Below are 57,671 nucleotides of genomic sequence, written 5' to 3'. Positions count from 1 at the left end.
GCATATACGGCAATGAGAATGACGGCTGTTTCCTCACCGATATTTTTCACAAGGTGGGGGGTGCAGGCGTTCCAGCTAAAGGAATCTCCCTCTTCGAATTCAGCGTGATCTTCACCCTGCTCCGCATAGATTTTCCCTTTCATAACAAAATGGATCTCTTCCCCTTCATGGGCATGGGGGGCTTGCCCTGTGGAGCCGCCGGGAGGCAGCTCGACCAGCACCATCCTTACATTTTTCGTAGAGCTAAGATGCTCCACCTTGAGGCGCTCGGTTCCGCTCTTCGTTATCCTTCGTTCGTCCTTCCGGACAATCGCCATCCGTTCCTCCTGCTGCAGCAGCAAGTAAGCCAAAGGAACCTTTAAGGCTTTGGCGATGCTTTCCAACGTAGCGATGGAAGGAGAGGTTTTATTGGTTTCAACCTGGCTCATGAAGCCTTGGGAGAGCCCGGTTTCTTCACAAATTTGGGCAATGGTAATGTTTTTGCGCTTGCGGATGGTCCTAATAGTAGAGCCGATGTTCATCCGTATTCACCCCGGAAAAATATTTGTAATACGAAATATAATTTAATAATAGCAATATTTTTGTTGACATGCTACAGCCCTGTCCTGTATATTAGTCATATGCAATAAACATTTGTATTGCTTATAATTTATAAGGGGAGATAAAAGATGACGAAAGTTACGGTAGTATCGACTATAACGCGTGTGGTGCTGGGAATCCTATTTCTAGCCCATGGCATCAGTAAATTACAGATGGGATTAGGGAATGTAGAGGCTTGGTTCAGCTCCATAGGAGTCCCCGGCGTATTGGCTTACGCTGTAGCGGCTCTTGAGCTGGTCGGAGGAATCCTGCTGATTGCCGGGCTCTTTACCCGGTATGTATCGGCCTTGCTGGCGCTCATGCTCATCGGTGCCATCTTCACGGCAAAGCTCTCCGTCGGATTGCTGGGTAACGGGCAAGCTGCGGGCTATGAGCTGGATATAGCGTTTATTTTGCTTGCACTGTACCTGATGACAACCGAGCCTTCACCACTGTCTCTCGACCACGCCTTTTTCAAAAAACAAAGAGCGTAATCGCCGAAGGGAGAGCATGTCTCTATGAATCCCGTTTATTCTTATGACATTCATCTGCCGGCCCGGATGGACCCGAACAAAACTTATCCGACGATCTTCACGCTTCATGGAAAAGGGTCGAATGAGAAGAATATGTATGGTCTGGCAGCACCGCTATCAGATGAGTTTATTATTGTCGGCATTCGCGGGAATCTTACACTGGGCGCAGGATTTCAATATTATGAGCTGAAAAGCTTAGGCAATCCCATCCGGGAGTTGTTTGACCAAGCAGTCCGCCAGCTGGAACACTTCATTCATTACGCTACGGAGAAATATCCGATCGATCCGGCTAAGCGATATTTGCTCGGCTTCAGTCAAGGGGCGATCTTGTCGATGTCGCTGGCGTTAACGATGGGGGATCAGCTGAAGGGCATTGTAGCATTAAACGGGTATGTACCCGATTTTGTAAAAACGGAGTATACTTTGAAGAGTACGCAAGAGGTATCGGTATTTATTTCCCACGGGGAGTACGATTCCGTGTTTCCGGTTCCGATCGGGCACGAAACCGCGGCCTACTGGGAGAAGCGGACACCGCGATTCACTTTCAAGCTCTACCCGACCGATCACGGGGTGTCTGAGGAAAATCAAAGAGACGTCACGGAATGGCTTATAAAGGATGCCGGAGTGCATCTTCATACAAAGGAGTGAGCGATCAATGATGCCATCCTACTTTTTCGCCCATGGAGCGCCTTCGATTGTTTTGGAGCGAAATGCTTACACGGATTTTATCAAAAAGTTCGCCGCGGGCAAACCGAGGCCGAAAGCGATCGTGCTGTTCTCGGCCCATTGGGAGCAAACGTCGCAGACGGTGAGCGCGGTGGATACGTACAGTACGATATACGATTTCTCGGGCTTTCAGGAGGAATTGTACCGGATCACTTATCCGGCCAAAGGAGAGCGTTCGCTGAGCGAACAAATTCAATCGTTGTTCGCACAGCACGGCATCCCGAGTGTGCTGGATGAAGAGAGAGGCCTTGACCATGGCGCTTGGGCTGTCCTTCAATTGCTGTATCCCGATGCGGATATTCCCGTTGTGGCGCTGTCCGTCAACCGTTACTTAAGCAATGAGCAGCAGTATCAAATAGGCAAAGCTCTGTCTGAGCTGCGTGAGCAGGACATTCTCATTATCGGCAGCGGCGGGACGGTTCATAATTTGCGGAGACTGCGCTGGCAGGGCGATGGGGCGGACGAATGGGCCGAAGCCTTCGACAACTGGCTGCAGAGCAAGCTTGAGGCTTGGGATACCGCTGCGCTATTCAACTACAGGGAAGAAGCGCCTTATGCGGAAGCGGCCGTGCCGACGAATGAGCACTTCATTCCTTTGCTGCTTGCCATGGGAGCAGGGGACAAGAACCGGCAGGCGAAGCTGCTGCATAGAAGCTATCAATTGGGCAGCCTAAGCTTGAGCTGCTGGGAATTCCAATAAGAATGTCTTTATTAAAGGGATCCTCTATTAAATCCACCCTGGAACGGACCGCCATTTTCTTATTGGCGGTCGTGTTCATTATCCGGCAGCTTACGCACTGGGAGCCGCTTTCCCTGGTGCTGGGCGGTCTGGTGTTTGTAACAATCCCCCTGCTGCTTCCCCGGTTGAAGGGGATGACCTTATGGCTTACGGTCTCGTTCCTGGTCCTAGGGATGGTGCTCCTATTCCTTCGGAAGACAGAGCCGAGCTTCTGGTTCCAAGCGGCGGGGATGAATGTCACGATTGTCACCCTGTTTATTTTTGCGCCGCTCTTCGGCATCCCGGTACGGCTCCCGGAATATATTGAAGCCTTGAACCGGTTCTATGAGAAGAGCGTGAAGAACAAGTCCGTGTTGTTCTCCGGAACACAGGTGTTGACCCAAATTATGGGGGCATTCCTGAACGTCGGCTCCATTCCCGTTGTGTATCATATCGTCTTTGCCAAGCCGCGGCCGGGCATGAACCTGCTGCTGGCGAATGCGTTGAACCGGGGGTTTGCCGGGGCGATCTTATGGTCGCCTTATTTTGCAGCGATGGCCGTTGTGATTTCTTCGCTTTCGCTTCGCTGGTCATCCCTGCTTCCTTATATGCTCGGCTTGGCGGTCCTAAGCCTTCTTGTCAGTCTTGCCGTAGAGTATAAGGAGCTTCTCAAGAAGGAGGATCCTCTCTCCCTGTTCGGGGAGAAGGAACCGGAGGAGGCTAACGCCGATAAGGAGTCAACGGTGTTTCCCATTGGGCTTGGCATCTACTTGGTCTCTACCATCGCCGTAGTTCTCGTGCTGGAGCAGCTGCTTGAGCTGCCTATGGTGCTGATCACCTGTCTGGCAGCCGTGCTCTTTCCGCTGGGCTGGTGTCTGGCCAAAGGGGCTTTTGCAACCTACCGTCAAGGACTGGCGAATCATCTTACGGTGACGCTGCCCGCTTTGCAGAAGGAGATGACGCTGTTTCTTGCCGCCGGATTCTTCAGCGGTTCGATCGGTGCGACCGGGTTCGGAGATTACATCCCTGCCATTTTGTCTTTTATTCCTTTGCCGGTTTCGGTATCCTTCTCGATCCTGACGGTGGTTCTCATCATGGCTACATCGATGATAGGGCTTCATCCGATCGTGCTGATTACCATTTTCGCCACTGGGATCGATCCCGCATCCGTTCAGATCAGTCCGCAGGAGCTGGCTGTCCTTTTGCTGGGGAGCTGGGGCTTATCGAATACCATCTCTCCGGCTTCAGCCGTCAATAATTTGCTGGCGGGTTTGTTTCAGAAGCAGGTGCATGAGCTGGCCGTGCCGAACTACAAATATGCTGCAGCGATGGCGGTCGTACTGCTGCTCTACCTGATGATCGTCCCGATCTAGCATGCAAAAACGTCCATCCCTACTGAGACTGAGGGACGGACGTTTTTTTTGTCTGGATTAGGCCTTTATTGGAATGGGCGACTTGGCAAGCTTATGGGCAAGTGAACCATATGCTCCATAAACGAAGCGGGGTTGAGGGGCTGCTTCCACGAGGATTGAAACCAGCTGCTGAGTCCGTCAATGCTGCCGCTATAGAACAGAGAGGCCGCACCCATGGCGATCAGAATCGATACCAGATAGGGAAGGTAAATCCGGAAAAGCCTCTTTAGCAGAAACGGGAGGTAGTCAACGCTTTGGTGTCTGTGCAGGGGCAGGGAGAGCACGAACCCGCTGAGTACAAAAAACAACAGCACGGCGGCATGGCCGCTAATCAACAGCTTCACGGGAGACTTAAAGTGGAATAGGAGCTGGAAGAAAGGCGTTAGTGCCAACGGGACCAGAAAGAGATGATGAATGACGACGGTGAGGGCGGCCAAGCCTCGAAGAGAATCCAATTGCTCATACCGGGCGGAGCTTATTCTGTTCAAAACGATCGTACCTCCTGAGAAAAGGAAAATTCCATGGATATAATGATACTTATTGTATCATATAATAGGGTGTTTTTCGATACAAAACGTAATTGATTCTGTTAACGACAAGCCATTGGGATGAAATGACCAAGGAAGTAGTTACAGGTAAGGGGTTTGAAAAAAAATCAGGGCTTTAGTCCCGATTCAATGACTAGAAATTATTTTATAATTGATGAAAAACTAACGACAGATTACGACATTTCCTCAGAACAAACGGGAGTAATGTCGAAAGCCGGCGCCAGGGATCAGGCTTCCCCGGAGTGAAGTTAAAGGAATAGAAGGTTGGGGTTGGCATGAAGACGTTAAGCACACAGGTGATCGAGCTGCTTGCGCTTGGAGAAGCTCCGGGCGGCGGCTATTACATCACGATCGGCGTAACACAGCAGGATGAGCAGGCCTCGTATACGATGGACATTGATGAATTCACGTATGTCCGTTTGGCCGGACTCCCGCCGCTGAATGGAGCGAGGGTTCGAATTTCTCCGTATCCCAAATGGAACCCGTATCGCACGACCTATTATTGCGCTCTTACCTGGATGACGAATGATACACGGGTGAAGCTGGATTTCGAATGCAGCGAACGGTTTATTGCCCAGCTCGAGCGCCTTAGGCATATGTCGCCTCCATACCTTCCCGACGAAGGAATGAGGACTGAGCAAGAGGACCGGGAGGAAGAGCATACCGAAGCGCGGCATGCAAGACGCGTTCCAGCCCGCAAAGCAAGAGCAGCCCTTCGGCTGTTGATCATCAGCGCGCTGCTGGTGATCGTATGCTTCCGCTTGGAAGCCGGCTGGCTGACGGAAGGCGCGATGGCCCTTAGCGGCCACTTCGGCCACAAGGCGGTGGAACCTGTCCGGGATCCTGCCGAGGAGGCGTCTCCGCAGACGGTTGCCATGCCAGCCTTGAGCGGGAACCCAAGCGATGCTCTTGTAAGTCAAGCGGTGCACGCCGTCGCCGCACCGGACCAGCGGCAGCAGCGGGAGGAGCCCGCACCGCCTTCACCGCCTGCTGCAGCTCCTAAGGAGTATGAGGTCATTACAATTGATGAGGGGCACGGTCTTTACGGGCTGCCTAAGGGGTATGTGGCCTTATCGTTCGATGACGGGCCCTCGCAATATACGAAGCGAATTATCGATATTTTGAAAGAGAACAACGTGGCGGCAACCTTTCTGTTCGTCGGCAAGAATGTCGTACGCAATCCCGATGCCGTTACCTACGCGAACGAGCAGGGCATGTCGATCGGCAATCATTCTTGGGATCATAGTGTTCTTACGAAGGCAGCTCCTGAAGAGCGGATAACCAATATAACGAAAACGAACAAGGCGCTGGAGGCACTTACTCATACACCGGTGACCCTGTTTCGACCGCCGTACGGCGCGGTGGATCAGCAGCTTAAGACAAACGTCAAGGAGCTGCCGATGAAGCTTCTCATGTGGAATCGGGACCCCGAGGACTGGCACGCCAAGAAGCCGGAGGATATCGTTCGATATTTCCGGGAGGTGGATTCGTCCGGGGGCGTATACGTAATGCATGAGGATAAGGTGACGGTTGAAGCGCTGCCGGAGATTATTGAGGTACTCAAAGGGAATCATTTAAAATTCGTAATTTTTCATTAAACGTATGCAAAGGCGTGCTCCATTCGGGGCACGTCCTTTTTTTTTTCATAAAAGAAGCAAAGCCCAGCCCACTTAGGGAGCTGAGCTTTCCCAAACTTTCCGAGCGGGAAATGACAGTTCGCATGCGTGCGGACAGCTTACAGTGACTCGCGAATGATTTTTTTGTAATGCAGCACGGAAAGGAAGCCGAAGATGGAGTACAGCACCGTGTACAGGGCCATCACAATGGCCATCGGCGCCCAAAGCTCCGTACCGAACAGAAACCAGCCGGATTGTACCGCAAAGTAGCTGTGTACCAAGCCGACGACGAGCGGTATGCCGAAGCTGAACAGCTGCTTGGCCCGGATTCCGCCGAGCAGGTCGCTCTGCGTGAAGCCGAGCTTGCGCAGGATCGTATAGGACGGCTTCTCGTCCTCGCTTTCTTCCATCTGCTTGAAATACAAAATGCAGCCGGAGGTGACCAGGAAGGCCAGGCCTAGGAACCCCACGATGAACATGATCAGCCCCATATTCTGCTTCTGGGTGTTGCTGATATCGAGCCGGGAATCATAATCACGGTTCTTGGCGAACCCCATGTCGTGAAACAGCACATTGGCCGCTTCAAGCTCCTCCGGATGGATCAGATCGACACCGATATAAAGCGATGACTTCTTCTGAATGGATGGATCCAGCTCCTTGCGGAGCCGCTCGAATACCGATGAATCGACGATCGCAATCGGCTGGCCGCCGTCGGAAAAATACCGCGGAAGAACATAATTTTTCTTCAGGCCAAGGTAGCTCAGCTGCATCGGAGTCTGACCGATGGACAGCTCGATCGTGCCGGTAGACTTTAAGGGCAGAAACTTCTGAAGCAGATCGTTATACCCTGTGAAGAGCACCTGGTCGGCAGGTAAATTCCCTAAGCCCGCAGCGGTATCGGTAATAACAGGGATCGTTAATTTTGCCGGATCCAGTAGAAGTCCCTCAACACGCGATTCCATAATGTCCGATATATTGACGTGAGCTCTCAATACGTCAATTTGGGTAGTGCGATGCTCAAGTCCCTTCGCTTTAAGCGATTCGGTGAATCGCTCTGCATCATCAGGCTGCGTAAAGGCGAAGTGGGCGGGGACCGATTGCTCGGCGATTTTCTCGGCGGAATAGTACGAGATGTAGCTGAGCGATAACAGCCCGATGGCCAGAGCGGACACGGTGGTAATGACGGTTAGCAGCAGCGCGTTCGACTTCATGCGGAACATGATCGAAGAGAGGGACAGCACCTCCCGTACCGTCAGGTAGCCGTTCTTGCTTCTCCGAGCCAGCTGAAACAGAAGCAGCACGGAGCCTTTATAGAACAAGTACGTGCCGATAATGACCGAAGCCAGAATGAATACCATGGCCGAGAAGAGTTCCGTCGTAGAGACGAAGGCTCCGCCGAACAGCTTCGACGATACATAGTAGCCAAGCAGGATCAACGCCAGTCCGGCCGCCCCCATCACCGCTTCAGCCACGGTCATCCGGTTCACTTGGTCCTCAGTGGAGGAGCGGAAGCGGAATAGCGACAGGATGCTCTGGCGCCGGATGAAAATGTAGTTGACCAGCATGATGAGAAGGTAGATGGCTGTAAACACGATCAACGTTTGCACCAAGGCCTGCATGGAGAAATGCAGGGTTGCGATGCCATTCACCCCGGTGATTTTGAATAAAATCATCAGGATCAGCTTGGATACGGAGAAGCCGATAAAGGTGCCGACGGCGAGCGAGCCGAAATACAGCATGCCGTTCTCCGCACTAAGGATGCGAAAGATCGTGTTCTTCGTCATCCCGATGAGCTGGAGCAGGCCGATTTCCTTACTCCGGCGTTTGACGAAGATGTTATTGGCGTACAGATTGAACACGCCTACGATCGCTACAAGCAGGATGGAGGCCGCGCGGATGGAGGCGGCGCCCTTCACGCTGCCCTTGGTCTCATCCAAGGCAGGGTCATATTGCAGCGTAACGAAGGCGAAATACAGCGCGACACTAAAGATTAGGGCGAACACGTAAAGATAATAATGCTTAAGGTTGGACTTCAGATTTTGAAAAATCAAATGCTTACTGCTCATCCTGCACCCCGCCTAACACGCCCTGGGTTTTCATGATGTCCTGGAAGAACGCCTGCCGGGTCTCCTGCCCCCGATACAGCTGCGTATAGATGTACCCGTCCTTAATGAAAATAACTCGGCTGCTGTAGCTCGCCGCCACCGGGTCATGCGTCACCATCACAATCGTGGCCTTTCGCTGTACGTTCATGCCGCTCAGCTTATTCAGCAGATCGGAGGCGGATTTGGAATCCAGCGCTCCCGTCGGCTCATCGGCGAAGATGAGGCTCGGCTCATGGACGAAGGCTCTTGCTGCCGAGGTCCGCTGCTTCTGTCCGCCGGAAATCTCGTTCGGATATTTATCCTTCACCTCATAGATACCAAGCTCCTTGGCTACCGCCTGGAACTTTTGTTCAGCCTCCTGCTTCGGCACTTTGGCGACCGAGAGCGGAAGCAGCACATTTTCCTTCACGGTTAACGTATCAAGAAGATTGTAATCCTGGAAAATAAACCCCAGATGCTGTTTTCGGAATTCCGCGAGCTGCTTTTCCTTCATCCCGGTAATTTCCCGTCCCTCAATCCGGATGGAGCCCCCGCTGACCGTATCGATCGAGGAGAGCACGTTGAGCAGGGTCGTCTTCCCGGAACCGGACGCGCCCATAATGCTGACAAATTCCCCTTCCGCAATGCTCAAATCAAGGCCCTTCAGCACTTCCTGCTTATTGAACTTATTCCCGTAGGTCTTATGAATTTTCACAGCCTCTAAGATGCTTGGCATGGTTTTCTTCACTCCTTTTGTTTCTTCTCGCCTTATTATAGAAAAAGCAGCCGTCCGTTTCCTTCGATCGGCCTAACAAAAGAGAAGGGCATGTGACAAAGCTGTCACATGCCTGTGATACGAGTGAAGTCGTTACGTCTCGGGAAGGTAAGAGTGAAGGTTGAACCGGCCTTCAGCTCGGACTGAACGTCGATATGGATCTGCAGCGCATGCGCCGCTTTCCGGGCTAAGTACAATCCCATTCCGGTAGCGGCACTATCCGCATGATGGCCTGTGGAAGTAAAACCGCGATCGAACAGGCGGGGCATGTCCTTCGGATCAATGCCGCGGCCGCGGTCCTTGACCGAAAGCCGTACATGCCCGCTTTCCCTAAAGCTTGTTACCGTAATGTCGGAAGCCGGGTCACTGTACTTTACGGCATTCGTCAGCAGCTGCCTAAGGATGAAAGCCAGCCATTTCGCATCGCTAAGCACTTCGTTCACCTCCAGCTCGATGTCAAAGCCGATGCCCTTTTGGATGCACCAGGTTTGCAGTGTCTTGAGCTCCATGAACAGCAGGGCTTCCAGGTCGATCTTCTCGATCAACAAGTCGTTCTCCATAAAAGGAAGCCGCTTCTGATGCAGCTGCTGATCCAGCAGCAGGTGGATGCGAAGCCACTCATAGGTCAGCGGCGCCTTCAAGGCTTCGTCGCTCAATCGGTCGATCATGAGGCGCATGGCGGTCAATGGCGTCTTCACCTCGTGGATCCAGGAGAGCAGCTCGTCCTTCTCCTGCTCCAGCAGGGTAAAACGGTGTGAGGCGGAGCGCTCCAGCTGGTTCGTCTGGTCCGTCAAGCTGCTCTCCACGATCCGCTCGAACGGGCTCTGGGCTGCTGTGCCTAAGCCAGCTAGGCCGATATGGGGGTCCCATTCTTCCAGCTGCCGGTAGAACCGGGTCTCCCGGTGATAACGGTACACCGTGAAGCCGACAAAGAGGAGCGTCGATAGAAACACGATATAGAGCATGGAGGCGAAAGGGAGCGTCGTATCGACGTAAGCAATCACGAGGAGGAGCAGCTGGAGGAAGATGAAGAACAGGAACCAGCTGCGCCTTTCGGCGATAAATTTGCTAACCATGGGCGGAGCCCGCCTCTTCCGTCGCCATATAGCCCTGTCCCACCTTGGTCTCGATAAACCGTCCGAGCCCCAGCTCGTCGAGCTTCTTCCGAAGCCGGTTGACATTCACCGTTAACGTATTGTCACTCACGAAGCGCTGGTCGTCCCACAGCCGGGTGATGATGTCTTCGCGGCTGACGATTTTGTTCTTATGCTCGATCAGCAGCTTGAGGATGTACAGCTCGTTCTTCGTGAGCTCGACCGTCCCGGCCTCATTCGTGACGGCATTGCTCTCGAAATCTATCGCCGCTCCGCACCAGGTCCGGAGTTTCACCGGCTCACTGCTATAATTATGGACACGCCGGAGCATCGCTTGAATTTTGGCGATGAGCACCTCGAAGTGGAAGGGCTTCTGTATGAAATCATCCGCTCCCAGCTGCATCGACATGACCATGTCCGTCGGGTGATCGCGCGAGGAGAGGAAAACGATCGGCACGTTGGAATGAGCCCGAATCTGACGGCACCAATGAAAGCCGTCGAACTTCGGCAGCTGAATATCAATGATGACCAAGTCCGGCTGCACGAGGGTGAATTGCTCCAATATTTTGCCGAAATCGGTAACTCCGTGAACCTCGTAAGCCCACTGGCTCAGCCGTTCCTTGATCTCGTGGAACAAGGTGGCGTCATCTTCAATCAACAACAGCTTGAACAAGGCAGATCACCACACTTTACTTTGCTTATCTCTATGCCTCTATTCTAATAGAAAACAAATAAATTAGAAAATGAACCCATTTTGTATTAGAATAAGCAGAAAACCTTAGGAGGACGATCCATCCGTGTCTATGCTGCCAAACTGCCCTAAATGCAATTCCCCCTATACCTACGAGGACGGAAGTCTCTACGTGTGCCCGGAGTGCGCTCATGAATGGAGCGGCTCTCCAGAAGGAGAGAACGAGCAGGGCTCCGATCAGCCGGTCGTGAAGGATGCGAACGGCAATCTCCTGCAGGATGGCGATACTGTAACGGTCATCAAGGATCTGAAGGTAAAGGGAAGCTCCTCGGTATTGAAGGTGGGCACCAAGGTGAAGAACATTCGTTTGGTGGATGGCGATCACAATATTGACTGCAAGATCGATGGCTTCGGAGCGATGAAGCTGAAATCCGAATTTGTGAAAAAATCGAGCTAGGCTGCACGCATGAACAAAACGGACCGGTTGTTAGCGATTATCCTGGAGCTTCAACGGAAAGGACTTATGCGGGCGGAGGACCTGGCCGCGAGCCTGGAAATCAGCACAAGGACGATCTATCGCGATATTCAGGCCTTATGTGAAGCAGGTGTTCCGGTAGTGGGGGCCCCCGGAATGGGATATTCTCTGATGGAGGGATATTTCCTGCCCCCGGTGAGCTTTACGCCGGAGGAAGCGGTGGCCTTGCTGCTCGGGACGGATTTTATCGAGATGAGGTTCGACTCCGACTGGGGCTCGAAAGCCTCCAGCGCAAGGGGGAAGATCGAGGCGACCCTGCCGGAGGGTATACGGGCAGAGGCATCCCGCGCTCGGAAGACCACGAGACTGTTGAACTCGGGAGAGGCACGGGTCACCGGGCAAGAGAAACGGCACCTGGAGGTGCTTCGCCGGGCGATATTGGAGAAACGAAAGGTAAGGCTCGATTATTCGAAGGGCGTGCCCGGGTCTGATGGAGAACGCAACAGTGTCCGCGATGTGGCCCCTTATGGCCTTGCTCTTGTCCAGCACGCCTGGATGCTCGTTGCCCACTGCGATTTGCGGCAGGAGCTCCGTCATTTTCGCTTGTCGCGCATACGAGACCTTACGCTTCTGGAGACCTCGTTCGAGCTTCCGGCGGACTTCCGGTTGGAGGAGTACAAGCCGCGGGACGATCGACACACGATCGTACGGATCCTGGCCGACCCGGATATTGCGGAGAGAATCAGGGAGTCGGGCTACTTTTTCATCGAGGGGTTTGCAGATCGTGAGGATGGCCTTGAGGTAACGCTTCGCGTCAGAGAGCTGGGCGACGTGCTGCAGTGGATGCTCGGCTGGGGGGCGAAAGCGGTGGTTCTTGAGCCGGAAGAGCTGAGGAGCCGGATACGTGAAGAGGCCCAAAACATGTGGAAACGCTACTGACATACTGTTGTCAGTAGCGTTTCTGTATAATGGGTCTATCCATTAGCAAAGGGAGCTGGCAAACGTTATGAAAACATCGAAAATCTTAGAGAGTATGGAACAGCTGACAAAGCATTATGAAGAAGAGCTTAGCCCGCTGAGCATGGAGCGGCTGACGCGGCAGCCGAGCGAGCAGGAATGGTCACTGGGGCAAATGGTTCAGCACCTGATCAACAGCGCCTTGTTCATGCAGCTTCGCAATGCCGAGCGGTGCATCATGGCGGATGAGGGAACGGTGACGGCAGGGGAGAAAACTGAGCCGGGGACAGCGATCTTCGAGCTGGGAGGCTTTCCGCCGGCCCGTATTCAAGTCGCGCCGTCCCCGCAGTATACCCCCGGGCAGCCGGAAAGCAAGGAGCAGCTGATCGGGGGGCTGAACAAGGTGCTGACCCGGATGAAGGAGCTCGCACCGGCCTTGGACGGTGCACCGGAAGGGGTGCAGGCGGCTCATCCTCGCCTAGGGGCGCTCAATGCCCGGGAATGGTTCGAGCTGGTGGAAATGCATTACCGGCATCATTTGATGCAGAAGGACCGGTTGATTAAGGAGCTGTAAAGATAAAGCAGTGCTGGCTTGGCCCCCATGGGGCCGCTTTTTTTGTTAAAATAGCGGCTTAATGGCTCATTCCCGGAACGAAAGAAGGACCTCTTCCGCCGCCCGTAACCCGGACTGCACGGCTCCCTCCATGTACATGCGCCATTCGGTGGCGGTTTCCGTTCCAGCCCAGTGAAGAGGACCGATCGGCTGCAGCAGTGCCGGACCGAATTGCGTCAGCACGCCGGGAGCAAGGTGGGCCGAATAGCCGCCGCGGGCCCAAGGGTCCGAGAGCCAGTCCCACTCGTGGACGGCTGCAGGCTGCAAAGCCTCAGTGCCAAAGGCACGGGCAACACTCTGGAGCACCTTTGCGTGCCGTTCTTGCGGCTTCAGAAGTCCCAAAGAGCGTGCGTTGGTACCTGTGGCGATCGCGGATAGCACGCCCCGCGGCTGCCCCGGCGCCGTGCTGTCTAACGTCGTAGTAACCGGTCCCCGATCCAGGTAAGCCTTCCCGTTCCATCCGTTGTTCCGCCAGAAGGGCTTGTTGTATACCAGGATGAATTTTAGAGCAGCCCCCTGACCGACCCGCTGGGTGAATTGGTCCCGCAGGAAGGGCAGCGCCGGCTCGTAGTGAATCCTTGCGGTGAAGGCAGGAGGCATGGCCAAAATCACTTTGCGCCCTACCCACTTCTCTTGGTCCGTAAAGACCGTGACGGCATCCGCTTGCCACGCAATGGTTCGAACCCGCTCGTTCAGCTTGACTGAATCCCCAAGCGTTGCGGCCATCTGCTGCGGAAGTGTCTGGGAACCGCCGAGCATCCAAAATTCCTCAGCAGAGAAGAGCCCCTTGAAGCTGCCGCTGCATGACAGCGACCAGGCGAGATCCAGCAAGGAGAACTCACTTAAATCTCCGCACAGGCCTTCCTCGGCAATTACCCGGAACAGGGCCTTCCCGTAACGGGTGAACATGGACGTCTCCAGCCAGGACTGAACCGTTCGGGCATCCAGAGAGGAGGCCTGCTTTGAGCTCCACGGCGCACAATTGTCGATGTGCCCGCTTAGCTGCTCCAGTCTTTTTTGCATACGGTAAAAGTCGAATAAGGAAGGAAGCGGCAGAGGATGGATGCCGGAGCGTGCCGCTTTTCTCCTGCCGAGCAGCTCGTAAAATGTTTTTCCATCGGTATACGTGGGGGTTGTCGGGATATGGAACTGCTGTAACAGGCTCATGATCCTGGGCTGCGCGGATGATACCCACTGGGCGCCGTAATCGATCACAACCCCGTCAGCTACCGTGCTGTACATTCTTCCCCCAACCCGGTCTCGGGCCTCCAGCACGATGCAGGCAGCACCTCGTCTCTTGATCTCCATGGCGGCAGTTAGGCCCGCCAGACCTGCCCCAATAATGATGACATCCGTATCATATGGACCTGTCAAAGAAACTCCCCCAGATAAGCTTGATCGACACGCTTCCTTATCTCTTCCCAAAACAATCCGGTTATAATCAAGGAGAATCCCTTGCCGCGGATATTCGCAGAATAATATAGGGATGTTTTAAGAGGTTTTTTCCAAATATTCCCCCCTATGAGAAGCCGCGGCTTCCTTGCTATACTCTAACATGTATAATTAGAAAGGATGGGGAAAGCATCATGAGCAGTCAGTCACCTAAGACAACCCCTGAGCATAAGAAGAACGGGAGCAAGGAGCGGTTTTCTTCCTCAGGCTTCATACTGGCCGCGATCGGAAGCTCAGTCGGTCTGGGGAATTTGTGGAAGTTTCCTTATATTACGGGTAAGCACGGAGGAGCAGCGTTTTTCCTGCTTTTCATTATTTGCCTGGTTATCGTCGGATTACCGATTCTGCTCGCAGAGATGGCGATCGGACGGGGCGGCCGAGGGAATGCCTCAAGTTCGTTATTCAATCTGTCGGGGAAAAAATATTGGAGCTTCTTCGGCTTTCTATCGGTTCTCACGGCCTTCCTAATCATGTCTTATTATGCCGTGGTAGCAGGCTGGACCCTTCATTACACCGTTCAATCGTTCTCAGGCATTCTTATGAAGCCGGGTCTTGATTACAAGAGCGTGTTTACCGGCTTCGCTTCAGGATACATGCCGATCTTCTGGCAGGCCGTCGTGATGCTGGTCAGCGGATGGGTCATCGCGAGAGGCGTGTCGGGAGGGATCGAGAAGTTTAACAAGATTTTGATTCCCGGCTTCCTGATCATCCTGCTGATCCTGCTGACTCGGTCGCTCACGCTTCCCGGCGCGATGGAGGGCGTCCGGTTTTTCTTGAAGCCGGATTTCGCCAAGCTGGATGCCGAATCGATGCTGATCGCGCTAGGGCATGCGTTCTTCTCCCTGTCTCTCGGGATGGGCTGTATGCTGACGTACGGATCCTACGTTGACAAAAAACAATCGCTCGGCACGGCGACCATCGCCATCGGGCTCGGGGATTTGGTCTACGCCTTCATCGCCGGACTCGTCATTTTTCCTACCGTGTTCTCCTACGGTCTTCAGCCGAGCGAAGGCGTCGGTTTGGCGTTTATGGCGCTCCCTGCAGCATTCACGCAGATGCCCTTCGGAGCAATGTTCGGCGGCCTGTTCTTCCTGCTGCTGGCCATTGCCGCACTAACCTCAGCCGTATCGATTCTGGAGGTCCCCGTGGCCTTTGCGATGCATAAATGGAGCTGGAGCCGAAAGAAAGCGGCGGTTGTCGTTTCCCTAGTGTGCTTCTTCGTAGGGATTCCGGCGGCACTGTCCGTCGGTGGGGTGCTGGGCTCATTCCAGCCGGGAGGCAAGACCATTTTTGACTGGGTTGACTATGTGACTGCGTATGTTTTGATGCCTGTAGGCGGCTTGGTTGTCACGCTGTTCACAGGTTACGCCTGGAAGAAAGCCGGTGAAGAGGTCGGCTTGTCCGGCTTCTGGTACCGAACATGGATGATATTGCTCCGACTGGTCGTGCCTGTTCTCATTGTGCTGGTGTTTCTCTATTCGGTCGGACTGTTAAAGGTATAGCCGCACAACGAAAGCTGCCCTGATGTAGGATCAGGGTGGCTTTTTTGCCTATAATCGCATCACCCAGGGTTATCGTGAAAGCACCTGACACTTTGAAGGACGTGGAGAAGGTCAATATCGGATAGGCATTACAGGCGAGATTCACGTGTACGCAGAGCGGGAATCCATGTATAATAATTTTTAGCGTTTGAAATTATTTACGGATTAAGGAGCAACCTTACGATGACAAGCCTTGTTACGGTGATCGGGACGATTTTCGTCGATTGCAAAGGTTTCGCAAATGAAAATTATAATGCGCTGGGCCGCAATTTGGGCAGCGTTCAGTTCGTTCATGGCGGCGTAGGCCGCAATGTGGTCGAGAATTTGGCCAATTTGCAGCTGCCGGCTGCATTTGTATCGACGGTGGATGATTCGGGCCTGGGAGAGGAAATCCAGAAGCGCCTTACGAGCGCAGGGGTATCGACGCAATTTCTGCTTCGCACGCCGAAGGAAGGCATGGGCATGTGGCTGGCCGTGCTGAACGAGAAGGGGGATCTGATGGGCTCCATCTCGCAGATGCCGAATCTGACGACTATGCAGAACCTCGTGCTGCAGCGCAGCGAGGAAATCGTGAAGAGCTCGTCGCATCTGGTGCTGGAGGTTGACCTGAATGAGCAAATCTCGCGGCGCTTGCTGGAGGAAGCGAAGCAGTGGAAGAAGCCGGTGTACGGCATCCCGGGCAACCTGGATGTGGTGCTGAAGCATCCGGACCTGCTGCAGGCGCTGGAATGCTTCATCTGCAACGACGTCGAGGCGGAGAAGCTGGTCAGCAGCGAGCTCGGAAGCATGGATATTCAAGCAAAGATCGAAGCGATGGTGAAGTACGTGGATGCGAACGGGCTGCAATCCATGGTCATCACGTTGGGGGCCGAGGGCTCGATCTATTATGATCCGCGGACCCAGCAGTCGGGCTATCAGCCGGTCTTCCCGGTACGGCTTGTGGACAGCAGCGGGGCGGGAGATGCGTATTTCTCCGGCACGGTGATGGGTTTGGTGCGCGGCTTGCCGCTGAGCCAGGCGGTTGTATGCGGCACGAAGGTGGCAGGCTGGACGATCGAGTCGAAGGAGAACAACTGCCCGGACCTGCGCGAGAAGATGCAGCATGACGAGGTGTTCCAGCAGCTGCTTGTGAAGGGCTGAGCAGGAAGGGGAAATGGTGAAAGCTGCGAAAGTGCAGCAATTTACGACCCCAAACCAGGTTGAGAATAGGATTTGTGATAAAACGCATCTTTCAGATCGTACAATGGCTGAAAATGGGCAATTGGTCTCGAAAAGCTGTATATTCGCAGAAATCCGTTCAGTTTTAATGAGGAATCAAGAATAAAGTTGCATTTCTGCAGAAAAATGCTGCGCCACAAAGAATTGAAGATAACCGGCCACTGGCCGGTTATTTTCTTCTGTTTTTTCACTTGCCGGTCAGCCGGAGATACGTTTCCTTGTCACAGATGACGAACAACCGTGCGTCAGGAGGCATCCTTTCCTGCAGTCTTCGATTAATGTTCAGATCGGAGCCGTCGGAGACCAGCGTTGCCCCCTGGCTAAGGAGATCTTCAAAGGCATCACGGAAGGTAATCCAGCGTTTGTCATAAGGAATTTCGTAAAGATCATCCCCGTCGTTACGCGTTAACAGCTGAGAAAAGAGTCTAGAGGTCCCCGGACTGAAGGCTGACCGGACGGCGAGCTGTGAGATTGTCTCACCGGCAAAAATAAAATCGTCTATCTGGATATGCTCAAAATTCGGCAGATGGTCCTTGTTTTGAATCTCTACCACAGTATAGACATGCTTGAAGCATCGTTCGATCGTCGTTGCGATCAATAAAGCCTTGCCGTCGATGAAGGAGGTGTCCTGCAGGACGTGCTGGTTCACCGTTATATTCATCGAGAAGATGAACACAGCCCGGGCTTTACCGAGGTTGGCCATCTGCAGTGTTTCTTCCTTCACAGGATTTCCTTGAATGTAGTGCACCTTTTCGTGCTCGATCGGGGATTTCTCGAGTGTATCGATCAACACGATCTCCGCGGCAGGGTCTGTGCGAAGAATCTCCTTAATAGCGTGTTCCGCATGCTTGCTCCAATCGATCATGACGAAATGATTCTCTCCGGTATAGCGCAACTTTCCCTCCTCCTTTTTCCTTTGATAAAGAAACAATGCATCAATAAATTTGCTAATGGTTACCGAGATGAGTCCGATGCCGAAGATATAAATCAGCATGCCGAGGACTTTGCCAAGCACGGTTTTGGGAGCGAAATCGCCATAGCCGACAGTCGTTACCGTAGTCATTACCCACCAGAGGCCATTGAACCAGCTGCCGAAATTGTCCGGTTCCAAGAGGTAGGCGGCTAGGGAGCTGCAGGCAATGAAAACCGCGGCCAAGGTAAAGATAAATCGGTTGTTCATCCGTACGATCTGCAGAAAGAATTTAATAAAGAACAGCAATGTCGTCGCCCCCTTGGCACTGGAAAGGTGGAATGTTGCCTACCATTATAGCACAGTCAAAGTGAAATTATGGAAGCGTATAACTTCCTTAGCAGCTTCACAGAAGTGTCATGTAAATTTACATTACAGAATTGTTGAAAAAGGACCCATTTCCTAATATAGTGAATATAGCACTATATTATTTACCATTAACTAATTACATAGGGGGCATTTTTTCATGAAAAAGGGTTTCACGGTACTAACCAGCATTGCTTTGTCTATTGCCTTGCTGGCGGGATGTGGAAGCACGCCTGACAAGCCTGCGGCTACAGGAACGGGAACAGGTTCAGGCGGCGCCGCTTCCTCGGCAGCGAAGTTTAAGGTGGGTATGGTTACCGATGCCGGTACGATCGATGACAAATCGTTTAACCAAGGCACTTGGGAAGGCGTTAAGAAAGCCAGCACGGAGCTGAAGCTGGAAAGCAAATATTTGAAGCCAGCCGGTACGACGGAGGCGGACTACACGAAGGAAATCGGCAACCTGTACGATGCGGGCTTTAAGTTCATCGTGACACCGGGCTTCAAGTTTGAAACGGCGATTTTTAAATCCCAGGACAAGTACAAGGATGCAAAGTTCGTTCTGATTGACGGAGCTCCGCACAACGGGGATTCCAAAGCGGTCGTGAAAGAGAACACGGTTTCCATTTTCTTTGCAGAGCATGAGTCCGGCTTCCTGGCGGGAGTCGCTGCAGCGGTTCAGCTGAAGGAAGGCCAAGCGGGCTTCATCGGCGGCATGAGCATTCCTCCGGTACAGAAGTTCAACTGGGGCTTCCAGCAGGGCGTGAACTATGCCAATGAGAAGCTGGGCACGAAGGTAACGATGAAATCTGAGAACGTGGTGTATCAAGGGTCCTTTGACAACGTAGCGGCCGGCGGACAATTGGCTGCCCAAATGTTCGACCGTGGTGTCAACGTGATCTTCGCAGCGGCCGGCGGCGTAGGCGTAGGCGCCATCAACGAGGCGAAAGCCCGCACAACCGCAGGCAAAACGGCCTGGATCGTAGGCGTTGACGTGGATCAGTACAAGGACGGCGTATACCAAGGCGAGAAGTCCGTTATTCTGACCTCCGCTATGAAGAAAATCGACCAAGCTGCATACGACATGATTAAAGCGGAAACCGAAGGGAAATTCCCGGGCGGCAAGACGCTGACTTTTGACGCTAAGAACAATGGAGTAGGTATTCCTGACAAGAACCCGAATCTGAGCGAGGAAACAGTGAAGAAGGTTGCCGAAACCTTCAATAAGCTGAAATCCGGCGAGATTAAGGTTGCTGCAGAGCAAGGCTCCTTGATTAAGTAAGCAGAACGTACAAAAGAGACGGAACGAACGGTTTCCGTCTTTTTTTATGTAATAGGGAGGAGTGACAGGATGGAGTATGTGATCGAAATGCTGGAGATTCGCAAAGAGTTTCCCGGTATCGTGGCTAACGACGACATTACGCTTTGCCTGCGTCAAGGAGAAATTCATGCCCTGCTGGGTGAGAACGGAGCGGGCAAGTCAACGCTGATGAGCATTCTGTTCGGGATGTATCAGCCGGATCGGGGCATGATTCGCGTGCGAGGCAAGGAGGTACGTATTGCCAATCCGAACGTGGCGGGGGAGCTCGGGATCGGGATGGTGCATCAGCATTTCAAGCTGGTGGAAAATTTCACGGTGGCGGAGAATATCGTCCTAGGAATGGAAACACGTAAAGGTGTGATGCTGGATGTGCGAACGGCAGCTAAACGGATCGAGGAGTTATCCAAGCGGTATGGACTGAATGTGGATCCCTATGCAAAGATTGAAGATATATCGGTAGGTATGCAGCAGCGCGTGGAAATTCTTAAGATGCTGTACCGCGATGCGGAGGTGCTCATCTTCGACGAGCCGACAGCGGTGCTGACTCCTCAGGAAATTGAGGATCTGCAGGAGATTATGATGGGACTGATTGCCGAGGGCAAATCGATCATTCTCATTACGCATAAGCTAAAGGAAATTAAGGCGGTTGCGGATCGATGCACGGTCATCCGCCGCGGCCGGACGATCGGAACGGTGGATGTAACGGGAACCGATCAGGCGAAGATGGCGGAGATGATGGTCGGCCGCGAGGTCACCTTCAAGGTACAGAAAAAAGAGAGCGTTCCCACTCGTTCCGTACTGCAGGTGGAGACGCTTGTCGTGAACAATAACAAGAAGGTGCAGGCACTCAAGGGGGTATCGCTTGAGGTGCGCGCCGGGGAAATCGTGGGCATCGCCGGGGTCGACGGCAACGGACAAACGGAGCTGATCGAAGCGATTACGGGGCTTCGGCGGGCGGAGTCGGGCAGCGTCAAGCTGAACGGCAGGGACATTACGGGGCTGACCATCCGAGAGCGGATCGCAGGAGGCATCGGGCATATTCCGGAGGACCGGCAGAAGCGGGGACTCGTCTTGGACTATACGCTGGAGGAGAACATGATTCTGGAAGTATATCATCAGGAGCCTTATGCGAAGAGGGGCCTCTTGAACTGGAGGGCGATCCGCGAGCACGCAGAGCGAATTATCCGCAGCTTCGACGTCCGCTCCGGGACCGGGGCCGTTTCGGAGGTCCGGTCGCTGTCCGGGGGCAACCAGCAGAAAGCGATTATCGGGCGGGAGATGGAGCTCGACCCGGATCTGCTGATCGCGGTTCAGCCTACACGCGGGTTGGATGTCGGCTCCATTGAATACATTCACAAGCGGCTGATTGAGCATCGCGACAAAGGCAAGGCGGTACTGCTTGTCTCGCTGGAGCTCGATGAGGTACTGAATCTTTCGGATCGCATCGCGGTCATGAATAACGGCGAGATTGTCGGAGTCGTCGAAGCAGCCAAAACAGACGAGCAAGAGCTTGGTCTTCTGATCGCCGGCTATGCGAAGGAGGAGGGAATCGCATGAACACCACTGTCAAATCACTGCTGGCCGTTCTGATGGGCCTCCTGGCGGGCGCTTTGCTGATGGCCGTCACGGGGCATAATCCTTTCCTCGGCTACAAGTTTCTTGTTGAGGGGGGCTTGAAGAATCCGGAGCGGATCGGCAATACACTGGCAACCGCTACGCCGCTCATTTTAACCGGCTTGTCCGTGGCTTTTGCCTTTCGAACGGGCCTCTTCAATATCGGGGTAGCAGGCCAAATGCTGTTCGGCGGCTTCTGCGCTACGGCGGTAGGGCTGACTGCAGATCTGCCGCGGGCGCTGCTCCTTCTCGTGATGATTCTCGCCGGGTTTCTGGGAGGCGCTCTGTGGGCGGTTCTGCCCGGCATTCTGAAGGCCAGGTTCAATGTACATGAGGTCGTGTCTACGATCATGATGAACTGGATTGCCTACTGGACAGTGTATTACGCTGTACCGGGGTACTTTAAGGGAGATTACCTGGAAACGGAATCGAAGAAGCTGCCGGATGCGGCAACGCTTCGCGAGCCGATGCTGAGCGATCTGTTTGACGGCTCGTATATCAACTGGGGCATTCTCATCGCCGTGGTAGCGGTCGTAGCGGTTGCCTTTATCATCAACAAAACGACGCTTGGCTACGAGCTGAAGGCAGTGGGCTTCAACCGCCATGCGGCGGAGTACGCCGGGATCGCCGTAAAGCGAAGCATCGTGCTGTCGATGATCTTGTCGGGCGGGCTGGCCGGCCTTGGGGGAGTGGCGCAGTACGTCGGGAATGCGTCGAGCATTCAGATCGGGATTTTGCCGTCGCAGGGCTTTGATGGCATTGCGGTAGCTCTCCTGGGCGCGAATACACCGCTGGGGGTGCTCGGAGCGGCCGTCTTCTTCGGTCTGCTGTACTCGGGCCGGGGCTTTATGAACGCTATGACGGAAATTCCGCCGGAGATTGCGGATTCGATTATTGCGATTATTATTTATTTTGCGGCAACGAGTATTTTGATCGAGCGGCTGTATCAGAAATGGAAGCAGCGTAAACACACGGCGGTCAGCGCTGGGAAGGGGGAGTCGAAGCATGTGGGCCACTCTTGAGCAAATTTTTCCTTATGCGATCGTATTCACCATCCCGCTGCTGATCACGGCTTTGGGAGCTTTGTTCAGCGAACGGAGCGGGGTTGTAAATATCGGCTTGGACGGTCTTATGATCGTCGGTTCGTTCATGTCAGCCTTTGTGATATTCAAATTGCAGGCCATCTGGCCTGAAGCCTGGTGGGTACTGTGGGTCGGTCTGCTGGCTGCGATGGTGATCGGCATTTTGTTCTCCCTGCTGCACGCGTTCGCAAGCATTAATCTGAGCGCAAATCAGATCATCAGCGGTACGGCGATCAACCTGATTGCCGGCGCCTTGACGGTGTTCCTCGCCCGCAACATGACGGGAAGCGGCAACATCCGGATCACGACAGGCTTCATCCCCGGTGATGTGCCGGGATTATCGGCCATTCCTGTAATCGGGGATTTGGTTTTCTCCAAGACGTATCCGACCACGTGGCTCGTGCTCCTCATCGTAGCGGCCAGCGCCTTCGTGCTGTACAAGACGCCCTTTGGGCTTCGTCTTCGGGCCTGCGGGGAGCATCCTCATGCGGCAGAGGCGGCCGGGATCCGCGTGAAGTCGATGCGGTATGTCGGTGTCATGATCTCCGGCGCGTTCTCCGGATTAGGGGGCGCCATCATTCTGGTGACGTATGCCGGGGAGTTTACCGGGAACGTGGCAGGACTCGGCTTCCTTGCCTTGGCCTCACTCATCTTTGGCCAATGGAAGCCGCTTGGCGTGCTGGCCGCGACTCTGTTCTTCGGCTTCGCCAGCACCATTGCGAACGTATCGCAGGTCATCCCTTCGCTTGCCGTTATTCCTCCGGTGCTGCTGAAGGTATTTCCGTACGTGGTAACGCTGTTGGCGCTCGTCCTGTTCTCCAAGTCCTCCAATGCCCCGAAGGCGGCGGGAGAACCGTTCGATTCAGGCAAAAGGTAACGCTGGATTCGGCACCCGAAAGGGTGCCTATTTTTTGTCCGGACATCGGCAATCGGACCGTCCTCTTATGTATTAGTCGACATCCCTTCTCAGCAGGCACTCGTAACAACTAACAACGGTTCGTCTTGCTCTCCACCTTCTGTGAGATTTGTGCACCCCATTCTGTAAATAGTTGTCAGGCCTCTCCCTCTTTTTACTCTAGTTCATGTTCATTTTTTTTCATTCACTGGCGTTTTTCGGTCTCAGTCGCCTTTCTCCCTCAGAAAACTCTTCCCTTTTTCTTAGTCACCCTTCGGCCGAGCTCTGAATCGATTGTCCAATACGCGCTGCCCCATGATCCTCCATCCCTGCCCCCGACTCTTTCCCTCAGTAGATCTTGGCTCGGACCCCGGGAAATTTTGATCCACGTTCTCTTTACGTTCCACCACCTCCGTTGGCAGCCTCCGCAGCTTCTTCATCATCTATGGGGCGTTTCCCCTCTGAACCAATCGTTGTGCGGAATCCAACGGAATGATAATAGGGGTCTTTTTCGTATGAGGCGATTTTTGTAATATGAGGGGTCATATTTATTTATCTTTTGGTTCTTTAGTGTTGTGCAGAAAAATAAAAATGTATTTGCTATGTATTAGAATAAATCAGCGGTCGATTTCAATTTATGGGTATATAATGAAGCGATCTGATTTAACTATTTGTTATAAATATCTCTTGTAGGCGGGTTCGGTTTGCTGTTTCCAGTTCGACTATTTACGACAAAAATCCTAATAAAATGTTAATTGATTCGACAGAAGCTGCAAGCTTCTTTCCAGCTTTCCACCTTAATAGGAATTTAACATGTGGTTGATACTGCGAAAATATTTATCCTCTACTCTATGACTAGTACCGCAAGTACAAAGGATTCCTAGAACACCGGAAAAGAGGACGTAGCCATGACCGCAGCATATCCTATCATCGCGTCCATTACCGAGCCCGACCAAGTCGCTAAAGCATTGGCCAGCAAGGTGGAGCGGGTGAATCTTATGACAGGGAACATTACGAATCTAAAGCAAATTATCGCTCAGCTGCACGAAGCAGGGAAGAAGGCGTTCGTTCACATCGAGATGGTGAACGGGCTTGGACGGGACGCTTCTTCCATACAATACTTGGCAGAAGTGTTCAAGGCTGACGGCATCGTCACGACAAAGAGCAACGCGGTCGCTGCGGCAAAGCAGGTCGGGATCTGCAGCATCCAGCGAATTTTCGCCATCGATTCCGCAGCGGTGGAAACCGCCATTCGTATGGTGAAGGCAAGCGGCCCCGACGAGGTTGAGCTCATGCCGGGACTGATGCCGCGGGTGATCCGGGATGTGAAGGAACGGATCAAGCAGCCTTTAATCGTGGGCGGGCTGATCCGTCACGAGGAGGAAATCCGGCTGGCTGTGAAGAGCGGCGCCGATTTCGTTTCGATTGGGGACAGCCGGTTTTGGTAAACCGATTCAACTGCATACTTACAGCCTCCGGGTGGAGCCGATGAGAAAACCCAGCGGTCAGTAAAATCAACATACCTTATCTTCGTCGAGGGTGATTTTTCTGCTGCTGGTTTTTTTGTTGCCAAATATCGATGGTGGGGAGAAGACAAGGTGGAGATGACAGCTTATGACGGGTACTGCTTCGACTTAGACGGAACCATTTACCTGGAGGGTCGACTGCTTCCGGATGTACGGCTGGTGCTGTCGGAGCTGCGCAGGCGGAGCAAGGGTGTGATGTTCCTTACCAATACGTCGATCTGGACAAGGCAGGATTGCAAGCGGCGTCTGGAAGCGCTGGGTATTGCGTGCGAGATCCATGAAATCATGTCCGCTGCGTATGCCGCAGGGCAATACTTGAAGGAGAGCGCCCCTGATGCCAAGGTGCTGCTGATAGCCGAATCGGCGATGGGCACCGAATTGCGTGAAGCCGGCATTGGTATGACGCAGGATCCCCTGCTCGCAACCCATGTCCTGGTAGGGATGGACCGCGCTTTCACCTATGAGAAGCTTCATCAGGGAATGAAGGCCGTTCGGCACGGCGCCAAGCTGATGGCGGCGAATCCCGACCCGTGCTGCCCGGTGATAGATGATCTGATTCCCGATACGGGGGCCTTGTTGAAGGCGCTGGAGACGGCAAGCCAGGCCGAAATGGTAACGGTTATCGGCAAGCCCAACCCCTATATGGCGCACAAGGCCTTACAGCAGCTGGGTATCCCCGCAGAGCGCTGCCTCATGATTGGAGACAGGCTCGAAACAGACATACTCCTCGGTCGAAACAGCGGCATGAAGACGGCCCTTGTTCTCACCGGCATTGCCACTCAGGCAGATATAGCAGCATTTCAAATTACACCCGATTATGTGCTGAAGACGTTGGGCGAGCTGATCGGGCCGGGAAAGCAGGTGATGCACGGCAACCTTTAACGGAAGGCTGTAGATCGTACATCGTGCAGGACAGACAATCGTAACCAAATTCCAAAAAAATAACGGAGGCGATGGGTCATGCGTTTGGTGCTCATGGGAGATTTTCATTTTTCATCAATGGAGAATGGAACAGAAGAGATGAAGGCGGCAAGAGACCGCGTATATGCGGAGCTGCTGGACCGGTTTCTTGACATGGAGGGGGATTATCACATCTCCTTAGGCGATCTGACACACGAGGGCTTGCCGGAGGAGTTCGAATATGTGTTCGGCAGAATGAACCGCAGTGAGCGTCATTTCATCCATGTGCTCGGCAATCATGATACGTACTCCATACCGAAGGCCGACATCCTCGCTATCACCGGACAAGAGCGCTGCCGGGCCATTGAGACGGAAGAGGCCGTGCTTATCTTTCTTGATTCTACCAAGGAAATGAATAAGGAATGCTGGGGCGGCGAGATGGACCTGGATCAGCTGGAATGGCTGGAGGAGCAGCTGGTGAAGTCCGGCGAGAAGCCGACTTTGGTATTCGCCCATCATCCGGTGTACGGAACAACCACGCGCTCAACCATGGATAAGCTGTCGATCCATCCGAGCATTGATATGAAGGCCGTGCTGCATAAGAAAAAAGGCCCCGGCTTCTACTTCTGCGGGCACAACCATGCCAATTCGATCGTTCGCCAGGAGGGCTGGCATTATATCATGACCGCGGCCTGTCTGGACTACCCTGCTTATCGTACGGTCCATGTCGAGAACGGACACGTGTCCGTGGAGATGGTGCCGATCGGCCATCCGGAGCTGGCGGAGCAGATTGCCCGCTTTCACAGAAATATGAAGGGCTTCACGCCTTCCGAGGATTTCCTCGGCGTCGAGACCGATTGGCGCTTACAGATCAACCTGCTTGAATCCGTGAAATAACAGGAGGGAGCTTCCTTGGCGCAAATCGTGCTGAAACACATTGAGAAGAGCTTTGGGCAAGAAAGTGTAGTAAAGGATTTGAACCTGACCATCGAGGATGGCTCGTTCACGGTGCTGGTCGGACCTTCCGGCTGCGGGAAATCGACGACGCTTCGGATGATTGCAGGGCTCGAGAAGCAGACGGGCGGCGAAATCTGGATCGGAGACCGCTGTGTCAATCAGGTGGAGCCGGGCAAGCGTAACGTCGCCATGGTATTCCAGAATTATGCGCTCTACCCGATGATGACCGTGAAGGAGAACATTGAGTTCGGTTTGGTGAACCGTAAGGTGCCGAAGCCGGAAAGGGAGCGTCTCATCAAGGATATTACGGAGATCGTCGGTTTGACGGAGTACCTCCACAAGAAGCCGCAATCGTTATCCGGAGGGCAGCGTCAGCGTGTAGCCTTGGCCAGAGCGATGGTGAAAAGTCCCGCTGTGTTCTTGATGGATGAGCCGCTCTCCAATCTGGACGCCAAGCTCAGGAACCAGATGAGGACGGAGCTGATCCAGCTGCATAAGCGGCTCGGGGCCACATTCGTCTATGTGACGCACGATCAAGTCGAAGCCATGTCGATGGGAGACTGCATCGTCATTATGGACCGGGGGCAGGTGCAGCAGGCGGATCGTCCGATGAACATCTACGAGGATCCGGCGAACCGCTTCACGGCGCAGTTTATCGGATCGCCTCCGATGAATCTGCTCTCCAGCACGGATCTGACGGACCTGCGGCTCCGGGGCGTCCGGGAGCGCATGTTCGTCGGCTTCCGTCCGGAGAAGGCAACCTTCGCCTCGGAATACCGGGAAGGCGAGCTGCAGATTCCGGCACGTATCGTCACCAGAGAGACGCTGGGGGCGGAGATCATCTATCAGCTCGAATCCAAGGCGGGAACCTTCTATGTGAAGACCTTCCTGAAGCCGCTGGAGTCAGCCGCGGAGGTCCTCGTATCCGTTGCGTATGAAGATCTTTACTACTTCTACGAGAACGGACAGCGAAGCCGGAGCGTGGAGTTGGTGGAGGAGCCAAGGCTGCTCGCGGGAGGCTTGGTCTAATGCTTCTGTGGAACCGGCTTCGTCCTTATGCCATGGTAGCGCCGTCTATCATCATTTTCTCCATCTTCTTTATTTACCCGATCTTCTACATGATTTACCTGAGTCTGCACTCTTGGGATTTCGTCAGTCCCGAGAAGGACTTCGTGGGCTTTGATAATTTCGTGGAGCTGTTCGAGACGAAGCAGTTCCGGCAGGTGCTGAACAACTCGCTCAACTATACCCTTCTCACCGTATCGCTGACGACGATCCTTTCGCTGTTCCTGGCGTTATGGCTGAACCGCAAGGGGCTTTTCTACGGCATCGTTCAGGGAGCGATCTTCAGCCCGCATATCATTTCGCTCGTCTCCGTGTCGCTCGTCTGGATGTGGCTGATGGACCCGCAGTTCGGTCTGCTCAACTGGCTGCTGGAGGTAGTCGGCCTGCCGAAGCTGGAGTGGTTGAGCCATCCGAGCAGCTCGCTGCTTTCGCTAGTGATCGTAGCCGTATGGAAGGGCGTCGGCTTCAACACGCTGGTGTTCATCGCGGGGCTGCAGAGCATCCCGAAGGATATGTACGAAGCGGCCGCGCTCGACGAGTCAGGCCCGCTGCGCACCTTCTATAAGATCACCCTGCCGATGCTGTCGCCGACACTGTTCTTTCTGGTGATCATCAATATGATCGGCTCGTTCCAGGTGTTCGAGACGATCGCGATCATGACGCAGGGCGGTCCGGTCAATTCGACCAATACGCTGGTGTATTACATTTACCAGTACGGCTTCCGCTTCTTCAAAATCGGCTATGCCTCCGCCGCAGGCGTCATCCTGCTCGTCGTCGTGGGGCTGCTGACGCTTGTCTACTTCAAGCTGCTGAGCCGTAAAGTTCATTACCGTTAGGAGGCCCCGAGAGCATGCCAATCGCCAGACCTTTAATCAAGTCCTTGAATGTACTCGGGCTGCTGCTGCTTGTAGCGGTGTTCGCGATCCCTTTTGTCTGGATGATCACGACCTCCGTCAAGTCCTTCAGTGAGACTGTCATTTTTCCGCCCAAATGGATTCCCGCAACGTTTCACTGGGAAAATTTCGCCATTGCCTGGAATTCGGGGCCTTTTCTTTCCTATTTCTTCAACAGCGTGCTTGTCTCTATCGGCATTCTGATTCTGCAGTTCGGCACGATTGTTTTCGCTTCGTATGCCTTCGCGAGGTACCGCTTCAAGGGGGACCGTGTGCTCTTCGGCATCACAATGATCACCCTGATGATTCCGAGCCAGCTCATCTTTCTGCCGGTGTACCTGCTGATGAGCAAGTGGGGGCTGCTGAATACGCTATGGGCGCTCATTCTCCCTTTTTCCTCCAGCGCCTTCGGCATTTTCCTGCTAAGGCAATCGTTCCTGCAGGTGCAGGAGGAGCTTCTGGAGGCGGCAAGGCTGGATGATGCCACCGAATGGAAAATCATCTGGAAGATCATGCTTCCGATGGCCCGGCCGACGCTGGTGACCTTCGCATTGTTCAGCTTCATCGCGCATTGGAACGATTATTTCTGGCCGCTGGTCATGACGACCACGGATGCGGCCCGGACGCTGCCCATCGGCATTTCCAAAATCCGCGAGGTGGACGGAGGCACCGCTTGGCACATTCTGATGGCCGGCAACATGATTCTGGTGCTTCCGATTCTTGTGGTGTTCTTCCTGGCACAGCGGCAGATCATTAAGGCTTTCGTGTATACAGGCGTGAAGTAACAGCAAATACAATAACCGAGTGGAGGACTTTCTCAATGAAAACAGTAGTAAAAGCAGTTGCAGCAGCATCCCTTGCCATTTCAATGACGGCATGCGCCGGAGGAGGCACTCAAGCGACGAACGGGGCCGCTCCCGCGTCATCTTCATCCCAGGGCGGCACGACAGGTGCGGCGAAGCAGAAGATCGAGATCAACTATTGGTACTCCTGGGGCGACAAGATCGGTGAGAACAACGAAAACCTGGTCAAAATGTTCAACGAATCGCAAAGTGAGATTGTGGTGAAGGCACACTACCAGGGCAACTACGACGAGCAGCACTCCAAGGCGCAGGCCGCCTTTGCCGCAGGCAATGCACCGGAGGTTTGGCAAAATGAGATCGCCTCGATCGGCGTCTTCGCCAAGGCTGGGATGACAGAGGATTTGCTGCCGTTCGTGAAGCGGGACAACATGGATATGAACGATTTTATCCCGGGCTTAATGGGGAACTCCTATGTGGACGGCAAGCTGTACGGACTGCCGTATTTGCGAAGCACGCCAATCCTGTACTTCAATCGCACGATGCTGAAGGAAGCGGGGCTGGATCCGAACGGACCGAAGAACTGGAAGGAATTCGAGGAGTTCGCGCGCAAGCTGACGGTGGACGGGAAGCGTGTGGGAATTACGATGCCGCCGGACATCTGGTACTATGAAGCCTTCGTGGCCCAAAGCGGCGGGAAAATGATCAGCGAGGACGGCAAAAAGGCGGAGTTCAACTCCGAGGCGGGTCTCGAGCCGGTAAGAATGATTCTCAAGATGAAGAATGAGGGCATCATGAAGGTTCCTACGACGGACGATGCAGGCAACCTGGCGAAGCTGGACTTCCAAAACCAGCGTTCCGGAATGCTGTTCTCCTCGACGGCGGACTTGACGAAGCAAATGCAGGTTGCCAAGGATGCGGGCTTCGAGCTGGGCACAAGCTTCATGCCGGCCAATAAGAGCTACGGCGTGCCTACGGGCGGCTGTAATCTGGTCATGTCGGCGAAGCTGTCCAAAGAGAAGCAGGATGCCGCTTGGAAGTTCATCAAGTGGATGACGGCGAAGGAGCAAACGATCTATGCCAGCTCCTTCACAGGGTATCTCCCGAGCCGGGTCAGCGCCGTGAACAGCGACGAGATGAAGAAACTGTACGCGGAGAAGCCGCTCTTCAAGGTGGCGGTCGACCAGCTGGAATATGCCAGACCGCGTCCGATGCTGAAGGTGTATCCGGAGATCGCCAAGATTATCAAAGACCAGATCGCCTTGTCGGTAGTAGACCCGTCGGTAACGGCGGAGAAGGCCATTGCAGAGGCCGGTGCGAAGGCGGATAAGCTGTTGAACAAGTAAAGCGCAGTACAGAAGAGAGCCGCGGCCCCAAGCCTATTCGATAGGAGGGGAGCGGCTTTTCCTTGTATGTAAGGCTAACGGCCATCCCTATGCATCCACCCCCGCTGCCTCCTACAAGCAAATCAAATGATTATTAACATCCTTGGTAAGCAGGCGTATAATCAAGTGGATTGCGGACCCGGACATTTGCTTTCAACCAATCAACCAGACTGGGCCCGAGGAAGGGATACGCATGCTGAGAATCATTTTCTTCTATGTGCCGATGGGCACCTCTGCGCTGCTGGCGGCGCTAACGCATGTCATTATTAACGGTGTTCTGGCCCGTTCGCCGCATCCGGATATCACGATCAGCAGCTATGCCGTTGCGCTTAGCTTATCGTTTCTGCTGGACCTGCCGATGAATATTGTCCGTCAGGCCTCCAGCAAATTTGCCAAGGACCGCACATCCTTCGGAACGGTGGCGAGACTGACGGGAGTGGTCGTAGTCATCTTGCTTACTATCAGCATGGTCATCGGATGGACGCCGCTCGGAGCCATGCTGTTTCATTATGTTTTCGGCGTGAAGGAGCATTTGGTGGTGCCGACGGTTCAGGTTTATCAGGTGCTGGCCTTCCTCTATGTGCTGACCGCGTTGCGAAGCTTGTTTCAGGGGGTCATTATCAACCAGCTGCGCACCGGCTGGATGACAGTGGGTATGGCGGTGCGCGTCGGCCTGATGTTCGCCATGTCATGGTATTTTATTCAAGTTGGCTGGACGGATGACGGCCGCATCGGGGCGTGGATCTTCGTGGTCGGCGTGGCGATTGAGTGCGTGGTGGCTGTTGCCGAAGGACTGTCGCTTCGCCGCGCGCTTCCTGAGAAGCGAGAGGAGGCGGTGACGCGGATTCCTCAGGTACTGCCCTTTTACCTGCCGCTGCTGTACTCCTCCCTGTTCCTGGTGCTGCTGAATCCTTCCATTCAGGCGGCCCTGAATATGACGCAGGATCCGACCTTAGCGGTCGCAGCGTATGCGGTCGCGATACAGCTGGCCAACATGGTCGCGTGGTTCTGCGCTTCCGTACATCAGATCGTGCTGCAGTTCTATGCGGAGCAGCGAAAAAACGTGCTGATCGTCGTCACGGCGCTATCCGTGTTGTCCCCCAGCCTGCTTATAACCGTCTCGTCCCCTGCAGGAGGCTGGCTGCTCGAGGGCGTGCTCGGCTTGCATGGACCGCTGCTGGCTGAAGTGAAGGTGCTGCTGCGATATTTGGCTGTGCAGAGCTGCTTGTTCCCGTGGATTGATTTCATTGCCGGCAAGTGCATGCTGATTGGAAAAACCAAGTCGATCATGGCCAGCAAAATCGCCTCGGTCAGCTGCTCGCTCCTTCTGCTGGCGGTTTGCGTCTATACGCTGCCAGGCTTAAACGGAGGCATAGCTGGGCTGGTCACAGCCGTAGTAGCGCCTTTAGAGCTGCTGGTGCTTTACCTGTGGTACCGCCGGATGGAAAGAAAGGCCGCACAAGTGAAGAAAGCGGTTTCCGCCTAAAAAATTTACGGTGCCATTCGACATTTTTTTAGAGGCTTCCTTGGAATTTTATGTTATGATGGAGCTGATATTAGCAGAGGTTCAGCCAACAGTCATAATTATAGAAGAACGGGGAATTGCGCTATGAGATATCGCAGTTTGATCGGCCCTTTGGCGGCTATCGTATTGCCATATGTTTTGTTCGAATTTATGCGAAGAACCTCCGGCTTCGACTATCAGATGAATACGCCTAAGGGGCATTTCTACATTGTCAGCGCGGTTGCCCTCTTAGCGGGTGCTGTCGCAGCGGCAGTGGGGATTGCCGGAAGAAGGCTGCGCAATATCAAGGTCACATTCTTATCTTTAGCTTTCGTTTCGCTGGGCGGACTGTTTGCGGTCCACGGCATGGCTACGCCGGGATTTATTCATCATCATGGAATGCTGTCCGGGGTTGCGGCGCCGCTAAGCATCATTTTTGCAACCGTATGGCTCTGGCTGTCCGCTTTGCCTACGGACCATCCGCTTGTAAGTTACTTATCCCGCTTTGAGAAATGGCTCTTGCCTGTATGGACAAGCATCGTGATCGCCATAGGCGTAACCGGCATGCTGGTTCCGACGTACCTGGATTTTATTCCGCTGACCATCCGTCCGTTTAACTACCTTGTCTCGGTATTTACGGTAGTTCTGAACGCGTTTACGCTGTATCGCTACTATAGCTCTTATTTATATTCCAGGTTTCCGCTGCAGATTGCTATTGTGTACAGCTGCGGCTGGCTCATTGATTCCCAGCTGATCATGGTACTGGGAGAGAGATGGATGCTGAGCTGGTGGGTATATCACTTCCTGCTGCTGGCGGCCGTAATCGGCATGGTGGTCGGCATACACCGCCAGTATGTGGCGAATCAGTCGCTGGTCGGCATCTTCCGGGCCTTGTTCACGACGGAGCCCGTAGAGAGGATCACCAGCTGTATCTCCCCGAGCATCAAGGCCTTGATGATCGCAACGGAGAAGAAGGACACTTATACCGCCGGCCATAACTTCCGCGTAGCGCTGTATGCCCTGCAGCTGGGAGAAGAGCTGGGGCTGCCGCCGGATCAGCTGCGTGCCCTTGCGCAGGGGACGATTATCCACGATGTAGGCAAGATCGATATCCCCGACACGATCCTGAACAAGCCCGGCCGGTTGACCCCCGACGAGCGGCTCGTGATCGAGCAGCATCCAATGAAGGGCTACGAGATTTGCCGTGAGCTCGGCTTCATGAAGGAGGAGCTGGAGATCATCCGTTACCACCATGAAAAATGGGACGGCACCGGCTACCCCGACCGCCTCGCAGGAGAGCAGATACCGCTCCTTGCCCGGATCGTGGCGGTAGCGGATGTGTACGACGCGCTGACCTCGCATCGCGCGTATCGCAAGGCGATGACGCATGATGAGGCGATGACGTTTATTACAGCCAATCAAGGCAGTCATTTCTGCCGGCAATGTGTCGCCGCTTGGGAGCGGGTATGCGACCGTAATCCGGCCAAATATCCGTTTACGGTCCAGTTCCCCGAGGACCAGCCGAAGCTGAAGCTTGCCACATAACCGAACCGTTCTGCTTACCGCCGTTTTTGGTGGGCAGGACGGTTTTTTGCGTAGAGGGCCGAATGCCGTTCTCGGAGCAAGGAAAGCTGGCAACGGAACGCATTCATGGTATAATAGAACAAATGTTTGTATCGGAGGCGGATCATGGTTACGGTCAAGGTGTCGGTTCGTGCCCTAGTGGAATATGTGTATCGCAGCGGAAGCATTGACGACGGGTTTCGGACGCTGACGACGCTGCAGGAAGGAACGAAGGCGCATCAGCTGGTGCAGCAGGACTACGAGGAGCACGACCGGAAGGAGGTCCCGATGGAAGGGGGCATCTCCTTCGAGGAGCTGCATATCGTGATGGACGGGCGCTGCGATGGACTGCTTCTGCTGGATGGGGCGCTCACCGTGGAGGAGATTAAATCAACCAGAGGCGAATTAGACTTCATCGAGGAGGACAGCTATCCTGTCCACTGGGCCCAAGCGCAGTGTTATGCGTTTATGCATGCCAGGCAGGAAGGGCTGGAGCGGATGCAGGTGAGGCTGACCTACGTGCAGGTGGATACGCAGGAACGGAAGCATTATCTGCGGACGTATACGCTCTCCGAGCTGGAAGCGGTCATGCAGCATTTGGCGGCGGGGTATGCACCCTACGCCAGGCTGCAGCTGCGGCATGCGGAGGAGCGGGGGAGCAGCTGCAGGGAGCTGCGCTTCCCCTTCGACGCATACCGGCAGGGACAGCGGAAGCTGGCGGGGGCGGTGTATAAATCGATCGCGGACAGGCAGCGGCTCTTCGCCAAGGCGCCTACCGGGACGGGGAAGACGATCTCGACCTTGTTCCCTGCCGTGAAGGCGATCGGGGAGGGCGAGCTGCAGCGGTTTTATTATTTGACCGCCAAGACGATCACCCGGACGGCTGCCGAGGAAGCCTTAGAGCGGATGAGCTCACAGGGTCTGCATCTTTGGTCGGCGACGATTACGGCGAAGGAGAAGATCTGCTTTCAAGAGGAGCTGCGGTGCCGGAAGGAGCACTGCGAGTTCGCCGACGGCTACTATGACCGGATTAATGAGGCGGTGCTCGATGTGTTGACGCAGGAAACCCGGCTGACCCGCGAGGTGTTCGAGCGGTACGCAAGGAAGCATCGCGTGTGTCCCTTTGAGTTCTCGCTCGATACGGCTTACTTGGCGGATGCCGTCATCTGTGACTATAACTATATCTTCGATCCTCGGGTATCGCTGAAGCGGCAGTATGAGGAGCAGAAGCGGGAGACCGCTCTGCTCGTGGACGAGGCGCATAACCTAGTGGACCGGGGACGGGATATGTTCTCGGCGGAGCTATCGAAGGCTCCGTTCCTGCAGCTGAGCCGCGAGCATAAGCGCAGTCTGCCGTCACTGGCTGCAGCGGCGAAGGCCGTCAATGACTTCTTCCTCTCGCTGCGCAAAAGCTACCCCTCCGATCAGCGCAGTGTCGTGCAGGAGGCTTGCCCGGAAGCGCTGCTTCCTCACGTGGAAACCTTCGCGGCTGAGGCCGAGAAGACGCTGGCCGGTATGCAGCCAGGCGGAGGCGAGGCGGCGCAGCTGCTGCTCGACACTTATTTTGCCGCGCAGAGCTTCCTCCGTATCGCCGGCTATTACAGCGAGGCCTACGTCACCTATGCGGAGCTCGGCAAAAGCGATGTCCGTCTGAAGCTGCTGTGTCTGGATCCTTCCGGCTTGCTGCGGCAGATGACGAAGGGCTACCGGTCTCAGGTGTTCTTCTCCGCTACGCTGTCACCGCTGCCCTACTTCCGGGAGATGTTAGGAGGAGAGGCGGATGACTACGTAATGTCGATCCCTTCGCCCTTTCGCAAGGAGCAGCTGGATGTCCGCCTGCTGCCTGTGTCTACACGGTATCGGGACCGGGCTGCGACAAAAGGGACCATTGCGGCTGCCCTTCATCAGCTGCTGCAGGAGCATTCGGGAAATGTGCTGGTATTCTTCCCCTCCTATGAGTACTTGAGAGAGGTGCTGGAGACATGGATGGAGGCGGATGCGCCGCAGCGGCTCCGTATATTGGTGCAGCAGAGCGGGATGAGCGAGGAGGAGCGGGAAGCGTTTCTGGCGTCTTTTCAATCGGACGATGAACAGTCCACCGTCGGCTTTGCCGTGATGGGGGGCATCTTCTCCGAAGGCATTGATCTTACGGGCGACCGGCTTACGGGAGTGGTGGTTGTCGGCGTAGGCCTTCCCCAGGTCGGGCTGGAGCGGGAGATTATGAAGGAGTATTTTGACCGGACGGGAAGAAACGGCTTTGATTACGCCTATGTCTATCCCGGTATGAATAAGGTGCTTCAGGCGGGGGGAAGGCTCATTCGTACCGAGGAGGACAGAGGGACGCTGCTGCTGGTAGACGACCGCTTCCTGCAGGCCAAATACCGGCAGCTGCTGCCGGAGGAATGGAAGCCTGCAAAAGAACTTTCTGTCATCAGTGGGAAGTAATGTCATATAATTTTCACAATTTCATAAAAATGTATTGACAGAGTGGGCAGGGAGGCCTTACTCTAGCAATAATCCGAGTAACACCATGGGATTTTAAGGGGAGGAATGACATCCGTGAAGAATAACTTATTAACAGCCTTTCAAACCAACTGGGTCAGCTTGCTGGTCTCCATCGCCGTCATCGCGATACTGGTTTTGCTTGCCCGGAAGCGCGTCAGCTTCGGTACGCGTGTCTTTATCGCAATGGGGCTTGGTCTCCTTGCGGGCATCGCTTTTAACACATTTAAGCTGGAATACAAAAGTGTCAGCACGATCGGGACGATTTATGTCAATTTGATCAAAATGCTGGTTATGCCGTTGGTTTTTGTACTGGTAATCAACAGTATCTCGTCGTTAACAAGTATGACTCACCTTCGCAAGCTCGGAGTGAAGACGATTTTATGGTTTTTGGGTACAACGGGAGTTGCGGCCATTATCGGTCTGCTCGTCGCGCTGGCCGTCGACCCGGGGAACGGGATTCAGGCTGCGGTGCCAAAGGATTTTAAAGCCAGAGAAATTCCGACGTTCTCTCAGGTTATTCTGGATCTGGTGCCGTCCAATCCGATTGGCGACATGGCCGGAGGCAAAGTGGTTCCGGTGCTGATCTTCGCCATCTTCGTAGCGGTCGCGATTGTACATATCAATTCGCGCAAGCCGGAGGCGGTGGAGCCGGTGAAGACGCTGCTGAAATCGGCTACGGAAGTGCTTCATCAGGTGGTCAAGTATGTGATTCGCTTGACACCATACGGTGTGTACGCACTGATTGGTGCTATGGCTGCCCGGTACGGTCTTGAAACGCTCACACCGCTGGCCAAGGTTATTATTGCTTCGTACATTGCATTGATACTTCATTTTGTATTCGTGTTTGGCGGACTGGTATCCTTCGTGGCTAAGGTCAATCCGATCAAGTTCTTTAAGAAGGCTTACCCGACCGTAGCGGTTGCGTTCACTACGCGAAGCAGCTATGCAACGCTTCCTGTCAATCTGGAGGTTATTACGAAGCGCCTTCGCGTATCGCCGAGAATTGCCAGCTTCGTAGCGCCGCTGGGAGCTTCCATGAACTTCAACGGCTGCGGCGGCATATGGCCGGCGATCGTAGCGGTGTTCGTTGCCCGCGTGTATAACATTCCGCTTGATTTTACCGATTACATCGTGCTGGTGCTCGTAAGTGTGATCTCCTCCATCGGTGTAGCGGGTGTCCCTGGGCCCGCGGCGATTTCCACAACCGTCGTGCTGACGGCCATGGGCCTTCCCCTGGAAGGAATGGGCCTGGTGCTTGGCGTCGAGGCGTTGATCGATATGGGCCGTACTGCGGTGAACGCAACGGGCACTACCGTAACCGCGCTGGTTGTAGCGAACTCGGAAGGCGAATTTGATCGGGCTTCGTTCGATCGGGATGAGGAAGATGAGCTGGAGCTTGCCGGCGCATAAGGAGAATCGCTCTGCTCTGCGGTGAATTGAGGCCGTGGAGCAGGGCGTCTTTTTTCATTTGGTTGATCCTTGTTCGCGTACGATGAAGCTGCTTCAGCCTCTGGAGCGGGCATCTGACGATGGCTTATGATAGGGTGCATGTAAGCGTTTTTGGTAAATGTTGTACCGGTTGTGCGGATACTGCAGTCCTGGGGTTCTCCGGGCAATAAATCCGCTCGCAGAAATTTGCTTTTCTTTCTGTCCTGTGGTACGATGTTTCTAGTGATAAATATGAACCCAATTCACATAATGAAAAAGGTGTCATTTTACCATCAATGGAACTTTTTTCAATGTGTGAATTTTTTTTGTAAAAAAGGATCATATTAATAAAAATTGTTGGAGGTTCAACACATGCAAACAGGTACAGTGAAATGGTTTAACGCAGAGAAAGGCTTTGGCTTCATCGAGGTAGAAGGCGGCAGCGACGTATTCGTACACTTCAGCGCGATCCAAGGCGATGGCTTCAAGACTTTGGACGAAGGCCAACGCGTTCAATTCAATGTGGTTCAAGGCAACCGCGGACCGCAAGCTGAGAACGTTGTAAAGCTGTAAGCTGAACACAGTTCGATACGGATAAACTGCTCTTAACCCTAACGTTAGGAGCAGTTTTTCTTTTTTGCCTCAGAAGCCACTACAAACACCAGAGGGGGACGAACGAATGTACCGTAAAAAGCCTATTGAAGAGGTAGCGCAAGAAAACACATCAATTTGGTCTTGTACGAAAGATAGCTGCAAGGGTTGGATGCGAAATAATTTTGCGTTTGAGGCAGAACCGGTTTGCAGGATATGCTCCTCCCCCATGGTGCAGGATATGAGAATGCTGCCCATGTTGACGAATCGAATGAGCTGATTCTCGGGGTTAAGCCGGACCGGGTGCGATATGCACCCGGTCTTTTTTGGCGTTACTGCCCCCAGAGGTGCATGAGCAGACGATTGATGAGGACCGCGGCTCCATACAGCAGGGCGAGACGGTGCTGGCCGACTAAATATAGCGCCACCGCACCCGAACCGAAGACGGCCAGCTCCAGCAGCAGATGAAGTCCCCCATGCAGGGGATAGGCGGCATTCGGCGATCCAAGCATAGCCCAAAGCACGGCGACCGCCAAAGGAGAGCCTAGCCCAAGTCCCCATCGAAGCAGGGAGCTCTGCCCGGTATGAAAACCCCAATAGCCTAAGGCTGCAAGGGCGCAAAGCTCCAGAAGAAAGCGCAAAGCTAAGTTCGTATAATGTAACGGAATCAAAATGAATTCCTCCCTTTACAAAACTAATATGATTAGTTTATTATGTGTATATATTAGTTTATCGAGAGGGGAATGACAAGATGAAAATTACGAAATATCGCCAGTTGTCGCAGGTTTCTTTTATGCCGCGGCTGTTTCCGGTCAATGTGTATTTGGTGGAGGAAGAAAACGAGCTTACTCTGATCGATGCCGGACTGCCTTACAGTCATAAGGGAATTTTGCAAGCAGCCGCACATATGGGAAAGCCTATTACCCGCATTTTGCTTACTCATGCCCATGACGATCATGTAGGAGCGCTGGATCGATTAATGGAGGCGCTTCCGGGGGTCGAGCTGGCGATATCGGAGAGGGATGCCCGGCTGATGGCCGGGGATCGGTCGCTGGAGGCAGAGGAGGCCCAAGCGCCGATTCGCGGCGGTGTGCCTGCGAGCTTGAAAGCGCGGCCGACCCGGCTGCTTCAGGAAGGAGATCGGGTGGGCTCGCTGGAGGCTGTAGGCTGTCCTGGCCATACGCCGGGACATATGGCATACTTGGATACACGAAGCCGCGCTTTGATCGCCGGCGACGCCTTTCAGGTTCGCGGCGGCATTGCGGTCGCCGGGACGCTCAAGCCGCTGTTTCCTTTTCCGGCGTTCGGTACTTGGCACCGGGGTACGGCAGTGGCAAGCGCCAAAAAGCTGCTCGCGCTGAATCCGAGCTGCCTGGCGGTCGGTCACGGCCGGCTGGTGCTGGATCCTGCTGCTGTCATGCAGAAGGCGATTGAAGAAGCGGAAGCAGATTTGAGCAAAGGGGGCGAACGTCGTGGCTAGAGCCGGTCTGGACCGGGAAACGATTATTCGGGCGGCGGCACGTATTGCGGAGTCGGAAGGGCTGGAGAATGTAACCCTGGCCTCCATCGCAGCCGAGTTGAAGGTAAAAACCCCCTCTTTATATAATCACGTGGAGGGCCTTGCGGGTGTGCGTCAAGGGCTGGCTATTTTCGGCATTCGACAGCTTGGGCAACGGCTGGGGAAGGCGGCTATGGGGAAGGCCGGAGACGACGCGATACGTGATGTGGGCTTCGCTTACGTAGCCTTTGTGCGCGAGCACCCGTCCTTGTATGAAGCGACCATGACGGCTCCGGACTTCGAGGATCCTGCGATCATGCAGGCCTCGGGTGAAGTGGTAGAGATACTGCTTCGTGTCTTGGCCTATTATCAGTTGGAAGGGGAAGAGGCATTGCACATTGTGAGGGGACTGCGCAGCTTGACGCATGGTTATGCGTCGTTGGAGCTCAAGCAGGGGTTCCGGATGGAGCTGAACAAGGATGAGAGCTTCCGCAAGCTATTGGACCTGTTCATTCGCGGTTTGCATGCCTCGCTGGCGAAATAAAGTTTTAGTTAAGTTTCCATATGCTGTATTGTCAGGGCCCATACGGCAAAGTATGATAAGCATGTAATTGATATGTGTCAAAGCTGTGTCAACAGCCAGACACCCAAGAAGAAATATAAGGGGGCAATCATTCATGCGTCATCCATTGCGGTATGCAGCACTGGCTGCGGTAGTAGTAGCGGCTCTCGCCGTATCCGGCTGCGGTTCGAAGGCCGAGGAGCAAAAGCCGGCAGCAGCCCCGACAGCCACTCAGCCGGCAGGGCAGCAGAATCCAGCGCCTGCGAACTCAACGCCTGCAAGCACAACACCGGCAGCTTCAACAGTCAATGCAGAGTCTTTAGTGAAAGCCAACTGCATAGCGTGCCACGGCGACACTCTTGACGGCAAGGGTGCGGAGAAGAAGAACTTGACTAAGGTTGGCGCCAGACTTAGCAAGGATCAGATCGCTACCAAGATCACGAATGGCGGCGGGGGCATGACGGCATTTAAAGACAAGCTGAAGGACAACGAAATCAGCGCCATTGCAGAATGGCTTGCAGCGAAGAAGTAAGCTTTCGGACGAACACTATGGCCTCGATCGATTAGATCGGGGTCTTTTTTGCTATAACCGGTAATTTCCTGTTGTTCCCTAACATAACTTTCCGCTCCCGTGAGAACCATGGTACATAGGTAAAACTATGTGCTCAAGGAGTGATGGACAACGTGAAACGGTTAGTTGCCTTAACAGCTATCGCAGCGGTTCTTCTCAGCGGAGTAGCAGGGGAATCGGCTGCTTACGCTGCAAGCGGGGAGCCTGCTTACCATTTCGGCTTTAAGAAAAGCAAGAACGGCGAGCTTCCGTCGATTGCGCAGGAGCGTTTCAATGACGCGGTACAGAAAAACGGAGCGATCTTCCTCGGGGACACCGCCAAGAAGGAGCTGTACCTTACGTTTGATAACGGCTATGAGAACGGGTATACCTCAAAGATTCTGGATGTGCTGAGGGAGAAGCAGGTGCCGGCAATCTTCTTTGTAACCGGCCACTACATTAAGGATCAGCCGGAGCTGCTCAAGCGGATGGTCAGTGAGGGGCATCTGATCGGAAACCACTCCTGGAGTCATCCTGATATGTCCCAGCTGGCTCAGCAGCAGATTAGGGAGGAGCTTGACAAGGTCAAGACAGAGGTAGAGAAGGTTACGGGCCAGCAGGAAATGGCGTATTTGCGGCCGCCGCGTGGTATTTTTAACAGCAGAACGCTTACGGTCAGCAAGGATTTGGGCTATACTTCGGTGTTCTGGTCCGTCGCTTACAAGGATTGGGATGTGAAAGCACAGAAGGGCTCGGATTATGCCTATAAACAGGTAATGGCTCAGCTGCATCCCGGCGCGGTCATTCTTCTGCACTCGGTGTCTAAGGATAACACGGAGGCGCTAGGGAAAATCATCGATGACGCGAAAGCGAAAGGGTACGAGTTTAAAAGCTTGAAGGAGCTGCAGGTTAAGCAGTATCACTAGCAGCAGGAAGATTGGGCCATGGCGATGCAGTATCGTCATGGCTTTTTGGCATTCGTGTGGCTCGGTTCGCTTGGTGGAAGAGGTTCCATTTTATCAGAGCCATAGCTTCGGAAACATGCTACAATCAAGGATAAAACAATGGAAAATAGTGACTAGTTTAGAGGAGCTGTTATCAATATGAGTAGGGACAGGACCATGAACCGAATTCGCAATTATGAGGAGCGGCTGCTAAACGCATGGCCGACTCTTCAGACCTTTAGTCTGGAGGGCTGGCAGCTACGGTATGGCATGGGCTACTCCAAGCGGGCCAATTCGGTGCAACCGCTGTATTGGGCGGGGGACCTTGCTCTTGAGGCAGCCATGGATCAGGTTGAGGGCTTCTACCAGCAGAAGGGTCTTCCCGTTATCTATAAGATTACCGAAGCATCCGAGCCGAAGGGGCTAGATGCCGTATTGGCGGGCCGGGGCTACGAGCAGGTGGATCTGGTAAGTGTGCAGACTGCAAGGCTTGAAGAGCTTCCGCTGCCGCGGCATTCCGATGTCGTGATTGAAACCGGGCTGACGGAAGCATGGCTCGAATCGTTTTGCCGTATGAACCCGAGCCATGCGCGGCACCGGGATTCCATCAAGGTGCTGTTCCGGCAGCATTTGCTGCCTTGCGGCTATGCGGCTATACGGCTGGAGAACCGGACGGTCGCCTGCGGACTGGCAGTTCTTCAAGGAAGCGGCGTCGGCATCTTCGACATCGTGGCGGATCCGGATTACCGAAGACAGGGCTTGGGCGAATCGCTGCTCCTCCATCTCCTCGGGTGGGCGAAGCGGCAGGGAGCGCAGGAGGCATACCTGCAGGTACTGGCGAATAATACGGCAGCACGGAGACTGTATGCCAAGCTGGGCTTTCAAGAGGCTTATCAGCAGTGGTACCGGGTGAAATCCAGCTGAGGCCGGCACCTCAAGCGGCGACCCCTTTATTTTTGTGACCCCGTCATATGACCGATGGCACTAAGTAGCCGTGACGTTTTCTTAGTAGAGTGGAAGCAAGAAAACGGCAATGGGGGAACAGCAATGAATAAGCTGGGAACGACGCTGATAATGGTACTGCTTTTGCTAATGGCAGGGGGGCTCTTGTGGCAGAAGGGCTGGACGGGCGATGCGGCCCGGGTAATGGATCAGTCTTCGCAGCTGAATGCGGAGGGGGTTACCCGCATATCGATATCGTCTCCGACGATCGATGTGATCTGGAGGCAAGGGTCGGATGACCGGATTGGCCTTCGGCTGTACGGAAGCATTAAGGAGGAGCAAAGCCGCCGGTTTCGGGTGGAGAAGCAGGTGGTCCAAGGAGAGCTGCAAATTCAAGTGCTGGACGAACGAGGGTGGTTCGAAGGCTTCTACAGCAGCCCCGATCTGGAGGTTACCTTGCCTAAAACGACATTTGAGCAGCTAAGGACGGTGACCCGATCGGGCGATGTGACGGCGGAAGACATGATAACGGGGAAGTTCCAGATCCAAACTCACAAAGGGGATGTGGAGCTGAACGGCCTTACTGCGGAAGCGCTGAAGGTGGAGACGGATTCAGGCGATGTGCGGCTCCGGCGGCTGGAGGGCAAGGTGGATGTGCACACAGCTGCCGGAGATGTGGAGCTGCTTGCCGCCGACCTGAAGCAATCGGTGAATGTGAAGACGGCAAGCGGCGATGTTACCGTGAAGCTTATTACCACTCCGTCGGCGTTACAGCTGGATCTGGAATCGGTATCCGGAGATGCGGTCCAGCGGCTGAAGGGGCTGCTTTTTACGGAAAATACCAAGTATCGCATTCTCGGAGGCATCTCTACCGGCGGACCGACCCTGCGTCTGTCCTCGACTAAGGGTGACATTACGGTGCAAGAGGACTAGAATGATGGAAAAAGGAGGCTTCCGGCCTATGCTTGAGCGACGCGAATGGCACTGGGTGGATTGGGCGCTGTTCTCCGTGTATACAGGACTGACGGGTCTGATGATCTTGATGCTGTTTACCCAGGAGGAGCGAATGGGCTCGCCCGATCCCGGTCCCTTCCTGCTGCTGATTCTGGCTTGTTACGCGCTTCCGCTTCTATGCTGGAGGCCGCGGTTCATCCATAGTGACGGCTTTGCCTTTCTGCTCTTATTCAGTAGCGGCATTCCCGCCGTATATTACAGCTACCTCAATAAAGCGGGAATCGGACTTATTCTGCTTCCTACGATTATTGTGGGATATTTGGCCAAGAAGAGAACCTTGGTCTGGACGCTGCCGGTTTACTTGATCGCCATTCCTATTACCATCAACATGGCCGCCGATAAAATGCAGCCTACCGACATCGTCAGCCGAATGTTCGATTACTGCCTGATGTACGGCATCGGTTATGCTTTGCAGCGGATCAAGCAGACCAATGAGCAAATGAAGAGCCTTCTGGAGGTCAATCGGAAACATGCCGAGCGCATCGAGCAGCAGAACCGGACACTGGAGCAGTACGCGAAACAGGTGGAGCGCATTACGCTGCTGGAGGAGCGCAACCGAATGGCACGCGAGCTTCATGACACGGTCGGCCATACGTTTACCTCCGTCATCATGGGGATGGATGCGGTGTCCTACCTGGTGGAGCAAGCGCCGGAGAAGGCCAAGGGGAAGCTGGAGGTGCTGCGCGGCGTCATGCGCGGCGGACTCGATGAAGTGCGGCGCAGCATTCATCAGATAGCACCGGACGGGGCGGATGACTTCCTGCTGGAGCAGCTGAAGCGGTTAGCGGAGGAATTCGCTTTGCATACGGGCACCAAGGTGGACGTGACGGAAGAGGGGCCGGAGCCGGAGTTGTCAGGACATGCGAAGCTGACGCTGGTCCGCTGTCTTCAGGAGGCGCTGACGAATGCCAAGCGTCACGGACAGGCGCGTCATGTGAAGGTGGGACTTCGCCACGAGCCGCTATGTACGGTGCTGACGATAGAGGATGACGGGGTCGGCATGCCGCAGGTAGCCCTCGGCTTCGGGCTGAACGCCATGAAGGAACGGCTTCAGGCGCTTGGGGGCGGCATTTCCGTCAGCTCTCAGGTCGGCAAGGGGACGAGCGTTCACTGCACGGTGCCGCATAACGAAACAACAAGCTTACAGGAGGCGCTCTAGGTGACCAACAACATCCGAATTATGCTGGTGGACGACCAGGACTTAATCAGGGAAAGCCTGCATATCGTGCTGGATATGGATCCGGAGCTGAGCGTGGAAGGGCTGGCGGAGAACGGCCAGACGGCCGTGGAGCTTGCGCAGCACATCCGACCGGATGTCATCCTGATGGATATCCATATGCCTGTGATGGACGGTGTGGAGGCTACTCGGCGGATAAAAGGGCTCCTTCCGGAGACAAAAATCATTATTCTCACCACATTTCAGGAAGTGAATTATGTGGTGGAGGCGCTAGCTGCGGGTGCGGAGGGCTACCTGCTCAAGGCGATTCATCCAAAGGAGCTGGCGGCCGGCCTCAAGTGGGTGCATCGCGGCGGAACGCTCATCCCGCAGGAGATCGCCCTGCTGCTGGTGAAGCAGCTGAAATCGCCTCAGGCGGAGCCAGCCGCTGCGGTCTCTGCAGCCGTACCGGAAGAGAGGAGAAAGCCGGAGGAATACGGGCTGAGCGAGCGGGAATTTCAGGTGCTGAAGGCGATATCCGAGGGGCTTAGCAACCGGGAAATCGCCGGCAAGCTGTTTCTATCCGAGGGGACGGTGAAAAACTACATCTCCAGCATCTACGCCAAGCTGGACGTACGCGACCGTTTACAGGCCTCGCTGAAGGCAAGAGAGGAAGGGATGGTGTAGTTGAAGGGAGAAGCTCCCGAAAGGCAGAGCAAAGAGGCAGGCGCAATTCGCGACCTGCCTCTTTACTTGCGCCTGCTTAGCGTTCGGATTCCGCGTTTTCGTTGGTACGCTCTATAATCTCGTTCACCTCACCGGTATCCCCTTGGCTGTTGATCCATTCAACCAAGGCCATGATATCATTGCGCGGCTCGTCGGAAGCATTTTCTTCGCGATTAGGCAATCCAATCATCTCCTCTCTTGGCACTTAGAGCTGATGCTTAGTCGTAGTATGCCCGAGAGGGGCGAGGCGTCATCACCCGTAAAGCGCACTGCGTAATTCTGCGGTCATCTGCTCCACCAGCTCCGGTCTGCCGTGAAACTGAGCAGGCGTGTTCTGAAACAGCTGAATGCGCCAAGCTCCTTCCGAAATGGCGGCAATCACCGTGTGATGTGTATTTACCTTCGGGTTGAGATCGCTTTGGCCTGGCGGTATCATGCCTGCAATGGCCCGAAGGATGGCGACTTCGGGAGCGGGAAAGCGGATCTCCTTCACGATGCTCACGAAGGCGGCGGTTGGGTGATGCTCAAAGATTGGCGCCAAATGGGCATAGATCTCCTCGCGCCCGATCGATTGGCTGCCGTCAAAGCCGATGCTTTCCCCATCCCGTGAGAATAAATCTGCCATCCCCCGGGCGTCGCGGTGATTCCATGCTTGGATCAGCCGGTCGTACATGTCCCTCACAACAGTATAGGCTTGTTCCATGTCGTCTTCTCTCCTTCAAACTGTGCTAGACCCACACTGATAACCGTTTCTCCAAGTCCTCGGTGCATGACATCGCAGCTCCAATGTTAAGTAAACTTCCCTAACCCCTGTTGACCTACGTAATGTTATATCCCATCCAAGGTGACCAGTATTCTGCGATAATGCCGTACGGGCGGACGCCGCCGGATTGCCGGGAGTAAAAATAAAAGAGGAGCAACTGCCGAAGCATGCTCCTCAAGATATTTCCGTAAAATGATATGTCTAGATGACTCCCTGAGCAATCATGGCGTCAGCTACTTTGGTAAATCCGGCAATGTTCGCCCCGACCACAAGGTTGCCCGGGTGCCCGTACTCCTCAGCGGCAGCAACGGAGCTTCTATAAATATTTTTCATGATGGCATGAAGCTTATCATCGACCTCATGGAAGTTCCAGGAGTAACGCATGCTGTTCTGTGACATCTCCAGTGCGGATACCGCCACGCCGCCCGCGTTGGCCGCTTTGGCCGGTCCGAAGAGAACGCCGGCTTGAAGAAAGACATCAATGGCCTCCAGGGTTGAAGGCATGTTAGCTCCCTCGCCAACCGCCTTCACGCCGTTGGCAACCATCACTCTGGCAGAGACTTCGTCGATCTCGTTCTGGGTTGCACTAGGGAGAGCGATATCGCATGGAATCGACCAGATGCCGTCACAGCCTTCATGGTAGCTGGCGCCCGGATGCTCTTTCACGTATTCGCTGATCCGCTTGCGCTCGACTTCCTTCAGTCTGCGAACGGTGTCGAGTTTGATTCCGTCTTTATCGTAGATATAGCCGTTCGAATCGCTGCAGGCAACGACCGTGGCACCGAGCTGCATCGCTTTTTGCATAGAGTAGATGGCGACATTACCGGAGCCGGACACCACAACGGTGCTGTCTTCAAAGCTCAAGCCCTGTGCCTTCAGCATTTCGTTGACGAAGTATACGCAGCCGTATCCGGTAGCTTCCGTACGGGCAAGACTGCCTCCGTAGATAATGCCTTTCCCTGTCAGCACGCCGGCCTCGTAAGCGCCGCGAATTCTTTTGTACTGCCCGAACATGTAGCCGATCTCCCGAGCGCCTACGCCGATATCGCCGGCAGGAACGTCGGTATCCTGTCCGATGTACTTATACAGCTCCGTCATGAAGCTTTGAGTAAACCGCATGATTTCGTTATCGGACTTGCCCTTCGGGTCGAAGTCGGAGCCTCCCTTACCGCCGCCGATGGGCTGGCCTGTAAGCGAATTTTTGAAGGTTTGCTCGAAGCCCAAAAATTTAATAATGCTGGCGTTAACGGACGGGTGAAAGCGCAGCCCGCCCTTATAAGGGCCGATGGCGCTGTTGAATTGCACGCGGAAGCCTCGGTTGACATGGGTTACGCCCTGGTCATCCACCCAAGGCACGCGAAACGTAATCAGGCGCTCCGGTTCGACGATGCGCTCCAGAATGCCGTGCTGCCGATATTTGGGGTGCTTGGCTATAACGGGAATCAACGACTCCAGAATTTCCTTTACCGCCTGATGGAACTCGCTTTCATGGGGATTTCGCTTCACTACGGTTTCGTACACACTTTGTACATATTCCCTGGCTGACACTTCTGCCGGAATGATCGTTTCGAGTTTTGTCACAGTAACCGTCCTTTATGCAAGATTTGGTCGAAAGCCGACCTTACTAGTAGTTTAATTTTTGCATAATTTTACGGTTTGTCAATAAAAAATTACATGTTATGTAAGGTCACGTCGCCTGGTAAAATGGCCTCCAACGCATGTTATAAAGTCTAATGCGCGGAGGGCTCGTTCTGCAGCCACTCCTTCAGAGCGATGATGGCCAGCGTACGGTCATTCGTTCCGATTTTGTTATAAATGCTGCTGACGTAGTTTTTCACCGTACCCTCGCTCATGATGAGCAGGTCGGCAATCTGTCGATTCGTCTTGCCCTCAAGCAGGAGCAGAATGATGCTTTTTTCCCGGGTGGTAAAGGCGGGGTTGTCCGTTTGTCTTCGGCCTGCTTCCAGACGGGCGTGGGTGGTCTGACTGACGCGTGAGATCCGAGCGGCCAGCTTGGCGGCAATGACCGAGGGGAGCATATAATGACCGCTGACGGCATCCCGGATGGCGTGGATGAGCCGGTCTCCCGGCATATCCTTCAGCAGGAAACCGGTCGCCCCGCCGGCCAGCGCATCCACAATATATTCATCCTCGCTGAAGGTAGTGAGAATTAGCACTACGGTGTCCGGGTAAAGCTGCTTAATTCTCTTCGTACATTCGATGCCTGTCATTCCGGGCATCTGGATATCCATCAGGATGAGGTCGGGCTGCAAGGAGCGGACAAGCTCCAAGGCTTGCTCCCCGTCCTTGGCCATTCCCACGACCTTCATATCCTCTTCTAGGCTGATGATGGTTTGCAGCGCATCGCGCATCAGCGTCTGGTCGTCTGTAATGAGAATGTGGATCATAGGCAATCGTCCCCCATGAGCAGTATTACATCAAAGTATACGGGGGAGCCCCCGTTTATACAATGAAGTAGGGACAGATTGTGACCGTCACTTCCGTCATATATGACCGGTGGCTTACGGCTGCTTCTGCTTATAGATACGGCGAAACTTGGCATAGGAGGTGACCCGCCAAGGAATCACATATCCGAGCGCAACCATCAGGAAGAGAGCGCCGAGCGTCTGCTGATCCAATTCGCTGAAGTAGTTGCGCAGACCAAGCCGAATAAGCAGGATACCGACCAAAGCAATGATGAAGCCTTTATTTTGAACGGCGTAGATATTACCGTCTTCTCGAACCTCATATTGCGTGGTCCATATGAGCGGAACCGACAGCAAGCAGCCGACTGCCAGTGCGGCAGCCAGCTCCCATATTGGGGCTTGCACGGCAGGGTTTGCGATCAGCGGTAGCGTAGGCAAAAGGAACAATAACGGCAGCAGAAGCCGCAAACCGCGTCCCCGGATCGGCCTGCGCATCGATCGGGTTCTTCTCCAAAGCACGAGACCGGCTACGACAACAACCATAATATACATGGATGAATCCATAGGGTTACCTCTCTTTTCTTCGTTTTTATAACAGGTGTAGTGTAAACCTTATTTGACAGCAGTTCAATAGCTCGCATAAAGGAAAGGTGAGGGACAAGCTCTCTATCTCGTTGCAATAGCTCATCCACTAATAGTAAACTGAAAATGGTGAAGACGGAGGGTGGATAGCAAGCGATGACATGGTTGGATCATTTACGAAGCTTATCGTGGGAAGATATAGAAACAATACTTAACCATTATGAAGCGTTAGGGCCGATTCCCGGGGTTCTGGCTCCGATGATCGAATCTTATTTGCCAATTTTACCTTTAATTGCCATTCTTGTTGCGAATGTGAATGCGTACGGGCTGGTCGAGGGCGTCCTGCTCTCATGGGTCGGCGTCGTCATAGGGGCGATCAGTGTGTTCTGGCTCAGCCGCCGGTTCGGTGGCAGACTGCGGAGCTTCATTGAGCGGAAATACCCGCAAGCCCAAAGATGGATTCAGTGGGTGGAGCAGCATGGCTTTACGCCGATCTTCCTGCTGGCTTGTTTCCCGTTTACGCCGTCATTCTTCGTTAACGTGGCCTCGGGTATCTCCCGTGTGCCTTTCCATACGTTCGCAACGGCGACCCTGCTGGGCAAGGGGGTTATGATCTTCCTCGTATCGTTCGCGGGGCAAGATGTGCATAAGCTGTTCGAGCAGCCTTGGAAGCTGGGGCTGATCGTCGTCTTTTTCGTGCTGATGTGGTTTGTGGGACGGAAGGTCGAGACGAGGTATATGAAATAAAAGTAGAGGACTCCGTGGGCAGCCGCGGGGTCCTTTTTTGCAGGCATCCTTGGGAAGGGGAAACTTTTCTTATGGCGAAACATTCCTTAGTAATACCTCGTCGGATCAAGTATGATTAAGGGATTGGTATTCGACCATTGGAAAATAATACGTCAGGAGAAAACACAGCTATGTGGAAAAGCCGTAATGTATGGATTATATTGACCGGCGAGATGATCGCCGGGTTCGGGCTATGGATGTCGATTATTGCCAATTTGGAATTTATGCAGCGGTATGTACCGTCCGACTTCCTGAAGTCCTTGATTTTATTTACCGGGCTGCTTGCGGGTGTTCTGTTCGGGCCATTGGCCGGGAGGGTTATTGACTCCGTCAACAAGAAGCACATCCTGCTCTATTCCGGTGTAGGGAGGCTCGTCAGCGTATCCTTCATGTTCGCAGCCATTCATTATGAGTCGGTCTGGTGGATGGTGCTGTTCGCAGTGGCGCTGCAAATTTCCGCCGCTTTCTACTTCCCGGCGCTGCAATCGCTCATTCCGCTTGTAGTGGAGGAGAGGCAGCTGCTGACCATGAACGGCGTACATATGAACGTTATGACCATCGCGAGAATCATGGGTACCGCCTTGGGCGGCTTCATGCTTACGGTGATGAGTTTATCGTCACTGTATGCCTTATCGTTTGCGGCTTATGTGCTGCTGCTGGTGTCCACCTTTTTTTTACAGGTGAAGGATGGGGAAGGCAGTCTGGCGGGGAGCCCGGCCGGGGCTTCCAAGCCCAAGGGGAGCTTCAAGGATGTGATTCCTGTGCTGAAGGAGCTGCCCGTGCCGATGATGGTGCTCTGCCTGACGGTCGTACCGACGCTTTTCATCGGAGGGTTCAACCTGCTGGTCATTAATATCAGCGAGCTGCAGAATGACCCCCAAATTAAGGGCTGGCTGTACGCGGCGGAAGGAACGCTGTTTATTCTGGGCGGCTTCTTGGTGAAGCGGCTGTCCGAGAAGCGGGATTTGCTGAAGCTGCTATTTTTCTTCGCCTTCGTCGTAGCCTTCGCCCATTTATCGCTATACTTCAGCAACTACGCCCCGGCTTCGGTGGCTTCGTTCGCGGTGTTCGGGCTTGCGGCGGGGTGCATGTTCCCCGTGGCGTCCACGCTGTTCCAGACCCAGGTTCCCCGGGAGTATCATGGCCGCTTCTTCTCTTTCCGCAGCATGCTGGACCGGGTGTTATTTCAAGTCATTCTGCTGGGGACCGGGCTGTTCCTCGACACGATCGGTCTGCAGCTTATGGTGCTGCTTTTCGGCGCCTTGTCACTGGGGTTGACCATTTACTTCCTGTACCGGCAGCGGAAGGCAGGGGTGATGCATGTGTCAAAGGAGTCTGGCGTTCCTGCCGAGAAGGCGGGGTAGATCGCTGGGTGCAGAAAGCAAAGCTGAAGCACAAGGGCAGGTAGAAGAAGAGGAGTCTGGGCGAAAGAGCCTAGGCTCCTTTTCTTTGCAGCTGACGATCATGGACCCGGCTTAGCAGGAGTGCAGCTAGTAGCAATGGTACAGCGATTTACGCATGAATTGGTTCTTTTACTATATCCAATTCCCTTGTTTAATGAAGGTATACAAACAAAGAGAGGCGGGGTTACCTATGGCATTGGAAATGAGAGAAAACTGTGAGAAATGTGCGGCCAAGCATCTTCCCAAGGATGCGGTTGCTTATATTTGTACGCATGAATGTACCTTTTGCGAGGAATGTGCGAAGGGTATGCATTATGTGTGCCCGAATTGCGGGGGAGAGCTTGTGAGGAGGCCCAAAAGCATCGGAAAGCCGGTCAGCTGCTCGCTTAGCTGAAAAATTCACAACCGTAAACAAAGAAAACCTAACGTCATCGGCTGAGTGAGCTGGTATCATGGGAGGGGCTTTTCTTCAAGATAAGCCGATTCACCCATTCGATATCGAAAGAAGGTTGCTTCCTTGAATACGGCACTCAGCGGTCAGGCGAGCAGGGAAACGGCGGGCTTCGGGTTCCTATCCAGGCCTCTCCTCGCGATGTATATCGACACTTTGCTCATGGCCATCGGCTTCTTCATGCTGGTGCCCTTGCTCGGCGTACATCTGATGCACGAGCTGGGCTGGAGCGCCGCCTCCGCCGGTGTCGTGATGGCCATCAGCGGCTTCGCCCAGCAGGGCTTCAAGTTCTTCAGCGGGATTTTTGCCGACCGCATCGGCTACAAGCGGGCGATCCTGATCGGCGTGGCCGTAAGGATCGCCGGCTATGCGTTGTACGGTATGGTCAGCCATCCGGTCATGTTCGCCCTGGCGGGCTTCATTTCAGGTTTGGCCGGAGCGATCTTCCATCCCGCGAGCTATGCGGCTTACGCCCGGCTGTCCTCCGACTCGATGAAGCAGCGCATTTTTGGCTTACGCGAGATGCTCAGCAATGTCGGCTTTATTCTAGGTCCGGTTATCGGGATGCTTCTGATGAAGCTCAGCTTCGCTTTCGTCTGCTTCGCATCGGCTCTGATGTTTGCCGCAGCCTTCGTCATCTCGTGGCGGTTTTTGCCGGACATGAAGGGGGAGCACAAGCCGGCGCCCATTCTCACGACGTGCAGCAAGCTGCTTCAGGACAAGACCTTCCTGCTGTTCAACGTGTTCGCCATGGGACTTTGGGCGCTTCAAGTTCAGCTGTACCTGGCGGTGCCTGTTCGGGCGGGAGAGCTCCTGCCGGATGCTGGCATGGTGGCGTACCTATACATGAGCGGGGCCATCTTCATGGTGCTGCTGCAGCTTCCGCTGGTCAAGCTGCTGCAGGACAAGCTCCGCCCGAGCCGCATCATGGCGTACGGGGCCGTCATGTTAGGATTGGGCCTTCTGGCCATCGGCTTTTCGCAGGGTTTATGGACCTTACTGCTTGCGATCCTTCTTTTTACCCTGGGTCAGATGGTCACTATGCCTTTCATGAATCAAATGATTTCCGGCTTCGCCGATAAGCAGCTGTTCGCCACTTATTTCGGCTTTAACGGGATTGCACTGGCAGTCGGAGGCATGTTGGGGAACACAACCAGCGGAGCACTCTACGACTATGCGCAGGCACATCCCGGTCTCCAGTGGCTGCCGTGGGTCGCGCTTTGTGCCTTTGGCGTGACCCTGGCACTGCTGCTTATTCGGTTGGGGGGGCGGTTCGATCCCCCAACCGCAGAAACCTAAAAAACCGGCTTCGGCCCCTCTAGGATGAGGAGGCCGAGGCCGGTTTGCCGTTTGTCAGCTTATGAACCAGATACGGCTCAATGGCGGCGACGGGAAGCGGTTTGCTCAGCAGGTAGCCCTGAATCACATCGCAGCTGATCGATCGAAGCAGAATATACTGCTCTTCGGTTTCCACACCTTCGGCTACGACGGTCAGCTGCAGCGCATGCGCCATATCTACCATTGCTTTCACGAGGGTGATGTTCGTCAAATCCTGCTCAAGATCTTGAATGAAGGACTTGTCGATTTTGAGAACATCGAAATGAAGTCTTTTCAGATAGGAGAGTGCCGAATGCCCTGTTCCGAAGTCATCGATCGACAGCAGAACCCCCAGATTGCGAAGCTCCTCTACAAGCTCCTCCGCCGCGTCGAAATGGCGCAGTCCTACGCTTTCCGTCAGCTCGATCTCCAGCATAGCGGGAGTCACGTCATATCGCGACAAGCAAGCTTGGATGAATTGGGGCATTGAGGGATGATAAAGCGTCTTCGCGGACAGGTTAACCGCAATCTTGACCGGCCGGCCAAAGCGGCGAAGCCAGCGTGCACTCTGGGCGCAGGCCTCCTCAATCACCCATTCGTCAATCTCTGTAATCATGCCGATCTCCTCGGCGACAGGGATGAATTCCTGCGGGGGAACGAGCCCCCATTGCGGATGATTCCAGCGGACGAGCGCCTCCAGTCCGGCCAGCTGGCCGCCGCGGCAGCGTACCTGGGGCTGGTAATAGACCTCGAGCTGGCCCTTGGCCATCGCCCCGCGCAAGCTCTGCTCAAGCTCGAGCCGGTGCGCCAGAGCTCCATGACTATCCGGGAGGAAGCGCTGAAAGTCGTTCTTGTTTTCCTTGGCCGAATACATCGCCGAATCGGCGTTCCGCAGCAGCGTATCCAGGTCGTCGCCGTCCTGCGGATAAATACTGATGCCGATGCTTCCCGTGACATGGAGGTCATGCTCATCGATGTGGAAAGCGCGCGCAAGCTCTCTAAGGATGCCTGATGCTACCTTGGCTGCCTCCTCCGACCCTTGAAGCTGGGGCATCATGACCGTGAATTCATCACCGCCCAGCCGAAACACCGTATGATGGAGGCGAACGCTGTCCTGCAGCCTATGGCTCGCCTGGATCAGCAGCCGATCGCCCATTTCGTGCCCCAGCGTATCGTTGATTACCTTAAAGCGGTCCAAATCGATGAAAAGCAGGCCGACTTGCTCCCCTTTGCTTTTGGCTTCCTGCAGTGCCGCCGTGAAATTCTCATGAAAATGATGACGGTTCGGCAGTCCGGTCAGCATGTCGTAATGAGCGAGAAAGGTCAGCTTTTCTTCCGCTTGCTTCCTTTTGGTAATATCGGTGAAGATCGCTACATAGTTACTCACCTGATCCTGCGCATCCTTGACCGCTTGGATTGTCAGCCATTCCGGATACAGCTCGCCGTTCTTTCGCTTATTCCAGATTTCCCCCTGCCAGCTGCCGGTTTCGTGGATCGACTTCCACATGGCTTGGTAGAAGGAGGCGGTTTGGCGTCCGGAATTGAGCAGGCGCGGAGTTTGTCCAAGCGCCTCCTGCTCGCTGTAGCCCGTTGTGCTCGTGAAGGCAGGGTTTACGGACAGAATCATTCCCTTCGTATCCGTGATCATAATGCCCTCATGCGAGGTTTCGAAGACGCGGGCGTGCATCCGCAGCTTCTCCTCAACCTTCTTGCGCTCCGAGATATCCGAGAAGATCCCGACATAATTGGAGATTTCCCCCTTGGTGTCGGTCACAGCGTTGATGATGAGCCATTCCGGGAAGACCGTTCCATCCTTCCGGCGGTTCCAAACCTCCCCTTGCCAGCCCCCCGTTTGGCGAATGGATTCCCACATGGCGCGGTAAAATTCCGGGGAATGCTTCTTCGATTGCAATAGGCTCGGCGTATGTCCGTAAACCTCTTCCGCTGTATAGCCGGTAGTCCGGGTGAAGGAGTGGTTCACGGCGATGATGCGCGAGCTCGCATCGGTGATCAGAATGCCTTCCAGCGACGCTTCGAAAACGCGGGCATAAAGCCGGTAATGTTCCTCGGAGGCGCGCAGCCGCTTCTCCTCCAGCAGCATTTTCCGGTTGTATCGTTTCACTATGTAGAAGAAAAACACGGCATTGATGATAAACAAAAGAAAGCGGAGCACAGCCCCGATCTTCAGAATGTCTTTGCCGTGATAAGAATAATGGTCCACAAGGAATTGGATGAACGGGTTGGCGATAAACAGAAGAAACACGTTAGAGAGCACAAACAGAATCGTCACCGAATCGACGGCTGGAAATCGTTTGGGGTTGATGCGCTGCATAGGAAGTTCCCACCTTTAGCTCTCTTTTGTCGGCACGTACATGAGTAGGCATGAAATATTGTAAAGCTTTAAGTGCAGGGCCGCTGTGATAAAAATCACAGGGCATCGCCGGTTAACCCTAGGGGGGATTGCCATATTTCCCCGCAAAATTGTGACCAATACTCCCCGCAATTGATTAGTACCTTAGCAGAGGTGAGGGTCTTTAGCGTCCTGTTTCGGTCCTTTTCTCTATTGCTGGGCTAAGGGATGTCCTCTATACTAATTTCTAAAAGTCTTGTATGAACATAAAGGAGATTCCGATGACCTTATCCCGCGTAGCCTCTCGAGGCAAACGTCCGAAGAAGAAGCCGCCCGTACGCGCTTTCGCCATAATCCTTGCCCTAATGGGCGTCCTGGCTGTGCTGGGGTTTGTCATCTTCAACGGTCTTGACGGTCAAGGCCCAAAGACGCAGACGGCTCCGGAGGCGGCGCCCGCCGCTGTGAAGACAGAGGGGGCTGCTGAGCTTAAACCGACCTCCGTCCGGCACGAAGTTACGCTATGGACACCACCGCGTGTGGATGCGGAGGCAATTGAGCTGACGTTCCAGTATGCAGCCCCGCAGGAGAGCTCCATTCAGGTGCGCCTGCAGGTGAAGGCCGAGGGGGCTGCCGCTTACAAGGAGGCCGCTCTGCAGAACACCCCGGACAAAGCGGCTGCCGGCAAGCATGTCTACTCGGCTACATGGAAGAAAGCGGAGGATGGGGTGAAGGCTGGGGACAAGGTGGATCTGAAGCTGTCGGTCACTGCCGGCGAAGCGCCGGCCGCGGAATATGAGGTGCGTAATGTCCGCTTCCAGTCCCGCGAAGTCCTCAGGCAGCAAGTACAAAATTACCTGATCTATTACGGCGACTGGACGGACACGCTGGTGGACGAGGTTCGGCAGAAATACCAGATGGTCGTACTCCACACCCAAAGGCAGATCACGGCCGAACAAATTCAGCGCTTGCGCGGAGGCAAGGATCCGCATGACGCTTCCCAGGCGGTGCTTGTTCTGGGCTACCTCTCCGTTGGGGAGGACCTCCGGACGGCCGGCATGACGCCGGAGGACATGAAGAAGGATTCGCGCTTCGTCCTGGACGGGTCCGGGCCCGCAGCGGATCCGCGGCCGGGAGCGCCTTATCCGGACGGAAGCAATATACCGGAAGATACCGATACTCTGGGCAAGATGACCGGGGGTGGATATGCCCCCTTTTATCTAAGCGAAGGCAGCTCGGGTAAGGCTGCCGAACCGGAGATCAGCCGCATTAGCAAGGCGGCGTTCGTCAATCCGGGTCATCCGGCATGGCTGGAGGCGCTGAAGACAATGACTAAGGCGAAGGACCGGGTGTCCGGACTGAGCGAGCTGCTCGGACGGAAGGAGGGAGCCGGGTACGGCTGTGACGGCTTGTTTCTGGACACGCTCGATATCGCAGCTCCGAACTCCTTCACTGACGCGTCCGGCGCAAATCCGAGAGAGTTTGAATGGACGGCAAAGGGGACGCAGGAGCTCCTCCGAAAGATCCGAAGCGAGTATCCGGGCTCGCTTCTGCTGGCGAACCGCGGCCTCTTCTTTTACCATCCGGATCTGGAGGCTTACCGATATACGCTTCGGGGCATCGTCGACTTCGTGCTTTATGACGGCTTCAAGCTGGATAGTGGAGGCGGGCAGTGGTATCAAGAGGCGATCTTCCACGACAACAAATACAATTACGGGCAAAAGCTGCTGGCCGAGGCGGATCGTCCCGACGGCTTTAAGGTTCTCAGCCTGGGGTATGCCGAAGGTCCCGACGGTGATGCGGCGAAAAAGGCGCTTCAAGGAGACCGGAACACGGCGAGGGACATGCTGCTGGACGATCTGCTGGA

Annotated in this window: 55 protein-coding genes and 1 pseudogene (2 of these 56 only partly in view); 40 read left to right on the top strand and 16 right to left on the bottom strand. The window is 54.4% G+C overall.

From position 1 onward, the window contains the following. Positions 1–521 carry the 5' portion of a helix-turn-helix domain-containing protein gene (locus QMO62_RS17985; protein WP_284642982.1) on the bottom strand. Its footprint begins 31 nt before the window's first position, so 521 of the gene's 552 nt are visible here — the first part of the coding sequence; its start codon is at positions 519–521; its stop codon lies beyond the left edge, outside the window. Positions 522–668: 147 nt separating this feature from the next. On the opposite strand from QMO62_RS17985, the gene QMO62_RS17980 reads away from it, so the two are divergent. From QMO62_RS17980 to QMO62_RS17965, 4 genes are read left to right on the top strand one after another with little or no spacing between them, the layout of a single operon-like run. After that, the gene (locus QMO62_RS17980; protein WP_284642981.1) at positions 669–1,073 is read left to right on the top strand and encodes a DoxX family protein; all 405 of its coding nucleotides are present in this window, start codon (positions 669–671) and stop codon (positions 1,071–1,073) included. Positions 1,074–1,097: 24 nt separating this feature from the next. Beyond that, a complete protein-coding gene (locus QMO62_RS17975; protein WP_284642980.1) occupies positions 1,098–1,760 on the top strand; it encodes an alpha/beta hydrolase in 663 nt (220 codons plus the stop codon). Between the two features lie 7 nt (positions 1,761–1,767). Next, entirely contained in the window at positions 1,768–2,538 is a 771-nt protein-coding gene (locus tag QMO62_RS17970) for a DODA-type extradiol aromatic ring-opening family dioxygenase (protein ID WP_284642979.1), read from the top strand. 2 nt (positions 2,539–2,540) lie between these two features. Further along, the gene (locus QMO62_RS17965) at positions 2,541–3,929 is read left to right on the top strand and encodes a hypothetical protein (RefSeq protein WP_284642978.1); all 1,389 of its coding nucleotides are present in this window, start codon (positions 2,541–2,543) and stop codon (positions 3,927–3,929) included. Positions 3,930–3,994: 65 nt separating this feature from the next. Here the strand turns inward: QMO62_RS17965 and QMO62_RS17960 are convergent, their stop codons facing one another. Beyond that, positions 3,995–4,456 carry an acyltransferase family protein gene (locus tag QMO62_RS17960; protein WP_284642977.1) on the bottom strand — a complete coding sequence of 154 codons (462 nt, stop codon included), beginning with the start codon at positions 4,454–4,456 and terminating at the stop codon, positions 3,995–3,997. 335 nt (positions 4,457–4,791) lie between these two features. Here QMO62_RS17960 and QMO62_RS17955 point away from each other — a divergent pair, with 335 nt between their 5' ends. Continuing rightward, positions 4,792–6,114, top strand: coding sequence for a polysaccharide deacetylase family protein (locus tag QMO62_RS17955; RefSeq protein ID WP_284642976.1), 1,323 nt, complete (start codon positions 4,792–4,794; stop codon positions 6,112–6,114). Between the two features lie 137 nt (positions 6,115–6,251). On the opposite strand, the gene QMO62_RS17950 is transcribed toward QMO62_RS17955, so the two are convergent. From QMO62_RS17950 to QMO62_RS17935, 4 genes are all read right to left on the bottom strand, one after another. Continuing rightward, positions 6,252–8,198 carry an FtsX-like permease family protein gene (locus tag QMO62_RS17950; RefSeq protein ID WP_284642975.1) on the bottom strand — a complete coding sequence of 649 codons (1,947 nt, stop codon included), beginning with the start codon at positions 8,196–8,198 and terminating at the stop codon, positions 6,252–6,254. Next, complete coding sequence (locus QMO62_RS17945; protein WP_284642974.1) at positions 8,188–8,952, bottom strand: ABC transporter ATP-binding protein; 765 nt, start codon at positions 8,950–8,952, stop codon at positions 8,188–8,190. Before QMO62_RS17945 ends, QMO62_RS17950 begins: the two co-directional genes overlap by 11 nt. 104 nt (positions 8,953–9,056) lie before the next feature. Beyond that, complete coding sequence (locus QMO62_RS17940; RefSeq protein WP_284642973.1) at positions 9,057–10,067, bottom strand: sensor histidine kinase; 1,011 nt, start codon at positions 10,065–10,067, stop codon at positions 9,057–9,059. Continuing rightward, complete coding sequence (locus QMO62_RS17935; protein ID WP_284642972.1) at positions 10,060–10,758, bottom strand: response regulator transcription factor; 699 nt, start codon at positions 10,756–10,758, stop codon at positions 10,060–10,062. Before QMO62_RS17935 ends, QMO62_RS17940 begins: the two co-directional genes overlap by 8 nt. A 124-nt stretch (positions 10,759–10,882) precedes the next feature. Here QMO62_RS17935 and QMO62_RS17930 point away from each other — a divergent pair, with 124 nt between their 5' ends. From QMO62_RS17930 to QMO62_RS17920, 3 genes are all read left to right on the top strand, one after another. Further along, positions 10,883–11,233 carry a zinc ribbon domain-containing protein YjdM gene (locus QMO62_RS17930; RefSeq protein WP_284642971.1) on the top strand — a complete coding sequence of 117 codons (351 nt, stop codon included), beginning with the start codon at positions 10,883–10,885 and terminating at the stop codon, positions 11,231–11,233. A gap of 9 nt (positions 11,234–11,242) precedes the next feature. Continuing rightward, the gene (locus QMO62_RS17925) at positions 11,243–12,190 is read left to right on the top strand and encodes a helix-turn-helix transcriptional regulator (RefSeq protein WP_284642970.1); all 948 of its coding nucleotides are present in this window, start codon (positions 11,243–11,245) and stop codon (positions 12,188–12,190) included. A gap of 67 nt (positions 12,191–12,257) precedes the next feature. Then, positions 12,258–12,782 (top strand): DinB family protein, encoded by a 525-nt coding sequence (locus QMO62_RS17920; RefSeq protein WP_284642969.1) that lies wholly within the window; start codon positions 12,258–12,260, stop codon positions 12,780–12,782. 66 nt (positions 12,783–12,848) lie between these two features. Here the strand turns inward: QMO62_RS17920 and QMO62_RS17915 are convergent, their stop codons facing one another. Beyond that, a complete protein-coding gene (locus tag QMO62_RS17915; protein ID WP_284642968.1) occupies positions 12,849–14,195 on the bottom strand; it encodes a flavin monoamine oxidase family protein in 1,347 nt (448 codons plus the stop codon). Between the two features lie 212 nt (positions 14,196–14,407). Here QMO62_RS17915 and QMO62_RS17910 point away from each other — a divergent pair, with 212 nt between their 5' ends. Together QMO62_RS17910 and QMO62_RS17905 are read left to right on the top strand one after the other, a co-directional pair. Next, the gene (locus QMO62_RS17910; protein ID WP_284642967.1) at positions 14,408–15,775 is read left to right on the top strand and encodes a sodium-dependent transporter; all 1,368 of its coding nucleotides are present in this window, start codon (positions 14,408–14,410) and stop codon (positions 15,773–15,775) included. A gap of 222 nt (positions 15,776–15,997) precedes the next feature. Further along, positions 15,998–16,954 carry a carbohydrate kinase family protein gene (locus QMO62_RS17905; RefSeq protein ID WP_284642966.1) on the top strand — a complete coding sequence of 319 codons (957 nt, stop codon included), beginning with the start codon at positions 15,998–16,000 and terminating at the stop codon, positions 16,952–16,954. Positions 16,955–17,219: 265 nt separating this feature from the next. On the opposite strand, the pseudogene QMO62_RS17900 reads toward QMO62_RS17905, so the two are convergent. Continuing rightward, positions 17,220–18,254 (bottom strand): annotated as a pseudogene (locus tag QMO62_RS17900) (potassium channel family protein); the annotation flags it as partial. Between the two features lie 214 nt (positions 18,255–18,468). On the opposite strand from QMO62_RS17900, the gene QMO62_RS17895 reads away from it, so the two are divergent. The 4 genes from QMO62_RS17895 (at position 18,469) to QMO62_RS17880 (ending at position 23,202) form a co-directional block, all read left to right on the top strand. Further along, positions 18,469–19,590 carry a BMP family lipoprotein gene (locus tag QMO62_RS17895; RefSeq protein ID WP_284642964.1) on the top strand — a complete coding sequence of 374 codons (1,122 nt, stop codon included), beginning with the start codon at positions 18,469–18,471 and terminating at the stop codon, positions 19,588–19,590. Between the two features lie 69 nt (positions 19,591–19,659). Next, positions 19,660–21,186, top strand: a complete 1,527-nt coding sequence (locus tag QMO62_RS17890; protein WP_284642963.1) for an ABC transporter ATP-binding protein — start codon at positions 19,660–19,662, stop codon at positions 21,184–21,186. After that, a complete protein-coding gene (locus QMO62_RS17885) occupies positions 21,183–22,265 on the top strand; it encodes an ABC transporter permease (RefSeq protein ID WP_284642962.1) in 1,083 nt (360 codons plus the stop codon). Before QMO62_RS17890 ends, QMO62_RS17885 begins: the two co-directional genes overlap by 4 nt. After that, on the top strand, positions 22,249–23,202 hold the full coding sequence (locus tag QMO62_RS17880) for an ABC transporter permease (RefSeq protein WP_284642961.1): 954 nt from the start codon (positions 22,249–22,251) through the stop codon (positions 23,200–23,202). The genes QMO62_RS17885 and QMO62_RS17880 overlap by 17 nt, the downstream gene beginning before the upstream one ends. Positions 23,203–23,483: 281 nt before the next feature. On the opposite strand, the gene QMO62_RS17875 is transcribed toward QMO62_RS17880, so the two are convergent. Next, entirely contained in the window at positions 23,484–23,663 is a 180-nt protein-coding gene (locus QMO62_RS17875) for a hypothetical protein (RefSeq protein ID WP_284642960.1), read from the bottom strand. Positions 23,664–24,128: 465 nt separating this feature from the next. Here QMO62_RS17875 and QMO62_RS17870 point away from each other — a divergent pair, with 465 nt between their 5' ends. From QMO62_RS17870 to QMO62_RS17810, 13 genes are all read left to right on the top strand, one after another. After that, positions 24,129–24,668, top strand: a complete 540-nt coding sequence (locus QMO62_RS17870; protein WP_284642959.1) for a glycerol-3-phosphate responsive antiterminator — start codon at positions 24,129–24,131, stop codon at positions 24,666–24,668. Positions 24,669–24,824: 156 nt separating this feature from the next. Then, positions 24,825–25,628, top strand: coding sequence for an HAD-IIA family hydrolase (locus QMO62_RS17865; RefSeq protein ID WP_284644972.1), 804 nt, complete (start codon positions 24,825–24,827; stop codon positions 25,626–25,628). Between the two features lie 78 nt (positions 25,629–25,706). Continuing rightward, positions 25,707–26,543 (top strand): metallophosphoesterase family protein, encoded by an 837-nt coding sequence (locus QMO62_RS17860; RefSeq protein ID WP_284642958.1) that lies wholly within the window; start codon positions 25,707–25,709, stop codon positions 26,541–26,543. A gap of 15 nt (positions 26,544–26,558) precedes the next feature. Next, positions 26,559–27,632: an ABC transporter ATP-binding protein gene (locus QMO62_RS17855; RefSeq protein ID WP_284642957.1), complete on the top strand. Its 1,074-nt coding sequence runs from the start codon at positions 26,559–26,561 to the stop codon at positions 27,630–27,632. Then, on the top strand, positions 27,632–28,504 hold the full coding sequence (locus tag QMO62_RS17850; protein WP_284642956.1) for a carbohydrate ABC transporter permease: 873 nt from the start codon (positions 27,632–27,634) through the stop codon (positions 28,502–28,504). Before QMO62_RS17855 ends, QMO62_RS17850 begins: the two co-directional genes overlap by 1 nt. A 14-nt stretch (positions 28,505–28,518) precedes the next feature. Next, positions 28,519–29,346 carry a carbohydrate ABC transporter permease gene (locus QMO62_RS17845; RefSeq protein ID WP_284642955.1) on the top strand — a complete coding sequence of 276 codons (828 nt, stop codon included), beginning with the start codon at positions 28,519–28,521 and terminating at the stop codon, positions 29,344–29,346. Positions 29,347–29,381: 35 nt separating this feature from the next. Beyond that, positions 29,382–30,707 carry an ABC transporter substrate-binding protein gene (locus QMO62_RS17840; protein WP_284642954.1) on the top strand — a complete coding sequence of 442 codons (1,326 nt, stop codon included), beginning with the start codon at positions 29,382–29,384 and terminating at the stop codon, positions 30,705–30,707. 232 nt (positions 30,708–30,939) lie between these two features. Continuing rightward, entirely contained in the window at positions 30,940–32,232 is a 1,293-nt protein-coding gene (locus QMO62_RS17835) for a hypothetical protein (RefSeq protein ID WP_284642953.1), read from the top strand. Positions 32,233–32,355: 123 nt separating this feature from the next. Next, positions 32,356–33,795: an HD-GYP domain-containing protein gene (locus QMO62_RS17830; protein ID WP_284642952.1), complete on the top strand. Its 1,440-nt coding sequence runs from the start codon at positions 32,356–32,358 to the stop codon at positions 33,793–33,795. A 144-nt stretch (positions 33,796–33,939) separates the two neighbouring features. After that, positions 33,940–36,258 (top strand): ATP-dependent DNA helicase, encoded by a 2,319-nt coding sequence (locus QMO62_RS17825; RefSeq protein ID WP_284642951.1) that lies wholly within the window; start codon positions 33,940–33,942, stop codon positions 36,256–36,258. A gap of 114 nt (positions 36,259–36,372) precedes the next feature. Then, entirely contained in the window at positions 36,373–37,728 is a 1,356-nt protein-coding gene (locus QMO62_RS17820) for a dicarboxylate/amino acid:cation symporter (protein WP_284642950.1), read from the top strand. Positions 37,729–38,118: 390 nt separating this feature from the next. Beyond that, positions 38,119–38,319 carry a cold-shock protein gene (locus QMO62_RS17815; protein WP_284642949.1) on the top strand — a complete coding sequence of 67 codons (201 nt, stop codon included), beginning with the start codon at positions 38,119–38,121 and terminating at the stop codon, positions 38,317–38,319. Between the two features lie 106 nt (positions 38,320–38,425). Beyond that, positions 38,426–38,617 carry a cold-shock protein gene (locus QMO62_RS17810; RefSeq protein ID WP_284642948.1) on the top strand — a complete coding sequence of 64 codons (192 nt, stop codon included), beginning with the start codon at positions 38,426–38,428 and terminating at the stop codon, positions 38,615–38,617. Between the two features lie 52 nt (positions 38,618–38,669). Here the strand turns inward: QMO62_RS17810 and QMO62_RS17805 are convergent, their stop codons facing one another. After that, entirely contained in the window at positions 38,670–39,008 is a 339-nt protein-coding gene (locus QMO62_RS17805) for a YrdB family protein (RefSeq protein ID WP_284642947.1), read from the bottom strand. A gap of 80 nt (positions 39,009–39,088) precedes the next feature. Here QMO62_RS17805 and QMO62_RS17800 point away from each other — a divergent pair, with 80 nt between their 5' ends. The 8 genes from QMO62_RS17800 to QMO62_RS17765 all read left to right on the top strand — a co-directional run bounded on the left by QMO62_RS17800 (position 39,089) and on the right by QMO62_RS17765 (position 45,690). Beyond that, positions 39,089–39,817 (top strand): MBL fold metallo-hydrolase, encoded by a 729-nt coding sequence (locus QMO62_RS17800; protein WP_284642946.1) that lies wholly within the window; start codon positions 39,089–39,091, stop codon positions 39,815–39,817. Next, positions 39,810–40,379 carry a TetR/AcrR family transcriptional regulator gene (locus QMO62_RS17795; RefSeq protein WP_284642945.1) on the top strand — a complete coding sequence of 190 codons (570 nt, stop codon included), beginning with the start codon at positions 39,810–39,812 and terminating at the stop codon, positions 40,377–40,379. The genes QMO62_RS17800 and QMO62_RS17795 overlap by 8 nt, the downstream gene beginning before the upstream one ends. 133 nt (positions 40,380–40,512) lie before the next feature. Further along, on the top strand, positions 40,513–40,929 hold the full coding sequence (locus QMO62_RS17790; protein ID WP_284642944.1) for a c-type cytochrome: 417 nt from the start codon (positions 40,513–40,515) through the stop codon (positions 40,927–40,929). 152 nt (positions 40,930–41,081) lie between these two features. Next, on the top strand, positions 41,082–41,873 hold the full coding sequence (pdaA, locus tag QMO62_RS17785) for a delta-lactam-biosynthetic de-N-acetylase (protein WP_284642943.1): 792 nt from the start codon (positions 41,082–41,084) through the stop codon (positions 41,871–41,873). 195 nt (positions 41,874–42,068) lie between these two features. Continuing rightward, on the top strand, positions 42,069–42,815 hold the full coding sequence (locus QMO62_RS17780; protein WP_284642942.1) for a GNAT family N-acetyltransferase: 747 nt from the start codon (positions 42,069–42,071) through the stop codon (positions 42,813–42,815). Between the two features lie 123 nt (positions 42,816–42,938). Then, positions 42,939–43,766, top strand: coding sequence for a DUF4097 family beta strand repeat-containing protein (locus QMO62_RS17775; protein ID WP_284642941.1), 828 nt, complete (start codon positions 42,939–42,941; stop codon positions 43,764–43,766). Positions 43,767–43,794: 28 nt separating this feature from the next. Continuing rightward, on the top strand, positions 43,795–45,006 hold the full coding sequence (locus tag QMO62_RS17770; RefSeq protein WP_284642940.1) for a sensor histidine kinase: 1,212 nt from the start codon (positions 43,795–43,797) through the stop codon (positions 45,004–45,006). Further along, positions 45,007–45,690 carry a response regulator transcription factor gene (locus QMO62_RS17765; protein WP_284642939.1) on the top strand — a complete coding sequence of 228 codons (684 nt, stop codon included), beginning with the start codon at positions 45,007–45,009 and terminating at the stop codon, positions 45,688–45,690. A gap of 76 nt (positions 45,691–45,766) precedes the next feature. On the opposite strand, the gene QMO62_RS17760 is transcribed toward QMO62_RS17765, so the two are convergent. The 5 genes from QMO62_RS17760 to QMO62_RS17740 form a co-directional block, all read right to left on the bottom strand. Then, complete coding sequence (locus tag QMO62_RS17760) at positions 45,767–45,910, bottom strand: hypothetical protein (RefSeq protein WP_284642938.1); 144 nt, start codon at positions 45,908–45,910, stop codon at positions 45,767–45,769. Between the two features lie 72 nt (positions 45,911–45,982). After that, positions 45,983–46,432 carry an SgcJ/EcaC family oxidoreductase gene (locus tag QMO62_RS17755; RefSeq protein ID WP_284642937.1) on the bottom strand — a complete coding sequence of 150 codons (450 nt, stop codon included), beginning with the start codon at positions 46,430–46,432 and terminating at the stop codon, positions 45,983–45,985. A gap of 261 nt (positions 46,433–46,693) precedes the next feature. Next, positions 46,694–48,073, bottom strand: a complete 1,380-nt coding sequence (gene gdhA, locus QMO62_RS17750) for an NADP-specific glutamate dehydrogenase (RefSeq protein ID WP_284642936.1) — start codon at positions 48,071–48,073, stop codon at positions 46,694–46,696. Positions 48,074–48,222: 149 nt separating this feature from the next. After that, positions 48,223–48,900 (bottom strand): response regulator transcription factor, encoded by a 678-nt coding sequence (locus QMO62_RS17745; RefSeq protein WP_284642935.1) that lies wholly within the window; start codon positions 48,898–48,900, stop codon positions 48,223–48,225. Between the two features lie 114 nt (positions 48,901–49,014). Next, entirely contained in the window at positions 49,015–49,482 is a 468-nt protein-coding gene (locus QMO62_RS17740; protein WP_284642934.1) for a cytochrome c biogenesis protein CcdC, read from the bottom strand. A gap of 174 nt (positions 49,483–49,656) precedes the next feature. Between QMO62_RS17740 and QMO62_RS17735 the strand changes: the two genes are divergently transcribed. The 4 genes from QMO62_RS17735 to QMO62_RS17720 all read left to right on the top strand — a co-directional run bounded on the left by QMO62_RS17735 (position 49,657) and on the right by QMO62_RS17720 (position 53,439). After that, on the top strand, positions 49,657–50,247 hold the full coding sequence (locus QMO62_RS17735) for a TVP38/TMEM64 family protein (protein ID WP_284642933.1): 591 nt from the start codon (positions 49,657–49,659) through the stop codon (positions 50,245–50,247). A gap of 170 nt (positions 50,248–50,417) precedes the next feature. Continuing rightward, positions 50,418–51,650 (top strand): MFS transporter, encoded by a 1,233-nt coding sequence (locus tag QMO62_RS17730; RefSeq protein ID WP_284642932.1) that lies wholly within the window; start codon positions 50,418–50,420, stop codon positions 51,648–51,650. 154 nt (positions 51,651–51,804) lie between these two features. Further along, the gene (locus QMO62_RS17725) at positions 51,805–52,083 is read left to right on the top strand and encodes a DUF1272 domain-containing protein (RefSeq protein ID WP_348651708.1); all 279 of its coding nucleotides are present in this window, start codon (positions 51,805–51,807) and stop codon (positions 52,081–52,083) included. A gap of 123 nt (positions 52,084–52,206) precedes the next feature. Continuing rightward, complete coding sequence (locus QMO62_RS17720) at positions 52,207–53,439, top strand: MFS transporter (protein WP_284642930.1); 1,233 nt, start codon at positions 52,207–52,209, stop codon at positions 53,437–53,439. Positions 53,440–53,458: 19 nt separating this feature from the next. Here QMO62_RS17720 and QMO62_RS17715 read toward each other — a convergent pair whose 3' ends face one another. Beyond that, complete coding sequence (locus QMO62_RS17715) at positions 53,459–55,789, bottom strand: EAL domain-containing protein (protein ID WP_284642929.1); 2,331 nt, start codon at positions 55,787–55,789, stop codon at positions 53,459–53,461. Positions 55,790–56,067: 278 nt separating this feature from the next. Between QMO62_RS17715 and QMO62_RS17710 the strand changes: the two genes are divergently transcribed. Continuing rightward, positions 56,068–57,671, top strand: the 5' portion of a protein-coding gene (locus tag QMO62_RS17710; RefSeq protein ID WP_284642928.1) for a fibronectin type III domain-containing protein. The gene runs 496 nt beyond the window's last position; only the first 1,604 of its 2,100 coding nucleotides appear in the window; it begins with the start codon at positions 56,068–56,070; its stop codon lies beyond the right edge, outside the window.

This window comes from Paenibacillus silviterrae (assembly GCF_030167925.1).
GTDB lineage: Bacteria > Bacillota > Bacilli > Paenibacillales > NBRC-103111 > Paenibacillus_G > Paenibacillus_G silviterrae.
Note: the sequence above shows the minus strand (reverse complement) of the source record. Positions and strands in the feature narration are given on the sequence as shown.

Bases quoted from the DNA above. Each gene is read 5' to 3' on its own strand.
- QMO62_RS17890 (WP_284642963.1), top strand. From the start codon at position 19,660: ATGGAGTATGTGATCGAAATGCTGGAGATTCGCAAAGAGTTTCCCGGT.
- QMO62_RS17905 (WP_284642966.1), top strand. From the start codon at position 15,998: ATGACAAGCCTTGTTACGGTGATCGGGACGATTTTCGTCGATTGCAAA.
- QMO62_RS17735 (WP_284642933.1), top strand. From the start codon at position 49,657: ATGACATGGTTGGATCATTTACGAAGCTTATCGTGGGAAGATATAGAA.
- QMO62_RS17975 (WP_284642980.1), top strand. From the start codon at position 1,098: ATGAATCCCGTTTATTCTTATGACATTCATCTGCCGGCCCGGATGGAC.
- QMO62_RS17810 (WP_284642948.1), top strand. From the start codon at position 38,426: ATGTACCGTAAAAAGCCTATTGAAGAGGTAGCGCAAGAAAACACATCA.
- QMO62_RS17745 (WP_284642935.1), bottom strand. From the start codon at position 48,900: ATGATCCACATTCTCATTACAGACGACCAGACGCTGATGCGCGATGCG.
- QMO62_RS17885 (WP_284642962.1), top strand. From the start codon at position 21,183: ATGAACACCACTGTCAAATCACTGCTGGCCGTTCTGATGGGCCTCCTG.
- QMO62_RS17770 (WP_284642940.1), top strand. From the start codon at position 43,795: ATGCTTGAGCGACGCGAATGGCACTGGGTGGATTGGGCGCTGTTCTCC.
- QMO62_RS17850 (WP_284642956.1), top strand. From the start codon at position 27,632: ATGCTTCTGTGGAACCGGCTTCGTCCTTATGCCATGGTAGCGCCGTCT.
- QMO62_RS17830 (WP_284642952.1), top strand. From the start codon at position 32,356: ATGAGATATCGCAGTTTGATCGGCCCTTTGGCGGCTATCGTATTGCCA.
- QMO62_RS17815 (WP_284642949.1), top strand. From the start codon at position 38,119: ATGCAAACAGGTACAGTGAAATGGTTTAACGCAGAGAAAGGCTTTGGC.
- QMO62_RS17755 (WP_284642937.1), bottom strand. From the start codon at position 46,432: ATGGAACAAGCCTATACTGTTGTGAGGGACATGTACGACCGGCTGATC.
- QMO62_RS17910 (WP_284642967.1), top strand. From the start codon at position 14,408: ATGAGCAGTCAGTCACCTAAGACAACCCCTGAGCATAAGAAGAACGGG.
- QMO62_RS17840 (WP_284642954.1), top strand. From the start codon at position 29,382: ATGAAAACAGTAGTAAAAGCAGTTGCAGCAGCATCCCTTGCCATTTCA.
- QMO62_RS17800 (WP_284642946.1), top strand. From the start codon at position 39,089: ATGAAAATTACGAAATATCGCCAGTTGTCGCAGGTTTCTTTTATGCCG.
- QMO62_RS17940 (WP_284642973.1), bottom strand. From the start codon at position 10,067: ATGGTTAGCAAATTTATCGCCGAAAGGCGCAGCTGGTTCCTGTTCTTC.
- QMO62_RS17945 (WP_284642974.1), bottom strand. From the start codon at position 8,952: ATGCCAAGCATCTTAGAGGCTGTGAAAATTCATAAGACCTACGGGAAT.
- QMO62_RS17895 (WP_284642964.1), top strand. From the start codon at position 18,469: ATGAAAAAGGGTTTCACGGTACTAACCAGCATTGCTTTGTCTATTGCC.
- QMO62_RS17965 (WP_284642978.1), top strand. From the start codon at position 2,541: ATGTCTTTATTAAAGGGATCCTCTATTAAATCCACCCTGGAACGGACC.
- QMO62_RS17920 (WP_284642969.1), top strand. From the start codon at position 12,258: ATGAAAACATCGAAAATCTTAGAGAGTATGGAACAGCTGACAAAGCAT.
- QMO62_RS17725 (WP_348651708.1), top strand. From the start codon at position 51,805: ATGAATTGGTTCTTTTACTATATCCAATTCCCTTGTTTAATGAAGGTA.
- QMO62_RS17980 (WP_284642981.1), top strand. From the start codon at position 669: ATGACGAAAGTTACGGTAGTATCGACTATAACGCGTGTGGTGCTGGGA.
- QMO62_RS17845 (WP_284642955.1), top strand. From the start codon at position 28,519: ATGCCAATCGCCAGACCTTTAATCAAGTCCTTGAATGTACTCGGGCTG.
- QMO62_RS17925 (WP_284642970.1), top strand. From the start codon at position 11,243: ATGAACAAAACGGACCGGTTGTTAGCGATTATCCTGGAGCTTCAACGG.
- QMO62_RS17825 (WP_284642951.1), top strand. From the start codon at position 33,940: ATGGTTACGGTCAAGGTGTCGGTTCGTGCCCTAGTGGAATATGTGTAT.
- QMO62_RS17870 (WP_284642959.1), top strand. From the start codon at position 24,129: ATGACCGCAGCATATCCTATCATCGCGTCCATTACCGAGCCCGACCAA.
- QMO62_RS17835 (WP_284642953.1), top strand. From the start codon at position 30,940: ATGCTGAGAATCATTTTCTTCTATGTGCCGATGGGCACCTCTGCGCTG.
- QMO62_RS17790 (WP_284642944.1), top strand. From the start codon at position 40,513: ATGCGTCATCCATTGCGGTATGCAGCACTGGCTGCGGTAGTAGTAGCG.
- QMO62_RS17740 (WP_284642934.1), bottom strand. From the start codon at position 49,482: ATGGATTCATCCATGTATATTATGGTTGTTGTCGTAGCCGGTCTCGTG.
- QMO62_RS17955 (WP_284642976.1), top strand. From the start codon at position 4,792: ATGAAGACGTTAAGCACACAGGTGATCGAGCTGCTTGCGCTTGGAGAA.
- QMO62_RS17860 (WP_284642958.1), top strand. From the start codon at position 25,707: ATGCGTTTGGTGCTCATGGGAGATTTTCATTTTTCATCAATGGAGAAT.
- QMO62_RS17880 (WP_284642961.1), top strand. From the start codon at position 22,249: ATGTGGGCCACTCTTGAGCAAATTTTTCCTTATGCGATCGTATTCACC.
- QMO62_RS17780 (WP_284642942.1), top strand. From the start codon at position 42,069: ATGAACCGAATTCGCAATTATGAGGAGCGGCTGCTAAACGCATGGCCG.
- QMO62_RS17970 (WP_284642979.1), top strand. From the start codon at position 1,768: ATGATGCCATCCTACTTTTTCGCCCATGGAGCGCCTTCGATTGTTTTG.
- QMO62_RS17950 (WP_284642975.1), bottom strand. From the start codon at position 8,198: ATGAGCAGTAAGCATTTGATTTTTCAAAATCTGAAGTCCAACCTTAAG.
- QMO62_RS17730 (WP_284642932.1), top strand. From the start codon at position 50,418: ATGTGGAAAAGCCGTAATGTATGGATTATATTGACCGGCGAGATGATC.
- QMO62_RS17715 (WP_284642929.1), bottom strand. From the start codon at position 55,789: ATGCAGCGCATCAACCCCAAACGATTTCCAGCCGTCGATTCGGTGACG.
- QMO62_RS17775 (WP_284642941.1), top strand. From the start codon at position 42,939: ATGAATAAGCTGGGAACGACGCTGATAATGGTACTGCTTTTGCTAATG.
- QMO62_RS17865 (WP_284644972.1), top strand. From the start codon at position 24,825: ATGACAGCTTATGACGGGTACTGCTTCGACTTAGACGGAACCATTTAC.
- QMO62_RS17875 (WP_284642960.1), bottom strand. From the start codon at position 23,663: ATGATGAAGAAGCTGCGGAGGCTGCCAACGGAGGTGGTGGAACGTAAA.